This is a genomic window from Microcoleus sp. Pol12B3, from assembly GCF_036701355.1.
Lineage (GTDB): Bacteria > Cyanobacteriota > Cyanobacteriia > Cyanobacteriales > Microcoleaceae > Microcoleus.
Genome location: NZ_JAUBQS010000038.1, coordinates 18,668 through 65,188, shown reverse-complemented (window position 1 = coordinate 65,188; position 46,521 = coordinate 18,668). Strand labels below are relative to the sequence as shown.

General features: G+C 45.8%; 44 protein-coding genes. 21 read left to right on the top strand and 23 right to left on the bottom strand.

Annotated features, from left to right (window positions below):
* Positions 1-177: 177 nt before the first annotated feature.
* The 4 genes from QUA53_RS19195 to QUA53_RS19180 all read right to left on the bottom strand — a co-directional run bounded on the left by QUA53_RS19195 (position 178) and on the right by QUA53_RS19180 (position 3,276).
* On the bottom strand, positions 178-1,449 hold the full coding sequence (locus QUA53_RS19195) for a bifunctional sterol desaturase/short chain dehydrogenase (protein ID WP_333099145.1): 1,272 nt from the start codon (positions 1,447-1,449) through the stop codon (positions 178-180).
* Between the two features lie 73 nt (positions 1,450-1,522).
* Positions 1,523-2,089: a restriction endonuclease subunit R gene (locus QUA53_RS19190; RefSeq protein WP_333099146.1), complete on the bottom strand. Its 567-nt coding sequence runs from the start codon at positions 2,087-2,089 to the stop codon at positions 1,523-1,525.
* A 184-nt stretch (positions 2,090-2,273) separates the two neighbouring features.
* Positions 2,274-2,591, bottom strand: coding sequence for a hypothetical protein (locus tag QUA53_RS19185; protein WP_333099148.1), 318 nt, complete (start codon positions 2,589-2,591; stop codon positions 2,274-2,276).
* A 79-nt stretch (positions 2,592-2,670) separates the two neighbouring features.
* On the bottom strand, positions 2,671-3,276 hold the full coding sequence (locus QUA53_RS19180; RefSeq protein ID WP_333099149.1) for a polysaccharide deacetylase family protein: 606 nt from the start codon (positions 3,274-3,276) through the stop codon (positions 2,671-2,673).
* A 101-nt stretch (positions 3,277-3,377) separates the two neighbouring features.
* Between QUA53_RS19180 and QUA53_RS19175 the strand changes: the two genes are divergently transcribed.
* Positions 3,378-4,082: a Uma2 family endonuclease gene (locus tag QUA53_RS19175; RefSeq protein ID WP_333099151.1), complete on the top strand. Its 705-nt coding sequence runs from the start codon at positions 3,378-3,380 to the stop codon at positions 4,080-4,082.
* Between the two features lie 38 nt (positions 4,083-4,120).
* Here QUA53_RS19175 and QUA53_RS19170 read toward each other — a convergent pair whose 3' ends face one another.
* From QUA53_RS19170 to QUA53_RS19155, 4 genes are all read right to left on the bottom strand, one after another.
* Positions 4,121-5,764 (bottom strand): family 10 glycosylhydrolase, encoded by a 1,644-nt coding sequence (locus tag QUA53_RS19170; protein WP_333099152.1) that lies wholly within the window; start codon positions 5,762-5,764, stop codon positions 4,121-4,123.
* Between the two features lie 474 nt (positions 5,765-6,238).
* Entirely contained in the window at positions 6,239-6,637 is a 399-nt protein-coding gene (gene psb27, locus QUA53_RS19165) for a photosystem II protein Psb27 (RefSeq protein ID WP_333066245.1), read from the bottom strand.
* A gap of 147 nt (positions 6,638-6,784) precedes the next feature.
* The gene (locus tag QUA53_RS19160; protein ID WP_333099153.1) at positions 6,785-8,038 is read right to left on the bottom strand and encodes a DNA replication/repair protein RecF; all 1,254 of its coding nucleotides are present in this window, start codon (positions 8,036-8,038) and stop codon (positions 6,785-6,787) included.
* Between the two features lie 314 nt (positions 8,039-8,352).
* Positions 8,353-11,175, bottom strand: coding sequence for a cation-transporting P-type ATPase (locus tag QUA53_RS19155; protein WP_333099154.1), 2,823 nt, complete (start codon positions 11,173-11,175; stop codon positions 8,353-8,355).
* Positions 11,176-11,458: 283 nt separating this feature from the next.
* Here QUA53_RS19155 and QUA53_RS19150 point away from each other — a divergent pair, with 283 nt between their 5' ends.
* The 8 genes from QUA53_RS19150 (at position 11,459) to QUA53_RS19115 (ending at position 17,122) form a co-directional block, all read left to right on the top strand.
* On the top strand, positions 11,459-11,713 hold the full coding sequence (locus QUA53_RS19150) for a hypothetical protein (RefSeq protein WP_333099155.1): 255 nt from the start codon (positions 11,459-11,461) through the stop codon (positions 11,711-11,713).
* Between the two features lie 150 nt (positions 11,714-11,863).
* Entirely contained in the window at positions 11,864-12,220 is a 357-nt protein-coding gene (locus QUA53_RS19145; RefSeq protein WP_333099156.1) for a hypothetical protein, read from the top strand.
* 327 nt (positions 12,221-12,547) lie between these two features.
* Positions 12,548-13,066: a phycocyanin subunit beta gene (locus QUA53_RS19140; protein WP_332948147.1), complete on the top strand. Its 519-nt coding sequence runs from the start codon at positions 12,548-12,550 to the stop codon at positions 13,064-13,066.
* 104 nt (positions 13,067-13,170) lie between these two features.
* Positions 13,171-13,659, top strand: coding sequence for a phycocyanin subunit alpha (gene cpcA / locus QUA53_RS19135; protein WP_015175793.1), 489 nt, complete (start codon positions 13,171-13,173; stop codon positions 13,657-13,659).
* A gap of 148 nt (positions 13,660-13,807) precedes the next feature.
* Positions 13,808-14,623, top strand: coding sequence for a phycobilisome linker polypeptide (locus QUA53_RS19130; RefSeq protein ID WP_333099157.1), 816 nt, complete (start codon positions 13,808-13,810; stop codon positions 14,621-14,623).
* A 193-nt stretch (positions 14,624-14,816) separates the two neighbouring features.
* A complete protein-coding gene (locus QUA53_RS19125; protein ID WP_333099158.1) occupies positions 14,817-15,686 on the top strand; it encodes a phycobilisome linker polypeptide in 870 nt (289 codons plus the stop codon).
* Between the two features lie 101 nt (positions 15,687-15,787).
* Complete coding sequence (locus QUA53_RS19120; protein ID WP_333099159.1) at positions 15,788-16,060, top strand: phycobilisome linker polypeptide; 273 nt, start codon at positions 15,788-15,790, stop codon at positions 16,058-16,060.
* 222 nt (positions 16,061-16,282) lie between these two features.
* On the top strand, positions 16,283-17,122 hold the full coding sequence (locus QUA53_RS19115) for a HEAT repeat domain-containing protein (protein ID WP_333099160.1): 840 nt from the start codon (positions 16,283-16,285) through the stop codon (positions 17,120-17,122).
* Between the two features lie 61 nt (positions 17,123-17,183).
* Here the strand turns inward: QUA53_RS19115 and QUA53_RS19110 are convergent, their stop codons facing one another.
* Positions 17,184-17,309, bottom strand: a complete 126-nt coding sequence (locus QUA53_RS19110; protein ID WP_333099161.1) for a hypothetical protein — start codon at positions 17,307-17,309, stop codon at positions 17,184-17,186.
* Positions 17,310-17,327: 18 nt separating this feature from the next.
* Here QUA53_RS19110 and QUA53_RS19105 point away from each other — a divergent pair, with 18 nt between their 5' ends.
* On the top strand, positions 17,328-17,954 hold the full coding sequence (locus QUA53_RS19105; protein ID WP_333099162.1) for a HEAT repeat domain-containing protein: 627 nt from the start codon (positions 17,328-17,330) through the stop codon (positions 17,952-17,954).
* Here QUA53_RS19105 and QUA53_RS19100 read toward each other — a convergent pair.
* Both QUA53_RS19100 and QUA53_RS19095 read right to left on the bottom strand, forming a co-directional pair.
* Positions 17,943-18,236 (bottom strand): DUF2103 domain-containing protein, encoded by a 294-nt coding sequence (locus QUA53_RS19100; protein WP_190732612.1) that lies wholly within the window; start codon positions 18,234-18,236, stop codon positions 17,943-17,945. The genes QUA53_RS19105 and QUA53_RS19100 overlap by 12 nt on opposite strands.
* A 100-nt stretch (positions 18,237-18,336) precedes the next feature.
* Positions 18,337-18,804, bottom strand: a complete 468-nt coding sequence (locus tag QUA53_RS19095) for a response regulator transcription factor (protein ID WP_333099163.1) — start codon at positions 18,802-18,804, stop codon at positions 18,337-18,339.
* A gap of 379 nt (positions 18,805-19,183) precedes the next feature.
* Here QUA53_RS19095 and QUA53_RS19090 point away from each other — a divergent pair, with 379 nt between their 5' ends.
* Together QUA53_RS19090 and QUA53_RS19085 are read left to right on the top strand one after the other, a co-directional pair.
* Positions 19,184-19,324 carry a hypothetical protein gene (locus QUA53_RS19090; RefSeq protein WP_333099164.1) on the top strand — a complete coding sequence of 47 codons (141 nt, stop codon included), beginning with the start codon at positions 19,184-19,186 and terminating at the stop codon, positions 19,322-19,324.
* A gap of 33 nt (positions 19,325-19,357) precedes the next feature.
* Positions 19,358-19,684: an antibiotic biosynthesis monooxygenase gene (locus QUA53_RS19085; RefSeq protein ID WP_333099166.1), complete on the top strand. Its 327-nt coding sequence runs from the start codon at positions 19,358-19,360 to the stop codon at positions 19,682-19,684.
* On the opposite strand, the gene cas6 is transcribed toward QUA53_RS19085, so the two are convergent.
* Both cas6 and QUA53_RS19075 read right to left on the bottom strand, forming a co-directional pair.
* The gene (cas6, locus tag QUA53_RS19080; protein WP_333099167.1) at positions 19,685-20,566 is read right to left on the bottom strand and encodes a CRISPR-associated endoribonuclease Cas6; all 882 of its coding nucleotides are present in this window, start codon (positions 20,564-20,566) and stop codon (positions 19,685-19,687) included.
* A gap of 191 nt (positions 20,567-20,757) precedes the next feature.
* On the bottom strand, positions 20,758-21,840 hold the full coding sequence (locus QUA53_RS19075) for a class I fructose-bisphosphate aldolase (protein WP_333099168.1): 1,083 nt from the start codon (positions 21,838-21,840) through the stop codon (positions 20,758-20,760).
* 224 nt (positions 21,841-22,064) lie between these two features.
* Between QUA53_RS19075 and QUA53_RS19070 the strand changes: the two genes are divergently transcribed.
* Positions 22,065-24,701 (top strand): M1 family metallopeptidase, encoded by a 2,637-nt coding sequence (locus tag QUA53_RS19070; protein ID WP_333099169.1) that lies wholly within the window; start codon positions 22,065-22,067, stop codon positions 24,699-24,701.
* A 279-nt stretch (positions 24,702-24,980) separates the two neighbouring features.
* On the top strand, positions 24,981-25,397 hold the full coding sequence (locus tag QUA53_RS19065; protein WP_333099170.1) for an NUDIX hydrolase: 417 nt from the start codon (positions 24,981-24,983) through the stop codon (positions 25,395-25,397).
* 195 nt (positions 25,398-25,592) lie between these two features.
* On the opposite strand, the gene QUA53_RS19060 is transcribed toward QUA53_RS19065, so the two are convergent.
* From QUA53_RS19060 to petC, 6 genes are all read right to left on the bottom strand, one after another.
* Positions 25,593-26,075: a hypothetical protein gene (locus tag QUA53_RS19060; protein ID WP_333099171.1), complete on the bottom strand. Its 483-nt coding sequence runs from the start codon at positions 26,073-26,075 to the stop codon at positions 25,593-25,595.
* 51 nt (positions 26,076-26,126) lie between these two features.
* Positions 26,127-27,179: an FAD-dependent oxidoreductase gene (locus QUA53_RS19055; RefSeq protein ID WP_333099172.1), complete on the bottom strand. Its 1,053-nt coding sequence runs from the start codon at positions 27,177-27,179 to the stop codon at positions 26,127-26,129.
* 313 nt (positions 27,180-27,492) lie between these two features.
* A complete protein-coding gene (psbQ, locus tag QUA53_RS19050) occupies positions 27,493-27,945 on the bottom strand; it encodes a photosystem II protein PsbQ (protein ID WP_333099174.1) in 453 nt (150 codons plus the stop codon).
* Positions 27,946-28,056: 111 nt separating this feature from the next.
* The gene (locus tag QUA53_RS19045; RefSeq protein ID WP_333099176.1) at positions 28,057-28,908 is read right to left on the bottom strand and encodes an alpha/beta fold hydrolase; all 852 of its coding nucleotides are present in this window, start codon (positions 28,906-28,908) and stop codon (positions 28,057-28,059) included.
* A gap of 105 nt (positions 28,909-29,013) precedes the next feature.
* Entirely contained in the window at positions 29,014-30,003 is a 990-nt protein-coding gene (petA, locus tag QUA53_RS19040; protein WP_333099177.1) for a cytochrome f, read from the bottom strand.
* A 158-nt stretch (positions 30,004-30,161) separates the two neighbouring features.
* Positions 30,162-30,704 (bottom strand): cytochrome b6-f complex iron-sulfur subunit, encoded by a 543-nt coding sequence (petC, locus tag QUA53_RS19035; RefSeq protein ID WP_333099179.1) that lies wholly within the window; start codon positions 30,702-30,704, stop codon positions 30,162-30,164.
* Between the two features lie 220 nt (positions 30,705-30,924).
* On the opposite strand from petC, the gene QUA53_RS19030 reads away from it, so the two are divergent.
* Together QUA53_RS19030 and QUA53_RS19025 are read left to right on the top strand one after the other, a co-directional pair.
* The gene (locus QUA53_RS19030; protein WP_190661639.1) at positions 30,925-31,242 is read left to right on the top strand and encodes a DUF3067 family protein; all 318 of its coding nucleotides are present in this window, start codon (positions 30,925-30,927) and stop codon (positions 31,240-31,242) included.
* A 401-nt stretch (positions 31,243-31,643) separates the two neighbouring features.
* On the top strand, positions 31,644-31,952 hold the full coding sequence (locus QUA53_RS19025; RefSeq protein WP_006631236.1) for a carbon dioxide-concentrating mechanism protein CcmK: 309 nt from the start codon (positions 31,644-31,646) through the stop codon (positions 31,950-31,952).
* 255 nt (positions 31,953-32,207) lie between these two features.
* Here the strand turns inward: QUA53_RS19025 and tatC are convergent, their stop codons facing one another.
* From tatC to QUA53_RS19010, 3 genes are all read right to left on the bottom strand, one after another.
* On the bottom strand, positions 32,208-33,053 hold the full coding sequence (tatC, locus tag QUA53_RS19020; RefSeq protein ID WP_333099181.1) for a twin-arginine translocase subunit TatC: 846 nt from the start codon (positions 33,051-33,053) through the stop codon (positions 32,208-32,210).
* 183 nt (positions 33,054-33,236) lie between these two features.
* Complete coding sequence (locus tag QUA53_RS19015; protein ID WP_333099182.1) at positions 33,237-34,181, bottom strand: NAD(P)-dependent alcohol dehydrogenase; 945 nt, start codon at positions 34,179-34,181, stop codon at positions 33,237-33,239.
* Between the two features lie 176 nt (positions 34,182-34,357).
* The gene (locus QUA53_RS19010; protein ID WP_333158757.1) at positions 34,358-36,532 is read right to left on the bottom strand and encodes an EAL domain-containing protein; all 2,175 of its coding nucleotides are present in this window, start codon (positions 36,530-36,532) and stop codon (positions 34,358-34,360) included.
* A gap of 244 nt (positions 36,533-36,776) precedes the next feature.
* Between QUA53_RS19010 and QUA53_RS19005 the strand changes: the two genes are divergently transcribed.
* The 4 genes from QUA53_RS19005 to QUA53_RS18990 all read left to right on the top strand — a co-directional run bounded on the left by QUA53_RS19005 (position 36,777) and on the right by QUA53_RS18990 (position 44,572).
* The gene (locus QUA53_RS19005; protein WP_333099185.1) at positions 36,777-41,024 is read left to right on the top strand and encodes a PAS domain S-box protein; all 4,248 of its coding nucleotides are present in this window, start codon (positions 36,777-36,779) and stop codon (positions 41,022-41,024) included.
* Positions 41,025-41,282: 258 nt separating this feature from the next.
* Complete coding sequence (locus tag QUA53_RS19000) at positions 41,283-42,041, top strand: SDR family oxidoreductase (RefSeq protein WP_333099186.1); 759 nt, start codon at positions 41,283-41,285, stop codon at positions 42,039-42,041.
* A gap of 136 nt (positions 42,042-42,177) precedes the next feature.
* A complete protein-coding gene (locus QUA53_RS18995) occupies positions 42,178-43,275 on the top strand; it encodes a DJ-1/PfpI/YhbO family deglycase/protease (RefSeq protein ID WP_333099187.1) in 1,098 nt (365 codons plus the stop codon).
* Between the two features lie 592 nt (positions 43,276-43,867).
* Positions 43,868-44,572: a rhomboid family intramembrane serine protease gene (locus tag QUA53_RS18990; protein ID WP_333099188.1), complete on the top strand. Its 705-nt coding sequence runs from the start codon at positions 43,868-43,870 to the stop codon at positions 44,570-44,572.
* Between the two features lie 255 nt (positions 44,573-44,827).
* Here the strand turns inward: QUA53_RS18990 and QUA53_RS18985 are convergent, their stop codons facing one another.
* A complete protein-coding gene (locus QUA53_RS18985) occupies positions 44,828-46,000 on the bottom strand; it encodes an Ig-like domain-containing protein (protein WP_333249012.1) in 1,173 nt (390 codons plus the stop codon).
* Here QUA53_RS18985 and QUA53_RS18980 point away from each other — a divergent pair.
* The coding region (locus QUA53_RS18980) for a hypothetical protein (protein WP_333099190.1) at positions 45,963-46,521 on the top strand (559 nt) is incomplete at its 3' end. The genes QUA53_RS18985 and QUA53_RS18980 overlap by 38 nt on opposite strands.

The window sequence follows — 46,521 nt, the reverse complement described above, 5'->3', positions numbered from 1 at the left end:
CGACCCCATCTTTTTTTACCACAAAACGTCCCAAAGCTCTACAGGGAATGCTTTCGACGCGGTTGTCACCCCGTCAGCACTGTAAGTTCACTAGGTGAAGCCCGAATGTACTGCGTAAGTCATGCGTACTTCACCTAGAACCCTAGAAGCATTAGGTTGATTTAACGGGATTTGATATTACTTAGTTCTTACTTCAACGTCCGATCGCTCTAATTCTATATCTGCCAAAGAGACTGCTTTCCGGCTGAAAATTTGGAAGTAGAGAAAAACAAAAAACTCTTTGACTGGAAAAACGATAAAAGTCAAAGGATTAATTGTCACGATGATATTGCGCGAATCGGCTTTAGCTTGTTTGACAACTTGCTGTGCTACCCAGTCGGGAGACATGATGCCGATCGGGTTTAAGTTGCTTTTAAACGGCCCTAAAATCAGTTTGCGAACGATGCAGGGTGCGTCTAGCCGGCGCAGGGTGACTAAATCTCCGAGGGCGCGTTTGCTGAGTTCGTACAGGGGACTGACAGCGGGAATTACTTCTGCTTCGGAAGTGTTGATCCAGACTTCTTTGCAAGCAATGTTTTCGTTAGTGCGGACTGTTAAGAAAAAGAGTTCCATCAGCCGCCACGCGGAAAAAGTGTTAATTTCGTAGGAGTTTGCGATCGCCTCTCCTGTTCTTTCTCCGTGTACATTAATCCCGTGATTGATGACGAGAATATCGATTTTTTCTAAAAATAGGGCTAAGTCTGCCTCTTGGCCAGCTTGCCAAGTTATGGTTTTTACAGGTAAACTTTCGCCGTCTACATTCAAAGTAATTTCCTCATTTCCAGAGGTGAGGGCGATCGCTTTTGCACCAGCTTTGTGAAGGTGTTTGAGAAGCGAACGACCTAAAGTTCCCGATGCACCGGTGACGGCTACAGTTTTGCCTTTGAGAGAAAGTGCTGTACCCATAAGTTTATCTATTAAGGTGAAAGTACCGCAATAGTAAGCATTTTGATTGTCGAAGTGGTGCCGCCAGTGATAAGGTTTATTAACTAACCACTTGCCAGGGGGAGTAAGGAAGTGTCCCGGTTGGTGAGTTATGTCGGTTAATTCGTCTGCACCTTTGATGCCGCACCCGCGGGCGATCGCGCTCAACAAAAAGCCTAAAGTATAAATACAACCTGCTGCTGCACCCCAGTGATATTCCGGCAGCCCAAAATAAGCTACAACCCACAGCAACAAGCCTAAAACCATCATCGCTGCAGCTTCGGGTACGTCGTGACGCCAGTGTGCTTGCTTGTAAATTGTCTCGCTAACGGGGGTCAAATTTGGGCGGAAAACGCGGTGATGCCAGGTGTGCAGCTTTTGCAGGGGGGCCCAATAATGGGACACGACGTGATAAAAGTCTCGTATTATTTCTGCCCAGCAGACAGAAGCTATTGCCACACCGCCGACTATCCAGTAATTTACCATGCTCGCACCAGTTTGAAATTTGAGATATTAGATATTGTCTGCTTTGAAAGATAACTCAAAATGCCTTTTATTGCTAGTGGGGAAGTTGACTCAGGCGTTTTAAAATCTGCAAAACCCGGTACAATTCATTGCCGGGATTGCGGATTACAAATTCTGGAGATAAGGCATACTGGGGAGTTTCCCCTCTGACTAACTTCACAAAAGAGAAGTTAGCACCTGTGGAAATCATTCCGAAAGTAGGAGTTTCCGCATTGGGACCTGCGATCATATATGTCAGGAGTTGGGCTAGTGCTTCGTCAGTTGAAAACGAAAGTTGTTTGGATTCAATTACTGTCACCCACAAGTTTGCTTTCATAATTAGGATATCTATTCTGCCTTCGATGATTCTGCCTTCGTCTTCCTCTTGAATGGCGATAGACTTTTCGGCTTTGACTTGAAAAGGAGACTCATACAGACCGGCAATAAACAAAATGGGGCTGATAATTGTTAGCTTGACTGCATTTTCTAATACAGGCGGGGCGTCTACCAAGTTGAAGTATATGTCTTGGACGCGATCGAGCAATTGTTTTTCTGAGTCTGTTATTTCGGGTAAGTTTTCTTGCCATTCTCGGAAAAATTCGCTGTTGCGAACTCGCTGCAAGCCGAATTTATCGATTAGATAGCGGAGGTTGATGTCTCTTGATAAATAAAAGTTTTTGCATGATGATTAATACAGGGTTTTATGGTTATTAATGAGTTTAGCATAATTGGAATTTTTAACCGCAGATGAACGCAAATGAACGCAGATGAAATTCTCAGTAAGTTAATTTGACCCAGATGTCTGTTCATTGGGATTTTCGATCGGCAATTCGCTGTTTTTGCGTGGCTTGCATTTCCAGCAATTGCGGCACGGTTACAAAACGATATCCCTGCTGTTTGAGTTTGGGAATAATTGCAGATAGTGCCTCGACTGTTTGCTGGCGATTGCCGCCGCCGTCGTGCAACAATACGATCGCCCCCGATGTCGCTTGGGATAGCACGGTAAGGGCGATCGCAGCGGCCGGACGTTGCAAAAAGTCTTTAGGGTCGATCGACCACATAACCACTACATAATTCTTATTTTTAGCGTAAGCTGCCAAACCGTTATTTAAGTACCTACACAAAATTAATTACACATCCGACTTTGTTACTCTTTAGACGTATTAAGTGTTTCAAGTCAACTCAGTCGGCAATTAATTTTGTTTACCTACTTAAGCGGCCGCCGGGCGGGCGAAACAAGAAACTTTTTGCCCCAGTCGATCGATAAATATGAACGCCAGTATTATAAATTTCATCGGATGCTGTTTTTTCGGTAACATTGTGAGAATAGTGATGCCAAGTATGGTTGCCGATCGCATTTCCCGCTTGCACAACTCTTTTCGCAATTTCTGGATACTCCCGCAAATTGGTGCCCAAGCAGAAAAATGTGCCTACAGCTTGATGTTTCTGCAAAATTTCTAATATTTTCAAAGTTTCAGGCGAAGGGCCATCGTCAAATGTCAGGGCGATAACTTTTGAGTTGTTAATACTGGCTTTATAAACAATTTGGCTGCGAAATTGCGCGGGCGGTGCGAAGACTAAAGGTTGTTCGGGAGGTTTGGGAGAGGGAGTTGGGGAGGGAGAATGGGGTGTTTTGAGTTTTCGGGGTTTCAGGAGGTTTGGCGGGGGATTTTCAACGGGTGCGATTTGTTGGGCGAGCGAATGTGAGTTTGCTGTTTGTCGCGTTTCAGAAATAAGGGAAATTAGGGCGATCGATCCGATTAAGAACAAGATTTTTAGCGCCCATTGACTGGCCAATTTGGTACTCATTTGCCACAGCATTTATTTCTGATAATATAACTCTGGCTTACAGGTATGCCTAAAATTAGATAAAATTAAAGATACCGACGCATAACAACAGGAGAAAAGCCATGATTGCTCCCGCAAATCTCAGCTGCATCAGCATCCCTCCTTTGGAAAATGGCGATTTGCTAACCCGTGCCGAATTCGAGCGACGCTATACAGCGATGCCGGGACTCAAAAAAGCAGAATTGATCGAAGGAATTGTTTATATGGCTTCACCCTTACGCTTTGAACCCCACGCCGAACCCCATGCTCGCCTGATGACTTGTCTGGGCTTTTATGCTGCTTTTACCTGTCATACTCGGCTCGGCGATAACCCCACCGTGCGTCTCGACGTGGATAACGAACCCCAGCCCGATGCTGTACTGCTAATTGATTCCCGACGAGGCGGTGCAACTAGCCTCAGCGATGACGGCTACATCGTAGGCGCGCCCGAATTTGTTGCCGAAATTGCTGCTAGTACCGCTACGATCGATCTGCGAGACAAAAAGCGAGTTTACCGCCGCAGCATGGTGAGAGAATATCTCGTTTGGCAAGTAATTGATCGCCGGCTCGATTGGTTTTCCTTGCAGGAAGAAGAATATATTTCTCTGCTACCCGATGCAGAAGGAATTATCCGCAGCCGAGTTTTTCCGGGCTTGTGGCTGGCTGTTTCAGCACGATTAGACGGGGATATGCCAAGTGCGATCGCAACTCTTCAAGCCGGATTAAACAGTGACGCACATCAAGAGTTTGTCCAACAGTTAGCTGCTTTCCCAAATCCAGTTTTGTAGAGACGCTACAAATCGCATCTCTACAACAACGAATCCCCCTACAACCGGCAAGTTTGCCGCGCCCTTTCATCCTCCGGTTCTTGCCACCCAAAAGCAAAATGACTCACCGCATTAATTTGCGGCGTAGCCGAGCGAATTGCCTGCATTTGAATCTCCAAAGACGGCCGATTTCTGAGAGGTTTTCCCCAATCTCCAGCAATGGCAGGAATAATTTTTGCTCCCGCAGGCGCTAAACTCACTGTCCGCTGCACCTGTGGCACAATGCAGCTTACATCACCGCAATTTCCGTAAGACATGGCGTGGAATTCCACCGCAGCCGGAAAGCTGTCCCAAGGCTGCAATCTCGAATCATATCCCCCTTGATTTATCGCTTGATTTGCAGTGGGAAAAAACACTGCTCCTACAGGAATTCCCATCCTTTGAGCTGGTTGAATAGCTATTCCAAAAAAATCTAAAATCCCTTGGACTGCGTGAGCAACGCTCAGTTTCCAGAGGTCTTTTTGCAGAATGCCAGTATCGGGAAGTGGCGGTATCGGTTTTGGTGTGGCAGTTGCAGCCTTTGGCTTGTTAGCAGCGGGAGTTGTTGAGGCCGATCTTGATGCGGCATTCTCTCTTCTAGAAGGTGGAGTTGCTACTGACATCGCCTGCGGAATTCGGCCCTGCCAAAGAGGTTCTCGCTCAGTTGGATACTGTTTGACTACTGCTTGAACGTCATTAGGATTGATAAATCCCTTAGTCAAATATCGCTGAATTAAATCTCGCCCTTGCTGATTGCTAGCCCGCTGCAAAAGAACTTGCTGCGATGCTGGGCCGTAAATCCACAAGTCTTGAACTTTGGTAGCAACTGAAGCGGGTCCGACGCCGCGTAGATAGCGAATGTAATCGAATAACATTCCTTGCGGCTTGCGCTTGACTATTTGATTTACTAACAAAGTATAGTCTTGCCTGGCTTGCGGGTTGTACGGATCGATAAAGGCTTGATTGCCCGGAACTTCTCCGAAGTCCTCGTTAATTCCTGCGTCTTGAACTACTGTTAAAGTTGTCTGATTTTTACCGTTGATAGCGAGGGTTTGCTGTCTGTCGGAACGCTGAGAATAAGTATAGCCAAAGTTCATGGTAAACAACCAGGCGTATACTTTTAAACCTCGCTGTTTGCCTTTGGCGATCGCCTTTTCTAACAAGTCGTATTTCTCGTAACCGCGATTTCTCAAAACAGAAGGCCAAGCCGTAGGATTGTCTGCGACTGGTAGCAGCACTTGACCGTCATAAAATGTTTCTATATAGACTTGGTTGTAACCTTTATTCACAACTTTGTCTAATACTCGATCGAGTTCTCCGGGTCTGACATCGCAGGGATACAAACGCAGCCAAACTGCTTGGGTTTCCGGCCAAGTTTTTTGGCGGCATTCTGCTATTTCCCGCGCGTGTTTGTTCAAAACCGCAAAATATGCTTGCTGAGATTCCCGTTTTCCCGAGAGCGCGGCGCGGCGCAAGTCTTCTTTTTGATTGACCTGTTCTTGGGATAATTGGCAGTAGGCTGATGTTTGGGCAAAAGCTGGTTGATTTCCGATAAACGGCCAAACAAGCTGGCTGATGAAGCTACTGGTTAAAACAGCAGTTACCGCACTTAAAAAGCGTCGCTGGTGTTGAAAATTCGCGATGCGAGTTGGTGCAATTTTCATGGGAGAATGGAATGGGGTTTTCTGGTTTAAATTGGGTGGCGATCGCAAAAATGCGATCGCGCTCAACAAGCAGCTACAAATTTTCTACTTTTTTCGGTTGACTTAGTTATGGCACAAGTCGATCGCACAATGCAAATTCTATCTGGAGGCTATTTAAATTCAATAAGGGCGATCGGGTAAGATAAGACTCCGCGATTAAACCGCTGCTATGTTATACAAACTTTCCTCTGCCTAAGTGTTGGTGCGGAGCCACGCGCCTTCGCGGACTCAAAAATAAAGGGGGTAAAAAGCCCGGATTTGATATCATAATCCAGTTCGATTTTTCAGTATTTTTTACCTAAATGCTGCATAAAAAAGCGCCTGGGTACAGTGGGCGCTAAAAGCAGTTGATATTTCTACTAAAAATTGTTAACACTCAAATATCAAGGATGAAGATGAATTGTTAAAATTTATCCTTGATCCTAAATTTTGAGATTAAGCTCCTCGGTTAAGAGCAGCTTCAATCTGCTGAAATTCTGACTCAAGACGCTTTTTCAATTTTTCAGGAACAGGACGGTTGGGATAGGAACTGTAATGTCCAGCCAAAGAGTTTAAGGCCGTCCGCATTGTCGTGAAAGAGGCCAGCTTGGTAAGAGCGGGATCGCGGCGGTAGGCAGCAAAAAAATCGTTGATACTTGTGCGAGCCTTGGCTTGAGCGGCTGCTTTTTCCGGCGTGCCCTCTGGCAAAGTGAGCGCTGTTCTCAAGCTGTTCACTAATGCTAATGTGTCTTGGCCATAATCTCCACTCAGAGTGGCCGGAACATTGGTACAGCCCGCTACGCCGATGACAACAACTAATACCAGGGCTAACAGACGGGAAATGTAATGCTTCATAAGGGTTAGAAAAATGGAAGCGAAAGCGGCAATCAAAATTAACCTTTATCCTATCTCGAATAGAGCTCATAATGCCAATTTTTCATTTTTTTTGTACCCTTACCATGAAACAGAAAATTTGTCAATCTAAAATCTAAAACCTAAAATCTAAAATCGATTGATTTGTCCAGCAACGACGGAGAGAATTTGGGTTTGTCGCAGCCACTGAGCATCAAAAGCGCCTAGGTGAGTTGTAGTAATCAGAGTTTGAAATCGTTCTTGAATTGTTTCTAAAAGTTGATTTTGGCGGCTCAGATCGAGTTCTGCAAGCACATCGTCGAGCAAGAGTAAAGGTGCTTCGCCGACGACTTCTTCAATAAGCTGCAGTTCGGCTAATTTTAATGCTAATACCAGAGTTCGCTGCTGACCTTGAGATGCGTATTGACGAGCTGGGGTATTGTTAATGGTAAATGTAATGTCGTCGCGGTGGGGACCCACTAAAGTAGTTCCTTGAAACTGTTCCGCGATCGCCCTTTTTTGAATTTTCTCTAAAAATGCTTGTCGCACTCCTTCGAGATTATCTTTAGCGATTAATTCCGCCCCTACTTCAATATTCGCATCGTATTTCACATCTAAAACTTCTGCTGAACCGCTAATTGAACGGTGCCAATTTCGAGCTAAAGGCATCAAACGTTCCAAAATTCGATCGCGCCTGCGGATGACGCGAGCGCCCGCTGTCGCCAACTGTGCGTCCCACAAAGCTAATTCTGAACTGGGAATGGGGGATGGGGCATTGGGCATTGGGCATTGGGCATTGGGCATTGGGAATTCTGCGATATTTTGATCTTCGGGAGTTTCAGATCCGATAAATCGCATCTTGTCAAAACCTTCGGAAAATTCCGCTTTCCTGATTTCTTTAGAACGTTTCAACAGAGCGTTTCTCTGGCGCAAAATTTGGTTGTACTGCTGCAAAATGTGAGCGTAAATCGGTTCTAATTGGATGACTAGGCGATCGATCCAATTGCGCCTTCCTTCGGGCCCGCCGCGCACTAAGTCCAAATCTAAACAAGAAAATTGCACTACATTTAAGACGCTCAAAAAGTCTAAATGGCGGCGCAGCGGTTCACCGTTGATCTTCAGTGTCCGACGCGCCCCAGAGCGAAGAGTTAAAGCTAAGTCAATCGCTCCGGTTTGGCGTTCGAGTGTAGCATCAATTTGCCCTATCGGCTTTGAGTCGAGTATTAAATCGCGATCGCGCCCTACCCTGTGGCTTTTTAAGGTAGAAAGCAACTCTACCGCTTCTAACAAGTTAGATTTTCCTTGCGCGTTATTTCCTACTAAAATAGTTTTGGGAGCGTCAAACGCTACCTTTTGATCGAAGTAGTTCCGAAACTGCCGTAGGTGCAGCGTTTTCAAATACATAATATTAGTAAGTGGTAATCGATAATTGGTAATCGGTAATTGGTAATTGGTAATACAGTCATCGTAGGGCGCACCTTACGGGTTGGTAACCGCGAGCCTTTGCTCTGGCGGTTTTCGCCCAGCGTTACGCTCGCAATGACATTATAACGAAGTAATAAATGTTTAATCGTGAGACAATCTATTTAGTCTTCATAGCCCTGAATTTCGCTGTGAGCCAGGGGTTTCAGCCCCTGGCGGATATTCTTGAAAATAGTACCCAATCGAGCGTTATAGCTAATAATGAAACCTCGCTCAGCCTTCGTCAGCCGTTAACACTATTTTCTAGATTTGTAAAAGCGCAAGAACAGTTTTTCCATTTCGATCCAGACAAACATTAGAGCGCTGAAACCGAAGCAAACTAGCAACTCAAACCCCGTTAAATAATGAGTGCCGAAAAATGCTCTCAGTGGCGGAACATAAATCAGCATCAATTGCAGAATAGTAGTCACAATTACAGCCCCCCACACAAAAACATTAGTGAAGGGATTTAACTCGATAGTTAGCTGAGTGTTAGACCGAATTGCGATCGCGTGACCCATTTGCGCCAAACAAAGAGTTGTAAACACCATTGTTTTCCAAGCCTCGGGATCTCCGACATGGTTAGGGTTGGTCGTATATCCGTAAGCCCAGGACATCATCGCGATCGTCAAAATTGCAAAAATAATCCCGATCCGAATCATGTAAGAACCCAAACCCCGCGCAAAAATACTTTCTCGCGGACTGAAAGGAGGCCTTTTCATTACGTTCGGTTCCCCCGGTTCCACGGCCAAGGCCAAAGCGGGAACGCCGTCTGTTACTAAGTTCATCCACAAAATTTGCAGCGGCGTCAGCGGCACTCCTCCCAAACCCATTAAAGGTGCGGCCGCAATTGTCAAAACTTCGCCGATGTTGCTGCCCAAAATGTACTTAATAAAGCGGCGAATATTGCTATAAACCACTCGCCCTTCTTCAGCGGCGGCGACAATAGTTGCGAAGTTGTCGTCGAGGAGCACCATATCGCTAGCTTCTTTGCTGACATCGGTGCCGGTAATCCCCATGGCGATGCCGATATCGGCTTGTTTCAAGGCGGGGGCGTCGTTAACGCCGTCGCCAGTCATTGCGACAAATTTGCCCCAACTTTGCAAAGCTTGGACAATCCGCAATTTGTGTTCTGGGGAGACGCGGGCGTAAACGCTAACCTGTTCGACTTGCTGTTTGAGTTCTTCTTGGCTGAGCTTTTCTAATTCTTGACCGGTGAGAACTCGATCGCCCTCTGTTGCAATACCTAAATCGTAGGCGATGGCTTTTGCAGTCAATTGGTGGTCTCCTGTAATCATCACCACCCGAATGCCTGCATCGCGGCACTTCACCACTGCTTCCCGCACTTCCGGGCGCGGGGCGTCCAGCATGCTGACGAGTCCCAGCCAAATCATCTCTTGTTCGCTGGTTTCCTCGGAACCTTCGGGCGGTATGTTTTCCCAGAGTTTGTACGCAAAACCGAGAACTCGCAAACCGCCGCTTGCCATGTTGTTGTTTTCCACTAGGATGCGATCGCGCATTTCCTGGGTTAAAGGTTGTACTCGATCGCCGACTATAATTCCTTTGCAGCGTTCCAAAGTCAACTCTGGAGAACCTTTGGTCAGCATCAAATAATTCGGCTGCTGTCCTTTTTCTGCGGGAAATCCCGAATTTCCCGATCTGCCGGGCACTTCACAAATCACGCTCATCCGCTTGCGTTCCGAAGAAAAAGGAAATTCCGCCGTCCGCGGCAGCAATTGAGACTGTTTTTCCTTATAAATGCCTGCTTTTCCCGCTACACACAGCAGAGCTCCTTCTGTGGGGTCGCCTAAAATCTGCCATTCTTGCTGTTCTTGTTGCAATACTGCGTCGTTGCAAACTGCACAGGCAATTAATAAAGATTCGAGTTCTGGATATTCCTCTAAATTATTAATTTTGGTCGATGTCAGGCGATCGGTAAAATCTCCGATCGGGGCATAGCCGTCGCCTGCGACTGCGACTGTGCAGTCGCCCGTAGACACTATCTGAACAACCATTTTATTTTGAGTCAGAGTACCTGTTTTGTCAGAACAAATGGTAGTTACCGAGCCCAAAGTTTCTACTGCAGGCAGTTTGCGAATCAGGGCGTTTCGCTTCACCATCCGCCTAGTTCCGAGTGCTAAAGTAACTGTCACGACTGCTGCGAGTCCTTCGGGGACCACAGCCACAGCCATGCTCAGAGAAACTTCTAACAAATCTTCCCACCTGCTGGTATCGAACCCGAGGCTGCCGTTTTGGAAGGTAATCATGCCGCCGATGACGACAATTGCGACTAAGGTTAGGGCACCGGAGACTAGAACCTTTCCCAACTGATCCATCCGCTGTTGCAGGGGAGTCGGTTCGTTTTCTACTGACTGAAGCATGGTGGCAATTTTGCCCAGTTCAGTTTGCATTGCGGTGTTGGTGACGATCGCCTTTGCTCGTCCCTGAACAACTTCTGTGCCCTGAAAAATCAGGTTGAGTCGATCGCCCAAGGAAGCATCTTCTGGAAGTTCTAGCTCTGCTTGCTTGGTGACTGCTAGAGCTTCTCCTGTCAAAGCAGATTCTCTGACTTGCAGATTTGATGTTTCGATCAAGCGTGCGTCTGCTGCTATTTTTACCCCAGCCTCCAACAGCATCACGTCTCCGGGTACAAGTTCCTTGGCTGCTATTTCCGAAGTTTTGCCGTCCCGCACGACTCTGACTAGGGGGGAAGCGAGGTTTTTGAGGGCTGCGAGGGCTTTTTCGGCACTTTGCTCTTGGAAATAGCCGAGAATGCCGTTGAGTATGACGATCGCAAAAATGGCGATCGCATCTTTGGGAAAAGTATTCGACCTGATGTCCAAAAAAGCCGAAATCACGGCCACACCCATCAGCATCAACAACATGATGTTGGTGAACTGATCGACAAAAATCGACCACGGACTGCGGCCTCCTGTTTCTTCGAGTTCGTTGGGGCCGTATTGCTGCAAGCGTTCTGACACCTGTTGGCTGCTCAAGCCAGCGTCTTTGTTGCTGCTTAGCTGCTGGAGAGTTTGGTCAATTGCTACGGTGTGCCAAGAAGAGGGAGAATTTGAAGACATAAATTACGATCGATCGTGGGGCATAAAGGTGGTTGCGGCCGGACAGCTACAGCCGATCCATCTGGCTGATTACAGTAAGAGAGTTTTAAGTTTTGAGTTCTGAATAAAAAACTGTTTAACTTGGGACTGGTTTTGGGCGGTTCGATGCCGGGGAAGCAAAAAGCTTTTAACTTCAATGCGTCTGCCTGCTCGATCGCGCCGTTTGTAGGCCTACGGCTGATAGCACCTATCCACCTTACTACTAAAAATTAGCAATTCCTTCGGCTTTTACACAGAAAAGAAGTTGAAAGCAAGAGTGACTTTAGTCGGGGGATGCAAGCGTGCGCTGCAGGTCAAAACCTACCTTAAAACAAACCTAATAAAAGGCGAACATCCTAACTCATCTATCTCGCTGAGTTTTAATGTTAAAAGAAAAATGGCCCTGCCTCGACAGGTCTCGATCGCCTATGTTGGTTTTCTCACCATCAACAATGCTCAGCTTGCCACACCCTTCCCTGCGACTAGCCTGTGGGAAGCAGAACATAGAACAGATAGATGAAGACAGTTTTTTTGCAACCACTGCGACGACAAACAGTATATAGATTCGGGCTCTGGGGTCAAGTTCAATGACTCCCTGGACCCAGCATCCCCGCGTTATGAAAGACCGGGGCCGGTCTTTCAACTTCCAACGGCTGAGTTTTGTCGCTAAATGCTGATATTTCCGGCAAAAGCTGACGCTGTGGCGATCGGGATCGCAATCTTTTGGATTTTGCCCACACCCAATTCTGCTGCCATCCTGACATGGGGCAGAATTTTTGCTTTTTTCCCTATTCCCCCAGCCTTTTTTACCAAAACTTTAATTTACTTAATACTTCTTAACAATTTGGCTTTTCCAGAGAAAGCCAACAAAGGCGATCGGTCCATGAGATGGTTCGGGGCGCTTCAACCGCAACTGCAGGGGCGAAAAAAGCAAACTCTGCTTTTGTTTGTGCAACCCCGCATCTACCGCAGGAAGGAGATTAGCCCGGACTTGCCCAGCCAGACATTTACCTTCTTAGAGAGATAACTTTCTGTAATAATTTGTAATAAACAAAGACGGGCGAGCGTTGTATAAAGATTATCAGAGGGTTGAAACGACAGGCCAAAGTTAACAAAAACACTGATTGACAAGGTTTGTCGCATCTCATAAAAGATGTAAAAAATTCTAAGGTTTCTTAAACGTCCGTTACGATGTAACAATAGTGCAGGTAGCGGAAAGGGAGAACTCGATCGGACCAGCAGATTAGCTGGCATCAAATTTCAACCCTTGCAGGCACTCGTAGCCTGAACAAATTTAACTTAACGGTTTTATACCGCAACCAAACTCAATTAACTCAAGTAGGAGAGTTCTTTCATGTTTGACGCATTTACAAAAGTGGTTTCCCAATCTGACGCTCGGGGCGAATTTCTAGCTCAGGGTCAACTCGATGCTCTCAGCAGCATGGTTTCCGACGCCAACAAGCGGATTGACGCAGTAAACCGCATCACCGGCAACGCATCCAGCATCGTAGCCAATGCAGCTCGCACCCTGTTCGCCGAACAGCCTCAACTGATCGCTCCTGGTGGCAATGCGTACACCAACCGCCGCATGGCAGCTTGCTTGCGCGATATGGAAATCATCTTGCGCTACGTCACCTATGCAACATTTGCAGGCGACGCCAGCGTTTTGGACGACCGCTGCTTGAACGGTCTGCGTGAAACATACCAAGCTCTGGGAGTTCCCGGTGGCTCAGTTGCAGCCGGCGTGCAAAAAATGAAGGAAGCAGCAATTGCGATCGCTAACGACCCCAACGGTGTTACCCGTGGTGATTGCAGCTCGCTAATGTCTGAAATCGGCAGCTACTTCGACCGCGCAGCTAGTGCAGTCGGCTAAAAATAGCCAAGCGAACCTTTCTTGTAAAGAAGCGAGCATCGCATTTTTGCAAACAATCATTTTTGTACACAAAAACAACACAACATTAGGGAGAAACCAGAACAATGAAAACCCCTTTGACTGAAGCAGTAACAGCAGCCGATTCTCAAGGTCGTTTCCTGAGCAGCACTGAACTACAAGTTGCCTTCGGCCGTTTCCGCCAAGCAGCAGCAGGTTTGGAAGCAGCCAAGGCTTTGACCGCCAACTCTCAGCGCTTGATCGACGGTGCAGCTCAAGCTGTGTACAACAAATTTCCGTACACCCAACAAATGCAAGGCCCGAACTACGCTTCTACCCCAACAGGTAAAGCTAAGTGCGCTCGCGACATCGGCTACTACCTCCGCATGGTAACCTACTGCTTAGTTGCAGGCGGCACCGGTCCGATGGACGAGTACCTGATTGCAGGTGTTGACGAAATCAACCGGACATTTGAATTGTCTCCTAGCTGGTACGTTGAAGCCCTCAAGTACATCAAAGGCAACCACGGTCTCAGTGGCGACGCTGCAACTGAAGCGAATTCCTACATCGACTACGCAATCAACGCTCTGAGCTAGATTTGCGTGATGCCCGGGATTGTAAGCTGCTGTTAGCTTAAGTGTTAGCGGTTGTTTACAATTCCGGGCATCTGCGATCCAAGCCTAGTTTTGCAAATACTTTTTTAAGCAGTTTTCAATTTTTACAGCAAAAAAGGAAGAAGCGAAGATGGCGGGACTAGCTGCAGCAGAACGGTTGGGAATAAAAGCATTTGAAGAAGCGGGACGGGTAGAACTGCGCCCCCACTGGACGCAAGAGGATGCGAAAGCAGTAATTCGCGCTGCTTACAGTCAAGTTTTCGGCAACGAGTATTTAATGTCGAGCGAACGACTTACCAGTGCTGAATCTCTGCTGCTGCAAGGGCAGATTTCAGTGAAAGATTTTGTGCGGTCAATTGCACATTCCGAAACCTATCGGAAAAAGTTTTTTTATCCGAACTCGCAAACGCGGTTAATTGAGCTTAATTATAAGCATTTGTTGGGCCGCGCTCCTTACGACGAGTCGGAAATTGCTTTCCACGTTGATTTGTACAATGCAGAAGGCTACGAAGCTGAAATCAATTCTTACATTGACTCAGTTGAGTATCAAGAAAATTTTGGCGAAAGTGTAGTGCCTTACTATCGCGGTTTCGCGACTCAAAGAGGTCAAAAAACCGTCGGTTTTAACCGGATGTTTCAACTGTACCGGGGTTTTGCTTCTAGCGATCGATCGCAAAACCGAACCCAAGCCCGGCTGACTTGGGAAGTAGCGAGAAATATGGCCTCGCCGATATACACGGCCTCCACCGGAAAAGCCCTTGGCGGCACATCCGGCGGTTCTCGCGGTCAACTCTACCGAGTCACCGCAATGCAAGGTTCGGCTAATTTTTCGCCCCAAGTGCGGCGGACTACTACCGAATATCTCGTGCCTTACGAGCAACTTTCGAGCCGCTTGCAGCAAATCAACAAACGTGGCGGCAAAGTGGTAAGTATTACCACAGCTTAAAGTTTGTAAAGACGGTTTTTTTGGAAACGTCTTTAGCAAATTAGGACTAAGGCTAAAAAATTCTTCAATTTTATGTGTATAGGTAAGGTGTGCAGTGCACACCCTACTTTGAGGCATATTATCCTTAGTCCTAAAAATTTCAAGTGCAACCAAGCATTAAACTTTTGTCATTAATAATTTAGGAGAAAATCTGGTGGCGATTACAACAGCAGCGTCCAGACTAGGAACATCCGCATTGAGCGATGCGCCGAAGGTAGAATTGCGCCCGAACTACACCAAAGACGACGTTGAAACTGTGATTCGTGCGGTTTACCGTCAGGTGTTGGGCAACGACTATTTAATGAAATCCGAGCGACTTACAAGTTCCGAGTCTTTGCTGCGGGACGGCAGTTTGAGTGTACGAGAATTTGTACGGGCTGTAGCTAAGTCAGAACTGTACAAAACCAAGTTTTTCTACAACAGTTTCCAAACTCGGACGATCGAACTAAACTACAAACACTTGCTCGGTCGCGCTCCCTACGACGAATCTGAAGTAATTGAGCACTTAGATTTGTACCAAACACAAGGCTACGACTCTGATATTGATTCTTACATCGATTCAGTAGAGTATCAAGAAAACTTCGGCGAAAGTATCGTGCCTTACTACCGTGGCTTTAACACCCAGCGCGGTCAAAAAACCGTTGGTTTTACCCGGATGTTCCGCCTGTATCGCGGCTATGCAAACAGCGATACATCTCAACTAGAAGGCAAAAACTCTCGCTTAGCTGTCGAACTCGGCACTAACACCGCTACGGCTGTAGTTGGGCCCTCTGGCGGTAACGAAGGTTGGGCATATCGGCCTTCTGCCAGAAACGTAACTCCCGCCAGCACTTTCGGCGGCGCGGCAGCTTACGGCAAAGAAGGACGGCTGGTGCGCGTGGAAGTTTCGGGAATTCGCACGGGCGGCTATCCCAGCGTGCGCCGCAGCAGCAAGGCTTTCATCGTACCTGTTGAGGAGTTGTCCTCGCAAATGCAGAAATTTCAACGCCTGGGCGCGAAAATCGCCAGCATTACTCCAATTTAGTCAGTTGGCAGTTGGCAGTTGGCAGTTGGCAGTTACTAGCTTTTAGTCAACAGTCAACAGTCAACAGTCAACATTCAGAATTACCAATTACCAAGAAGCTTATGCTAGGTCAAATTGTAGCTGGAAAAAGTGGCAATACAGCTTCGGCTGGTCGCTGCTTTCGGTATGAAGTTGTGGGCTTGCGCCAAAGCGATGAAACAGATAATGTGGATTACTCGATTCGATCGAGCGCGAGTACATTTATCACCGTGCCTTACAATCGGATGAATCAAGAAATGCAGCGGATTACTCGCATGGGCGGGAAAATTGTCAGCATTCATCCTTTAAACGCGGGTGCAGAATCATCGCATGAATCATCGCACGATCACCAATAGTTTGGTTGCAGGGGCGATGAAAATCGCTCCGACAAAAGCTAGAAGCGGCGATGAAAATCGCTGCTAGACAAACAAAGTCCACTCCAAGCGGACTAAGAGTTAATGTAACCCGCCCAGGCGGGTTTTGTCTGTTTAGTAGCGATTTGAATCGGCGAGTTTCCCTAACCCTTGCACGTTGTGTCTGGGTAGCAGCGATTTCAATAGCCGAATAACTAATAACTAATGACTATGGATTATTACGAATCCGACTCACCGCCGGCGGGTGTAGCTGAGGGCGAGTCTTTAACTGTTGAACAGGCGATCGCAAATTTACACTCCCAAGATTACAGTCTCCGGTATTATGCTGCTTGGTGGGTGGGCAGATTTCGAGTCAAGGAACCGGCAGCTATTGCAGCTTTAATTGCCGCATTGGAAGAAGAGTCAGAACAAACAAAAATCGGCGACTATTCCTTGTTACGAAATGCGGCGCGGGCTCTGGGTAAACTGGGTGACAAACAAGCCTTACCGGCCCTAATTCGTTGTTTGGAATGCGCTGATTATTACGTGCGAGAAGCGGCTGCTCAAGCTTTAGAAATGCTGGGCGATCGCGATTCTATTGGGCCGCTAATGAAGCTATTAAATGGGGGCGTAGTTGTTGCTGTGCGAGTGCCAGGAAAATCGCACCTCGTGCAACCTTACGACTCGGTAATTGAAGCTTTGGGAACGCTGCAAGCGACAGAAGCAATACCGCTAATTTCACCTTTTTTAGAACATTCTGTCGAGCGGGTGCAGTACGCTGCGGCGCGGGCGATGTATCAGTTAACTGGAGAGCGGGTTTACGGAGAGCGGTTGGTAAGTGCTTTGAATGGGGATAATTTGCAGTTGAGGCGATCGGCTTTGATGGACTTGGGGGCGATCGGCTATTTGCCGGGAGCGCAAGCTATTTCTGAAACTTTAGCAGAAAATAGCCTGAAATTGATTGCGCTCAAAGGAGTTTTGGAGCATCACCTCAATCAACAAGAATCTCTATCTTTGTCAGATGAAGCTATCCAAGTTATGGATTTAATGGATAGTTTACTTTAAAAAAATTAGTTCACAACTAAAATAGGATTGCTGTAGCGATTCTCACTTGTCTGCCGTACATTCAGAAGACAGCACATTTCAGGACACAGCGCCGTGCTGTTTCCCTACCTATTTTGATGAGAATGTTGGGTGAGGTGGCAAAAAGTTCGATCGCGCGATCGACCCAACCTACAATTAAAATGGTCACGGTAAAGCTTACAAATAAATGGCATTAGAATTAATTCAGGCTGTCGAACAAGCAGATTCTTCCGAAGGCTTGTTAAACTCCGTCAAAGCACTGGCGGCAGCTTCCTCAAAACAAGCAATTCCTACCTTAATTACAGTGCTCGGTTACAACAACCCAGGCGCCGCTGTTGCCGCCGTGGATGGGCTGATTCAACTCGGAGAAGCTGCGGTACTGCCGCTTTTAGAACAGCTTGACGGCTACAATTACGGGGCGAGAGCTTGGGCTGTTCGGGCTTTGGCGGGAATTGGCGACCCCAGGGGTTTGGAGATTTTGCTCGATGCAGCGGCGAATGACTTTGCTTTGAGCGTGCGGCGGGCGGCGGCTAGGGGTTTGGGGACGATTTGTTGGGAATTGATGCCGGCAGAAGAAATTGCCGATGCTCAACTTCGCGCTGTGAAAACGCTACTGCAAGCGTCCCGCGATCCAGAATGGGTGGTGCGCTACGCAGCAGCGGGGGGTTTGCAAGCTTTGGCGGGTGCTGCGACTGTTAAACCGGATTGGTTAGCGGAAGTTTCGGCCAGACTTGAGGAAATCACCCAAAGCGATGAAACTACTTCAGTTAGGGCTCGGGCTTTGCTTGCTAAGAAAATATTGTCACTTGGCTAGGGTTTGGGCGATCGTCTCTTCCAAGTCCCCTTGACTGAGAGTGGTTAATATAAAGACTTCTTGTACGGTTTTGCCCTGTCTGGCGATGATTTTAAATCCCCCGCGGATGGGTACTGACACTCTTAATGTCATGCGGGGGATGTGTCCTTTAACTTTGTTGATGACGCCCGGAGTGACAGTTTGAATGCCGATTTTTAGGGTGAGGCGCTCTAAAATTGGTATCAAACCGGGAAGGTGGGTAGAGTGATTCCAAACAAGGCGGCCTTTGGGTTGTGCGTTCATAAATATTTAACCAAATTCAACATACCCAGTCTAAGCCACCCCTGGGTGGAACCAATTTGAAATTCCCTCAACTTGTGTATCAATAACGTTACTGTGAGTGTCATTGCCAGCAAACCGAGGCAATCTCAAACCGAGATTTTTGATTCCTGGCGCGCAAGCTAAGATTTGATGCCGCAAAATTGTCCTGTACTTTTTGATGTTGTGGGTTGGCAACTGTCGGTTTTTCAAGTTGAGTGGCGATCGCCGCGAGCATTTCTGCGACGCTGCAAGGTTTCTTGAGATAGCCGTCTGCTTTAAGTTCCAGGACTTTTTCCATTTCGGAGGCTGTCATAAAAATAAACGGAATGCTGGCGGTTGCAGGGTGCGATCGCACGGCTGCGAATACTTCAAAACCGTCGAGTTCCGGCATCATGACATCAGACAAAATTAAATCGGGAATTTGGGCCGCTAACTGGATACCAACTTTTCCATTTTCGGCGCCGACAGCTTCAAAACCGCGCGATTCCAGAAGTTCTAATACCGTTTCTCTGATTAAGTTATCGTCTTCAATTACTAATATTTTTTTCATTTGTTTGAGCTGCCTATTTACTTTGTTTGTATGGCTCTGTTATTATTGTTACAGGTGAGTTTTAAATAATTCAATAGGGTTATTGCAAAAAACCGCTTTGGACTGGCAACTTTTTACGGCTTTGTGGATGGTCGCAGTTATATACAATACATGAGTTATCAGCAGCTTTACCTTGTGTACTAGCGGTAGAAGTCGCTCCGGGCTACCTAGGATTGTAAAGATCTAAAATCAGCGATTCAACAGTTTATTTAATAAAAATTCCAGACGCCTGAATCAAAAAAATTCTATTAGACCTCTTGCCAAAGTTCTTTTAATAAAATTTTGGAACGGGCAAGATGCCCGTTCCACAAGAAAAAATGTTTTTTGGGGAATAGGCAAGATGCCCGTTCTAGTTATTTTTGACAGAGGTCTATTTGAGAGGCGATCGCAGTTACGTGTAATTAATAAATCCGCCGACGATCTAAGCGCGAAACTCCAACCTGTGCAGTTCACAAATTTCTGGCGATCGGGTAAAATATAACTTGCTGTATCGCTATTAAGTGAGGAAAAAGATATGTCAGAATTTCTAGACTTTCTCAGACATCAGTTTGCCTACGTTGCCCTTGGCGAATTTAAACCGGGAAAATTTGAAGCTGCAGAACAACTTTTTGAAAAAGCCGTTGCAACTTATGCCACAGGTTTTAAGGGAGCCTACCTGCTGCAATTGCCCAATACAGACAAAGGTATTGCCATCATTTTTTGGGAAAGCGTAGAAGATATGGCAGCCAATCAAAGCGAAGCTTATCAGGAAATATTGAAGCAGATGACGCCTTTGTTTGCGAAAATACCAGACACTAATGTTTATGAAATCGTCAGTGAAATTCAGCCCAAAAGTGAATGATTAAAAATTTTGCAACCTGCGCGTCATTCCCATACCCATCGGCGTTTTTCGCCCGACTCCGCTGTAAAGCGCAAAATCTGCTAAAGTGTTAATTTGCTTGATAGTAGCAGGAGCTAGATCTCCCATAACTCGGTAACTAATATCGCCGACGCAGCCAATAAATTTACTGCGAGAATCCGTACAAACTTCGGTTCGGATATCGAAGAAATTGGGAAAAATAGCTTCTGTGAAAGTAGGTTCGATCGCAATCCTGCTGTACTTGTTCCAGCGATTCGCTAAACTGCCGAAAATACTTTCACGAGTGGGCATAGCACTATCGTATACACCTTGCCGAAAATTAGTAGGAGTGCAAAAAGTAAAAGCAATTTGGCGCTCAGTTTCCGAAGCTCTATCGAACAATTCGGCGTAAGTACAAAAGTTTACCCAAGGCTGGTTTGATTGCGGTTCGCTCAAAATATTAGTAATGTATATATTTGTCGGGCCGAGATGCCAAGGGCGCTCGAAATTAAGTTGCTGCCAAAGTTGAGTTAGGCGATCGCACAAATCGTCATCCAGCAGAGTAATTCGCCACCAAATCGGCGTATTTTCCTGAATTGCTTGCTTGTGTTCCCACTGTACAGTCTGCGGAATTGTGCGGGAAGCCGGAGGCAAAACTCTCTTTTGTGGCTGTGGCGTACTGCTTTTATAAGCCTCTTTTCTGCTTACTTGAAAAGGGCTTAAAGTGAAAGCTTTTTCATGAGATTGGTCGTGCAAGTAAGCGCTCAAATCGCTGTCTACAGCACTCACCAAGTTGAGAAATAAAGCGTGGAGGTGCCGTCCCGTTAAAAACTGGGATGGAATTGGTGCAACTGGCAGCAGGTTTAAAACAAGGCTGTGGGGCATTTTTAAATTGTTTACTGTGTCTTTAGAAATGTTCAGCTAGTATTAAGATTACACCTAAGTTGCAACTTATATTAACCAATCTCAAGAAGGTAAGGTGCGCACTGCGCACCTTACGTTTAGGAAGATTTGTGCGCAGTGCGCACCCTACGTTTAGGTTGTGATATAGAGGCAAATCTCTGTGCGGTAAATTTTTAGGCGATCGAGATTTCTGGCGACAAATAAACGTCTTGGATAGCGTTGAACAATTTTACGCCTTCTTCAAAAGGACGCTGAAAAGTTTTGCGGCCGGAAATTAAGCCACAGCCGCCAGCGCGCTTGTTGATTACCGCCGTGCGAATTGCTTCTGCAAAATCGCTTTTCCCGGAAGCACCGCCGGAGTTAATTAAACCCATCCTTCCCGCATAACAGTTGAGCACTTGATAGCGAGTTAGATCGATCGGGTGATCCGTTGTCAAATCCGAATAAACGCGCTTGTCGGTTTTGCCGTAACTATTGCCACTTGCTTTAGCAACTGCTCCATAGCCGTTGTTGCATTCTGGCAATTTCTGCTTGATAATGTCAGCTTGAATTGTCACTCCCAAGTGATTTGCTTGCCCGGTTAAATCGGCTGCCACATGATAATCTTTGTCTTGTTTAAAGATATCGTTGCGGAGATAGCACCACAAAATTGTCGCCATTCCGTATTCGTGAGCGTGAGCAAAAGCTTGACTGACTTCTTGGATTTGTCGCGTCGATTCCGGAGAACCAAAATAAATTGTTGCTCCCACTGCAACTGCTCCCAAATTCCAAGCTTGCTCGACGGTCGCAAACATTATTTGATCGAATTGATTGGGATAAGTCAGCAACTCGTTGTGATTGAGCTTGACAATAAAAGGGATTTTATGCGCGTATTTGCGAGATACACTTCCCAAAACTCCCAGCGTTGTCGCGACCGCATTGCAGCCAGCTGAAATTGCTAATTTAATGATATTTTCGCTGTCAAAATAGATGGGATTCGGTGCAAAAGAAGCGGCCGCCGAGTGTTCGATTCCTTGGTCTACTGGCAGGATGGATAAATAGCCGGTATTTGCCAAGCGTCCGCTAGAATAGAGTTGCTGAAGCGATCGCAAAACTTGAGGAGATCGATCTGTTTGAGCAAAAATGCGATCGACCCAATCCGGGCCCGGCAGGTGCAACAAATCTTTAGAAACTTTTGCTTGATGGGTGAGCAAGTCTTCGGCTTCGTCGCCAAGCCAAGACTCGATGGAATTGGGAACTGATAGTGTAGCTGTCATACAGATTTCCCTCTGAATTTCAATTACAGGCTGATGATTGCAGACATTAACCTTGCTGATATTGTAGCGAAAAAATCATATTTTCCATCCCCTCAACCCTAGAACCAGTTTTTAACAAGTTAGCGACAACAGCAGCTAGGACGCGCTACTCTATAATAAGCTGGCAGTTCAGCCGGATCTGCGCTGCCAGCGATCGCCGATCGACTCACAACTTTGCCATCACAATGTCACACACTTACTTTGATTCTGAAAACGGTCACAAATCCTTCGAGATGCCCGGTGCCCGGCCCCACTACAACCCCGATCGCCCCGGCCAAGTAGAGCACATTTTCCTCGACTTAGTGCTGAATATTCCCAAACAAAGCTTTCGTGGCACTTGCAGCATCCGCATCAATCCAGTCCGCAGCGGTATTGACAAATTAACCTTAGATGCTGTAAACCTGAATATTAAATCAGTAAAAGTCGGCGAAATTGAGCAAAATTTCGACAGCGATGGCGAAGTGCTGCAAATTCAACTACACGAACCAACCGAAGCTTACCAACCAATTACAATTGCGATCGAATACTCCGTCGAAAAACCCCAGCGCGGTCTCTATTTTGTCGGTCCGGACAAACACTATCCAGACAAACCAACACAAGTTTGGACTCAAGGCGAAGATGAAGATTCCCGCTTCTGGTTTCCCTGTTTCGACTATCCTGGACAACTCGCTACTTCGGAAATTCGAGTGCAAGTTCCGAGACAACTATTTGCTATTTCCAACGGCGAATTAATTAGTACAAAAAACGAAGGCGACGATAAAATTTATCACTGGTCCCAAACCCAGGTACACCCGACATATTTAATGACCTTAGCAGTCGGAGATTTTGCCGAAATTAAAGACGAATGGAACGGCAAAGCAGTTAATTATTACGTGGAAAGAAGTCGCGAAGCAGACGCTAAGCGCAGCATGGGCAAAACGCCTCAAATGATTGAATTCTTCTCTCAAGCATTTGGCTATCCTTACCCTTTTCCCAAATACGCTCAAGTCTGCGTCGATGATTTCATCTTCGGCGGTATGGAAAATACTTCGACAACTTTGCTGACAGATAGGTGCTTGTTAGATGAACGTGCCGCCCTCGACAATCGAGGTACTGAAAGCTTAGTCGCCCACGAACTCGCTCACCAGTGGTTCGGCGATTTAGTAGTAATTAAACATTGGTCTCATGCTTGGCTAAAAGAAGGCATGGCTTCTTATTCCGAGGTGCTGTGGACTGACAAAGAATACGGCAAAGAAGACGCGGCTTACTATATGTTAAATGAAGCCCGCAATTATTTAGCTGAAGATAGTTCCCGCTACCGCCGCCCGATCGTTACTCACGTTTACCGCGAAGCCATTGAATTGTACGATCGCCATTTGTACGAAAAAGGCGCTTGCGTTTATCACATGATTCGCGCCGAGTTGGGCGACGAATTATTTTACAAAGCAATTCATACTTTTGTGCGGGATAACGCTCACAAAACTGTAGAAACCATCGATCTGCTCAGGGCGATAGAAAAGGCTACTGGTCGCAATCTCATGTTTTTGTTTGACCAGTACGTTTATCGTGGCGGTCATCCAGATTATAAAGTTGTTTATTCCTGGGATGGCGACAGCAAATTAGCAAAAGTGACTGTCACCCAAACTCAGGTAAAAGACAGCAAAAATGGCAACGGCAACAGCAAAGATGTATTCGATTTGAAAATCCCGATCGGCTTCGGTTACAAGCCAGAAAAAGAAGCAGACCATGACAGTTGGGCACGTTCAAACCCCAACCTAAAAACTTTCACAGTCCGAGTGCATGAGCGCGAGCAAAGCTTCTATTTTCCCCTTGAACAGAAGCCAGCATTTATCAGTTTTGATGTAGGCAATAAATACTTAAAAACTGTTGCGTTAGAGTATGGAGTTGCAGAACTAAAAGCTCAGTTGCAATTCGATCCAGACCCGGTTTCCCGGATTTATGCGGCCCACGCTTTGGCGAAAAAGGGAGGGCTGGAAGCGGTGAAAACGCTGTCAGAAGTTCTCAAAAAAGAGCCGTTCTGGGCAGTACGGGCCGAAGTTGCCGGTCAGTTAGCTGAAATTAAACTCGACCAAGTTTTTGAAGGTTTAGTAAGTGGTTTAAAAGATAAAGATGCTCGTGTTCGTCGCGCTGTGGTGAATGCGCTGGGTAAAATCCAAACTCACGAAACTTATAAAGCGCTGAGGTCGATCGTCGAAAAAGGCGACGACAGCTATTACGTAGAAGCAGCAGCAGCGAGTGCTATGGGCGCCATTGCAGGGGCTAACCCGGACGAAAAACCGACCGACGAACAGGTACTGAAAGAGTTAAAATTGGTGCTAAAAGAGCGTCAGGGCTGGAATGAGGTAGTGCGATCGGGTGCGATCGCAGGTTTGGCGCACATGAAAACTTCTGAAGATGCGCTGAATCTAATTTTGAAATACACCGCCGCAGGTACTCCGCAAGCTTTGCGCTTGGCTGCAATTCGATCTTTGGGCACAATTTCGACTGGCCAAACCAAAGTCAATTTAGAACGGATTTTGCAGCGATTGGCAGAATTATCTAAAGAGACGTTTTTCTTGACTCAAGTTTCTGTAGTAGCGGGCCTAGGACAAATGCAAACTCGCAAAGCAATTCGCATTTTGCGTTCTTTAGCTGACCAAACCCCCGATGGCCGCGTCCGCCGCATGGCTGATGAAGCTGTGCAAAGAGTGCAGAAAAATGCTGGTTCTGATGCAGCGGTAAAGCAGTTGCGGGAGGAATTAGACCAGGTGAAAAAGGAGAATCAAGATTTGAGGAGTCGGATGGAAAATTTGGAGGCTAAGGCGAAGAAAGATTCGGTGTAAAATCCTCCCAACGCAGATAAAGGCAGATATTGGCGATCGGCTTTTATCTGCTTGTCGGTAGAGGATGACGCCTAGTTATTATAATAATATTATTGTTCAGCGGGAGTGCATTTAAATTTGCTACTTTCCACAAACTCTAAAAGCCAAATATCTCTATTCCTCACTTTGTTCTTCTCTAAAATAGGGACTCATCTAGGATCGGGATGCAATGTTTATTTTTTAGTGTAAACAGTTAATGAGGTTGCAGCAGCTTTTGCACCCAGACATATTGCATAAATAATGAGTATAAAAACCGCTTTACTGATTGAGCAATCGGGGGTAATTCCCTATCGCATTCAAGACGGACAAATTGAAGTAATGGTGATTACTTCTTCGGCTAGCAAGCGCTGGGTGATTCCTAAAGGATTAATTGAACCTGACATGACTCCCCAAGATTCCGCCGCCAAGGAAGCTTGGGAAGAAGCAGGTTTGTTGGGTAAAGTGTTCCCGGATTTGCTGGGAACTTACGAGTATCAAAAGTCCGGCTATATTTGTCAGGTAGGAGTATTTTTAATGAAAGTGCAAGCAGTTCTGGAAATTTGGCCGGAAGCTAGCAAGAGAAAGCGGCAGTGGGTAAGTATTCCTAAAGCAATTAAGCGGGTTAACGAACCGGAACTCAAACTCATTCTTGCGGATTTGCCAAATCGGTTCTGGTGATTCAGTCATGGATGCAGAACCTAATGATCTAATGTGCGCTGAGGCGAATCTTAGCGCCATAATTCGTGCGTCAAACCACTTTTTACTCTTAGTATAAACTTGTAGGGTGCGTCCGTCAGCTAAATGATTGGAAAATCGAGCTATGATTACTGGCGCATCCTACAAACTTATGATATCAGTGTAAAAAGTTTCCCCTTAAGCGTTAGCTGAGAGGAAAGGAATGCTTTCGGCTAAGTTATCCTTAATTTCTATTCCCTGTTGTCTCGCCCAAAACAGGCTCAAAAAGTGAATTTGTCGCAAGCCGACAACTAAATTTAAACCGGGTACAAAAATCCACCAAACGGTTAGCGGTTCTTTGATTCCTTCTTGGCGGTACAATTCATTAACTGTCTTGTAAAGTTTGAACTGCACGATGTAAATCCAAGCAATACCTAGCAAGGAAAACCAACCAAACCATCCGGGAACGTCAGGGTCGAATATCCGCAAAGCTTGGGGGACGGCTACTCCTAAAACAAAGGGAAGCAAGCAAAGGGTTCCTGACCAACCGCTGCCGTTATAGCGACGCAATTCTTCTTGAATAATCCATTTGTACCATCCGTAATATAGCAGCAAGCTGACTCCAGCCAGCAAAATTACTCGCCACAAAGAGCGGGGTTTACCTAAAGGTTTGTCGGACATATTTAGATGTAAGATATTAATGGCTGTCTTGATTGTATTAACATTTGTTAATTATTGCAAAATCATTTCTCGAATCGATCGCGCTGTTGCAGGGGCCAGCAGAACACCGTTGCGATAGTGGCCGCTGGCGATGAGAACGTGATCGTTACCGGGAAGCGTCTCGATAATTGGGGCCGGCCGCCCTTCCGGCCGCGGGCGCAATCCCGACCATTTCCTGATGATTTCAGCTTCTGCTAAGGCCGGACAAAGTGATCTCGCCCTCGCCATCACTTCCCCCAACATATCAGCATTCGCCTGAATTTCCCCGCCATTTTCGGAAAACTCGACCGTCGCCCCCACCCAAAATTCGTGATTTCCCAAAGGCACAATGTGAACGTCATCGCAAGTAATTACTGGCGTAAAATCAGGGTTTCCTAAAGGCTTGGCCGATCGCAAATGCAGCGCTTGTCCCAACACCGGGCGAATGTCAACCAACTGATTTAAAGATGCAGTCACAGCAGCAGAACCCAAACCAGCCGCCACAATTAGCCGATCGAACTTTAAACTAGCAGCAATCTCCGCTGCTTCAACGGGCACCCCAAACTCAAAAATCACCCCATTTCGTTCAGCAGCATCAACCAAAGCCAAGGTTAGCGCCGTCGGATCGACTTGCCTGTCTTGAGGCGAATAAATCGCAGCAATAATCTTATCATTTAAATAGAGATGAGGGCAGAGCTCGCGCACTCGTTCCACATCCCAAAGTTCCAATTGCCAACCTTGAGAACGGCGAGTTGCTATCAAATTTTCCCACTTAATTAAATCCTCTCCCTCGGAACAAAGCATTAAAATTCCTTGTTTGTTAAAAGGAATTTTTCGCCCCGTAACTGCTTCCAATTCTGGAATCAAAGTTTCGTAGCGCTGAAGGCTGGCTTCCCTCAACTGCCAATTTCTGCCCTTAGTTTTGTGGCTGATAACTCCCATCAAAACACCGAGTGCAGCGCCAGTAGAACCTTGGGCCGGCGGCTGTTTGTCGAACACAGTAACTTTCAGTTCGGGAAATTGACTTAGTTCAAAGGCGATCGACGCTCCAACAATACCACATCCAATAATTGCAACACGAACCATTGAATTTTAGATTTTAGATTTTAGATTTTAGATTTGATATAAGTTTTTTGTAGGGTTCTGAGCGCAAAGCGTGTCTAATTCACAGTAAAATCCTCTGTTTTTATCGTTTGTCTCGAAGTCTCGATCCCCCTAAATCCCCCTTAAAAAAGGGGACTTTGAATGCTCTGCCCCCCTTTTTTAAGGTGGAGTTTGAATACTCTTGTCCCCCCCTTAATAAGGGGTGCTAGGGGGGATCTAGACTCGACTACAAGCGATATTTATTATGGGTTTCAGTCTTAATTTGACACCCATCAACTGCCAAGCCTACAAACCCCTAAAGCTTAATAGCTTTAGGAATTAGCTGCAAGAAGGTATCGAAATCATTGACAGCTTTTTGATAGCTGGCCGTGACTTTTGCATAGTCAAGCTCTTTAGCAGCAAGATCGATGTTAACCAACTCGGTAAACAAACTCTTAGTTAAATCAACCGCTTGTTGTTGAGAACTAGGCAACAAACTCGCAGAGACGGTTTTCATGGTGTTTCGCAAGTCGCCTAGAGGCCCGTGAATGAAAGTTCTGGTATCAACCCAATTCCGTTTTTGAATTAAGGTTCCCAGTTTATCCATGCGCGATCGGAACTCTGTCAAAGTAGGAACATAGCGCTGAATTTGCTGGGTCTGGGCTGCTGTGTAAGTCGTTGGAACTTTTGCTTCGACACTGCTGCAACTAACCAGAAATGCCATCAAAAACGCCATCATCAAGGCAAAAATTGAACGGGGACGAGTCATATCGATTTTAGATTTTAGATTTTAGATTTCTCGTTCTCAGGCTCTGCCTGGGAATGCAGCTCGGCGAAGAGCTGGTTCACTGACCTAGCACCGAGAGTTATGTACAAAATATTATTTTACCTCCTGGCGGCGCAGAAAAGTGATCACAGAATTGCCAACTTTTTCTGACCAATGTTCTTGAGGATAATGCCCCGCTTGTTCCAGTATGACTAACTCTGCATTTTGCAGGGAACCGACTAGCTTTTGAACTGGTTCAACACTCAGCCAAGGATCTGTCAAACCCCAGACAAATAAAGTTGGTCGAGTCCATCCTTTCAAGCCGGATTCAATTTCGGCCATTGACTGCGGCAATTGAATATTGCGGACTGTATTCATCAGCGATCGACCTGCATCCGAACTCTTCAAAAACGGGCTGCGGTAAACATCTAAATCCTTGTCTGATATTGTCTGGCGGCTGCCACCTTCGAGAGTTCTGTCAACCAAAAGCGGGTCTTGCGTCATCATGTCGCCAATAAAAGGCAGCCCCAACTGCTGCATTTTCCAAGGCAATTTGATATCTGCTGAAACTGGTGTATTTATGATGGCTAGACGATCAATTTTATCGGGATTGCGTAAAGCGTATTGAATGCCGGCTGAAGCTAAAAATCCTTGGACAACGAGGGAAAATCGGTCTAATTCTATAGCTTGAATAAAGCCAGCGAGGGCGTCAACAAAAGCATCGGGAGTGTAAGCAAAGTCGCGCTTGTCTGGTTTTGTCGATCGCCCGTAGCCCACCCAATCAGGGGCGATCGATCTAAATCCCTGTGCAGCCAAATCCGGCATAATTACAGTCCAGGTAAAACTCTGGGACGGCAAACCGTGCAGCAGCAGTACGGGCGGTTTACCAGTTTCGTTAAGCGGATTTGTTTCCCGATAAAACCATTTCAGCGAGCCTACTTCAACTATCTTCTCATCAATTAACATTATTTTACTGGTTATTTATCAAAGAATAAGGCGGGGAATACCCGCCCTACTTACCTAATAGTTGGGTGTGCATATAACACCTTACCCAACTAATTACAGCCGCGTTTAGAAATTCATTTCAGCAGCTTGAACTTTTTCGACCTGTTTCTTCTTGAGAACCAGCATGATTTGAGCCAGCATGGTTATAGCCACGAAAGCCATCAATCCTTTAACTCGACCTGCACTTTGCAGCACAATCTCCACGTCTTTTTGACCGAAGCCACCCACATTAGGATTGTTGGTCAAAAGTTCGCCTGCTGCAACTGTTTGTCCTTCGGAAACAATCAGTTCTGGGCCTGCAGGAATCGTATCAACAACCGCTGCACCTTCGGCAGGTTGAATAGTCACTTGATAACCGCCATCTTCAGGTTGAGCAATCTTAGAAATGGTGCCAGCTACCGAAGCATTGTAAACAGTATTATTGCTCTTTTCGCCAGTAGGATAAACCTGACCGCGGCCGCGGTTGCCACCAACATAAATTTGGTATTTGCCGTAGTGAACGGACTTGTCAGTTTCTGGATTCGGCGACAAAACTGGGAATACCAATTCTTTATACTGTTCTCCCGGTACTGGACCCACTAAAACAATATTTTCTTGGGTTTCGCTGTAAGGTTGGAAGTAAAGATCGCCGACTTTTTCCTTCATTTCTTCGGGAATTCTGTCAGCGGGAGCAATTTTGAAACCCTCGGGCAACATCACTACAGCGCCTACATTCAAGCCGCTTTTGCTGCCGTCGCCGCCAACTTGTTGAACGTTAGTATCGTAGGGAACTTTGACAATAGCTTCAAACACCGTATCTGGCAAAACAGATTGCGGTACTTCAACTTCAGTCGGTTTTGCACCGAGGTGACAGTTAGCGCAAACAATCCGGCCTGTTGCTTCGCGGGGAGTAGCGGGGGCAGTTTGCTGAGCCCAGAAAGGGTAAGCAAATGCTGCTTGGGGAAGTGCGATGTCGCTGGTGAGGAAAAATGCTGTGGCTGCGATCGCAATTAAGGCTGTTTTCGCGATCGTCCTGGCACTGCGGCGAAATATCGCAGATAAATTAGTTTGTGGCATTAGAGTATTCAATCTCAAAGGTCAGACAATTTTGGATTTTGGATTTTGGATTTTGGATTTTGGATTTTGGATTTTGAGACTGCTTTAGGGATGCAATTATCTGTGGTTTTCACCATTCACCCCCTATCTAAAATCTCAAATCAAAAATCCAAAATAGTTTAAGACCACCAAGGTGCTTCGCCGGTGCGGAAATCTGTTTCTTTCCAAGGTGTCAAAGCGATCTTGTCATCTGCGACAGTGGCGTGGGCCAGGGCCAGAGACAAAGGCGCTGGGCCGCGTACCACTTTGCCCTCATTGTTGTATTGAGAACCGTGGCAAGGACAGATAAACTTGTTTTCGCTAACATTCCAAGGCACGACGCAACCCAAGTGAGTGCAGACTGCATTGATGCCGTAGTCGGCGAGAGATTGGTCTTCTTTCACCACAAGATAAGTGGGGTCGCCTTTGAGACCTTGGGCTAAGGTGCGATCGCCCGCCGGGTGCGAAGCCAAATATTCGCTAACGATGATGTCGTTACCCAAAGCATCTTTAGCTGTCACTCCGCCACCAACTGCCCCACTCGCCGGAGGAACAAAATATTGGACAACGGGATAGAGTGCGCCCAGTGCCACACCTGTGACTGTACCGAACGTCAGCAAATTCATAAATTGGCGACGCCCCATATCGGGAACATCGGGATTTCCAGCAGAAGATTGAGCCATGACCTGCCTTTACGGTTTTAAGTTACGTTTGTTTGTTAGCTGTTAGCTGTTAGCGAACCTGTACGTGCAGACAACTGGGATAATTGCCGTTAATCTGCTCGCACAAATTTTAGGCCGCGAAAATTCCTTTTAAGAATGCGCCTTCCAGCCTTTATTAGAGTATTATTACATTTTTTGAACTTTGTCTTTTATTGTTTAATGGATTAACTCAGGAGTAACCATGACGGGCAAGGATTTACACCAGCTACTGCTAGAAAAATGGGGAAAGTCTTACGATATCAGATTGCGGCGAACACGGGGCAAGATTTTTGTGCAAGTTATGTGGAAATATTTAGAACAGGCATCTTTTCCGATGACGGAGGCTGATTATTTCGAGCATTTGGATGCAGTGGCCAATTACCTCAACGGCTGGGGGAGCACAGAACAGGTGAGAGAATATATCGTAACTACTCGCGATCGCCCCCGCTTGGGTAAAGCTGTCAGCGTTCCCCTAGATTTGGGTGAAAGAGCCTCGGAGTGGTTGCTAGACGAGTTTTGAATCACTCAGTCGATTTTAGATTTTAGATTTTAGATTTTTAGATTGACTCCACAGCCGGGATCTGGGGAAGTTCCCTAAAGTTTTGTGTCGCGCCGCGGCTGGATTAGTTGAGCCCAAAGTCCCGAAAATCGATCGGCGAGCTTGTCATACGACTTGCCGCTGGTGAGAAACTAAGCTGTGGCGCATCTAATTTGCACAGTTATTTTGATTCAAAGTCTTGTGTGGCGGGCTTTGCTGCGCGCGCCCTGCTGTGGGATTTAAATGCCGCAACAGTTTCTGGGGCTTTTTTAATTTAGGGCGATCGTCCTTCATTCTTACCAAAATCATCGGAACCAATTTCTGTCAACAATTTCACATACAATGAAGGTCAGATATCTTGTGAAACTTAGGAGAATGTTGTAATGGGTGTTGCACTGGGAATGGTTGAAGTCTTAGGATTTCCCGCTGCAGTAGAAGTTGCGGACTCAATGGTGAAAGCAGCCCGTGTTACTTTAGTTCGCTATGAGAAAATAACCCGCGCCTACTGGACAATTATAGTGCGAGGAGATGTTTCTGAAGTGCAAGCAGCCGTTGCTGCTGGAATTGAATCAGTTAAAAAGGTCGATGGCGGAAAGTTGCTATCGTATCACATAATTGCTCGTCCTCACGAGAATCTGGATTACGTTTTGCCGATCGGCTACACTCCCGAAGTAGAACAGTTCCGAATGTAGTCAGTCGATTTTAGATTTTAGATTTTAGATTTTAGATTTTAGATTTACTTTTGTATTGAATCTGAGAGCTTGAAACTTGGTCTAAAATTTTGGGTGTTCCACTCCTTAAGTCGCGGGGTTCTACCTGCTTTTACGCGGTTAAAAGTTTTGACAAAACTTTGGTGTGGAATTTTAACTTTTAGTAATTATAGAGGCGCGGGCGATCGCGTCTCTATATTTTTTTGCTGCGAGTCGATCGCTCTTTCTGTGGAGTTTTTAGCGCCCTAAAAGCTTCACCAAACCAACCCCGCCAAAATACAAGCTCAGCACCGCACCTCCTAAAAGACTTTGCGTTAAAGGGTCAGTAGAAGGCGTTAAAACCGCTCCCAAAACTGCGGCTCCCAAGACTACATACCGCCAGCCGGAGAGCATTTGGTTGGAAGAAACTATGCCCAAAACGCCGAGCAATACTTGGACAATCGGGATTTGAAAAGCTAAGCCGGTGCTGAACATTAACAGCAGCACAAATTTAAAGTATTTGTCGATCGACCACAACTGCTCCACAACATCCGCCCCATAGCTAACAAAGAAATTAAGCGCCGCCGGAATCAGAGCAATGTAAGCAAAGACTAACCCGCCCAAAAATAGGAAACTCGAACCGAAAAACACCGGCCCCAGCAACCTGCGTTCTTTGCGAGTCAAACCGGGGAGAACAAACAGCGCTATCTGGTAAAAAATAAACGGACTGGCTATAAGCAAACCGCTGTATCCGGCTACTTCGATAGAAACAAAGAAATACTCGCCCGGAGCTAGTTGCAGAAACTTGACGGGCCCGGCCGGTACTTCTAGCAGTTGGACTATAGGTTTAACTGTGAAAAAGCAACCGATTACAGCGATTACTACTGCAATTAGCGAGTAAAAAAGTCGCTGACGCAATTCTTCTAAATGGTCGAATAAAGACATTTCAACTTCGTCAGGAAGTTCGTCGAGAAATTCGTTTTCTAAGTTGCGAGAACCCATCGCACCGCCTGCGATTGGTGCAATGCTGTTTTCGGAGCTAATTGCTTCGAGGTTGTTGTCGGAACCTTGTTCGGATGTCTCCAAGTTTGAGGGCGCAGTCATAGGGAATGGGTAATTGGTAATGGGTAATTGGAAATTGGTAATTAATTGGAAATTGAAAATTGAGAATAGTTATTTCATAATTGCTCCGACTTCCTTCTTCATTCTTTATTCTGACTTCAGCAGCAGAAGGAACGATCGATAATTAATCCGTGTAGCGGTGTCAAAATCCGTGTCGTGCCTTGATTATTCAATGACGATCGCAATTTTGCCGATCGCGCGGCCCGTTTCGCTGTAAGCGTGGGCTGCTGCTACTTCTTGTAAGCTGTAAGTGCGATCGACAATCGGCTCAACTTTATCGGATTCTATTAACTCCCGCAAAGCCTCTAAATCGCTGGGGTTGGCATTGGCTAGAATGAATTTAGCTTTTTTACCCGATATAAACCAGCTTGTTAACATCGGTGCGAGGTTCTCGAAACTTGGCAAAGTCGAGATATAAACTCCCTCTGGTTGCAGCACTTTTTCGCATTCAGCAAATGTTCTTTTCCCGACAGCATCTAAAATTATATCATATTTATCTGTTTGTTGAGTAAAGTCAACTTCCTCGTAATCCAGGACAAAATCTGCTCCCAAACTCTTGACCAATTCTCTATTTTTTGCACTGCAAACTCCCGTTACTTCCGCATTCATTGCTTTCGCAACTTGCACGGAAAAAGTGCCGACTCCGCCGGAAGCGCCGTTAATCAATACTTTGTTTCCTGCTTGGATTTGACCCAAATCCCTGAGCGATTGCAAAGCAGTTAAACCTGCGATCGGTACTGCTGCTGCTTCTGCATGAGTGATGTTTTTCGGTTTAATTGCTGCATCGGATTCTGGCACGGCCGCGTATTCGGCGCAAGCACCCCCATTGATGGGATTTAAGAAAGTATAAACTTCATCTCCGGGTTGAAATTTGGTGACTTCCCGGCCGACTTCCACGACAACTCCCGATATGTCAGAACCGACTATTCGAGGAAAGTTATATCCTGTTAATAGTTGCAGGTGTCCTTGCCGGATTTTCCAGTCTACGGGATTGACGCTGCTAGCGCGAACTCGCACTAACAATTCGTTGGATTTGGCTATCGGCTTTTCTAACTCTCGGTACTGCAATTCCTCGGCTGAACCGTAGCGATCGAACGCAACTGCTTTCATGGCAAATTTTCCGGTTTATTTCCAATAGAACACTCAATCCTTTACAATTACAGCACATTCGATCTAAATGTGACACAGTAAATTGAGCCAGCCTTGTAGCAGCGGGCGATCGACTCTTGGAGGCCTCCAGACAGGACGCAGGCGTGAGGCAATAGGTTCGCTGGCCAGTGCGATGGCTAGCGATTAAAATTAATAGGGACGGGGCGGGCGATCCCATAACCCTGAGCATAATCTACTCCAATCTCTCGCAATTTTTCTAAGATAGTCTCGTCTTCAACAAACTCAGCTATAGTTTCAAGATTCATCGCATGGGCAATACGATTAAACCCTTCAACCAGCGCTTGAGAAATCAAATTATGACTAATATTCTTGACAAAAGCGCCATCTATTTTTAGATAATCAACTGGTAAATTTATCAGATATGCAAAGGAACTCAACCCACTGCCAAAATCATCTAAAGCAAAGCAACAGCCAATCTTTTTGAGTTCGCTCATGAAATATCTGGCTTGCTCAAAGTTTGCGATCGCTGCGGTTTCCGTGATTTCAAAACCAATGGTCTGTGGGGGGACTTGGTAGCGAGAAAATTGTTCGATTAAAAACATCAGAAACTGATTGTTACTAATGCTAGCCCCAGAAAGATTGATCGTATACAATCCTTGACTGAGAGCATCTTTTTCCGGCAATTTGTGATACTTCGAGAAAAAATTTTCGATAACCCAACAATCGATTTCTGTTATCAACCCGTAACGCTCGGCGGCGGGAATAAACTGAGCTGGAGATACTATTTTGCCATTTTCGTCCAGCATTCTAATCAAAATCTCATAATGCTCTACTAATGGTTTAGAGGTAATAGAGACAATCTTTTGGTAGTAGAGACAAAAACGATTGGTTTCCAGGGCTCGGCTGATTTGGGAAATCAACTGCCTCTCACCACGTTGTTTAATTAGTTCGCTATCATCTAGACTATAAATATGAACACAGTTGCGGCCTCTGGCTTTGGCGGCATAACAAGCTGCATCAGCCGCTCCCAAAAGCTCCCTCAAATCTTGGCTTTTTTGGTCAATAGCAACAACTCCAATGCTGACTCCGATGATAAAGGTTTTGCCATTCCAAATAAACCGAAACTGATGTACTAGGTCTTTGAGGTTTTCCGCAATCTGAGTTGCTTGAGAGAGCGAACATTGAGTGAGCAAAATACCAAATTCATCACCTCCCAAGCGAGCCAGCATATCATGAGCACGGACTCCCTGTTGAATAAGTGCGGTGATTTGGCGCAGTAGTTCATCGCCAGCAATATGACCTACGGTATCGTTAACGACTTTAAACTGATCTAAATCTAAATAACAGAGAGCGTGCTGGTGATTGCTATCTTTAACAGAGGCGAGCGCCTCAACTAAATGTTGCTCAAATCTTCGACGGTTGATTAACCCAGTTAGGGCATCGTGACTGGCTTCCCAAGAGAGTTGACGGGTGAGATAGCGCGATTCAGTAACATCATGAAAGACGATGACTGCCCCGATAATTTGACCTTGGCGGTCTCGAATCGGTGCTGCCGAGTCAGCAATGGGATACTCTGTTCCATCATGGGCAATCAAAATAGTATTGTTAGCTAAGCCCACAATTTGCTCCTCTAATAGAGCCTTGTCTATAGGATTCTCTACTGGCTCTCGCGTTACTTGATCGACAATTAGGAAGACTGTAGAGAAAGGAACTCCTTGAACCTCATGACTCTTCAAGCCTGTCAGTCGCTCAGCTATAGGATTGAAATATCTCACATTACCTTGGGCATCTGTAGTAATGACCCCATCGCCAATTGATTGCAGTGTCACTTGAGCCAATTCTTTTTCGGCAAATAGAGACTCTTCGAGACGTTGCCGTTCTTCAATTTCTTTCAACAGACGTATATTCTGCTTTTGGAGTCTTTGTTGCAGCCTTCCGATAGTTAGGTGGGTTTCGACACGAGCTAATACTTCTTCTACTTGAAATGGCTTAGCAATATAATCTACCCCCCCTGCAGCCAGCCCTTGCACCTTATTAAAGGTTTCATTTAGCGCACTCAAAAAAATTATTGGAATGTCTGCGGTGCGCTCGTCAGATTTTAATTTTCGGCAAACTTCATAACCATCAATATCAGGCAATTTAATGTCTAGTAAGATTAACTCCGTCGATGGCGATTGGGCAGCTCTGATCGCCATTGCCCCTGTGATAGCACTGCGAACTTTATAACCCTCTGCCCTCAAAGTATCCCTGAGCAGACGCAGGTTATCAGGCAGATCGTCAACAATTAAAATATTGGCTCGGTAGTTTGTAGCTCGATCGCTAACCCTATCGCTAGTTCTATCGACAATCATACTCATTTCCCTAGTTTCCTGCTAGAGGAATATAAACATATGCACAAATAGTATAGTTTAATTATTCGGTTAAAAAAGTCACTTTACCCACAAAGAAGTCCTGCGATCCCCGAGATATGGGGCTGGCAAGGGGGCGCAACCATACAAAATCTGAATAGTTCGGTTAGAGGCAGCCCCCCGTGGTTACTCTTCTTCGCTTCGCCTAACATCAGAAGAAGAGTGTTTCAACCCAAGCAGCCGATTTATGAACAAGCGCATTTCTCACATGGCAAGTCTACTCGTCTTTGCGAGCGGATGTCTAGTGCTGCTGGGTTGGCAATTTGACATCTCCCTACTCAAAAGTGGTTTTCCCGGTATGACTTCGACCATGAAAGCAAACACGGCAATTTGCTTTTTGCTGGCTGGAGTGTCTTTGAGATTGTTGCAGTACCGAAGAACCCGACTGCACGATCGCATCGCTCAAGGGATGGCAGGATTGATAATCATCATGGGTCTGCTGACCCTGAGCCAGTATATTTTTGGTTGGAAGCTGGGTATTGATGAGTGGCTTTTCCCAGATTTCGTGTCTTCAGCGACTGCTTATCCGGGAAGAATGGGAGTAAATACCGCCCTAAATTTTGTGCTGATGGGAGTAGGATTGTTACTGTTAGGGCAAAATTCCCAACGACACACTTGGTTGGCTCAGATTTTTAGTAGTGTTGCAGCTTTAATTTCTTTACTAGCTTTATTTGGACACCTATTCAATGTCGATATTCTTGAACGGTTGGTCACAATTACGACGGCTCAACCCGTAAACACGATCGTCACCTTTTTCATCCTCTATGGAGGAATTTTATGGCTCCGCCCCAAAGAAGGATTAATGCAAGTAGTAACCAGTCCCCTAGTTGGCGGAGTCATGGTTCGGTGGTTGCTGCCTTGGGCGACAATCTTTCCAGTCACACTGAACTGGTTGACTCTTCAGGGACAAAATTTAGGCTGGTATAACGTTAATTTTGCCTATACATTGCGTTCAACTGTTATGGTTGTCACGTTCTCAATTCTCATCTTGGGGACGGCTCGCTTTTTGAACCAGATAGATTATAAGCGCCAACAAGCCAAAAAAGAAATTAAAAAACTTAACGAAACTTTAGAGTTTCTTGTAGCTGAACGAACAGATGCTTTACAAAAATCGCAGGCTCGTTTTGCGGGAATTCTAGAAATCGCCAATGATGCAATTATTTCAGTCGATCGCACTCAACGCATTACCCTGTTTAATCAAGGGGCAGAAAAGATGTTTGGCTATAAAATTGAGGATATTTTAGGGGAACCACTGAATTTACTGCTGCCAGAACAGTTTAGAGATGCACATCAGCAGCATATCAAACAATTTGCACACTCTTCTACCAGAGCGCGAAGGATGGGAGAACGAGGCGAGATTTTGGGTCGTCGTCGAGATGGAACGCATTTTTCGGCTGAAGCCTCTATTTCTAGGCTGGAAATGGGAGACGAAACGGTATTTACTGTTATTCTGCGGGATATTAGCGATCGCAAGCAAGTAGAAGCATCGCTGGCTCACATGGCAGCGATTGTGGAATACTCTGGTGACGCAGTTATTAGCAAGTCATTAGACGGCATCATTTTAAGCTGGAACAATGCAGCAGAAAAAATCTTTGGCTACAAGGCTGAAGAAATCATAGGACAATCTATCCTCATTCTAATTCCATCCAATCTTAGCCACGAAGAACAAAAAATCCTAGAAACGATTCGACAAGGAGAAACGATTGAAAACTATGAAACCGTGCGTGTCCGCAAAGATGGACAGCTTATCCACATATCTTGTACCATATCACCTCTGAAGGACGCAAAAGGCATAATTATTGGGTGTTCTGTAATTAAACGCGACATCACAGAGCGCAAACGAGCTGAAATAAATCGCAAACAAATAGAGATGGCTTTACGAAACAGTGAAGAGCAGTTTCGCCATGCGTTTGAAGATGCCTCTATCGGGATGGCGATCGTTTCACTTGATGGGCACTGGATTAAAGTCAATCCTGCCTTATGTCAGATTCTTGGCTACTCCTCAGAAGAGTTATTAGCGTTAACTTTCCAAGACATTACCCATCCTGACGATTTAGACGGGGATCTTAGTTATGCACATCAACTATTAGCAGGAACCATTTCCACCTACAAAATGGAAAAACGGTATTTCCATAAACAAGGACATATTATTTGGATTATTCTTAATGGATCGTTAGTACAAGATGAACAGGGTAACCCACTACATTTTATTTCTCAAATCCAAGAAATTACTGCTCGAAAAGCAGCTCAAGAAACACTAGAACTTCAAAGCGTTATCATGAATAACATGGCAGGAGGAGTGTGTTTAATTAAAGCCTCTGACCTCATTATCGTCTACACTAATCCTACCTTTGACGCTATGTTTCGCTACACAGAGGGCGAACTCGCAGGTCAACCCCTTGGTGTCTTGAATTATGTCAATACAAATTTTACACCAGACGTAACCGTTCTAGATATCGTCACTCAAATTGAACTGACCGGGGAAGCGAAATATGAAGTCCACAATAAAAAGAAAGATGGAAGTCTCTTTTGGTGCAGAGTTCATACATCCAGGTTTGAGCATCCTGAATACGGAACTGTATATGTTGCGGTTCAGGAGGACGCAACAGAGCTAAAACTGGCTGAGCAAGCCTTGCAAGCTACCACAAATCGCCTCAACTTTCTTCTCAACTACAGCCCCGCGGTCATTTTTAGCAGTAAACCTGCTGGCGATTATGGAGCAACGTTCATCAGCGAAAATATCAAAGATATATTGGGCTACGAAAGCAGAGAGTTTTTAGAAGATTCTAAATTTTGGGTGAATCACTTACACCCCGATGATGTAGAACCAGTGCTTAATGGCTTAGCAAATGTATTCGTTAATGATTTTTATTTCCACGAATACCGCTTTCGTCGCTCCGATGGGGTTTATCGCTGGATCCTGGGTCAGCTTAGGCTAATTCGAGATCCTTCAGGTACACCAGTAGAAATCTTGGGATATTTAATTGACATTAGCGATCGCAAACAAGCTGAGTTGGAATTTCAGCAGGCAAATGAAGCAAACCAAGCGAAGACTGTCTTCCTCGCCAATATGAGCCACGAACTCCGCACCCCCCTCAACTCAATTTTGGGATTCACACAATTGATGAGCTATGAGAGCAATCTGACCCCTTCTCTTCAAGAACGTTTACAGATTGTCAATCGTAGCGGTAGACATTTATTGGATTTGATTAACGATATTTTAGATTTATCCAAAATAGAGAGCGGACGGATGACACTCAATCTTTCCGACTTGGATTTGACAAATTTGCTGGCTTCTATTGAAGAAATTTTCCAAGTTAAATTTCAATCTAAAGAATTGCAACTAATTTTCGATATAGCTCCCAACATTCCTAGATTCGTGCATAGCGACGAGAAAAAAATCTATCAAGTCTTGGTCAACCTGCTCGGTAATGCGATTAAGTTTACCAACCAAGGAAGCGTCACCCTACGAGTAAGAACAACACAAAGTGACAAAACATCCTGCCACCTATGTTTTGAAGTTGAGGATACAGGCGTGGGAATTGCGCCCACAGAAATTGATACCCTCTTTAAGGTATTTGTGCAAGCCCAAGCTGGGAATAATTTGAATCAAGGCAGTGGGCTGGGTTTAGCCATCAGTCAAAAACTCGTCAAACTCATGGGCGGTCAAATTCGGGTTAAAAGCACTTTGCACCGAGGTAGCACTTTTTCTTTTGAGATGCCTGTACAGTTACCTCAAGCAGAGTCCTTACCCCCAGAATTAATTAATCAAAGAGTAATTGGTTTAGCTGCCGGACAACGGACTTACCGCATTCTTATTGTTGAAGATTTAGAAGAAAATCGTCGCTTGTTAGTCGAGATCTTGACCTCGGTTGGTTTTGAGGTGAGAGAAGCAAAACAGGGAGTGGAGGCACTCTCACTGTGGGAAAGCTGGCGGCCGCACCTGATTCTGATGGATCTACGAATGCCGATCGTCGATGGCTACACTGCTATTAAATATATTAGACAATGCCCTAAGAACCAAGAAACTGTCATTATCGCTTTAACTGCCAGTGTTTTTGAAGAAGAGCGAGAGAAAGTTCTTAGGGCTGGCTGTAACGATTTTATAAGCAAGCCATTTCAGCAGAGAGACATCTTTGACAAAATCGCTAAATATTTGGGAGTGCAATATATCTACGCAGTCGTAGAACAAACTCAAAAAAAACTATTGGTTGAAACGCTGTCTGTAGAAGATATATCTGTGATGTCCCCTCAGTGGTTAGAACAAATGTATCACGCCGCTTACTATCTCGATACCGAAGTTATGAACGAATTAATTGTACAAATTCCCGAATATCAAGCAGGTTTGTCTAACGCACTAACGGATTATATCAATAATTTCAATTCTGACAAAATTATGGAGTTGATTCGACCTTTGCTGCCGAATCCACTGTAGTTATAGAGTTTAAGGGCAAAGAAACTATAGTGCCTTCTGCAGTGGCTCTATTTCCAATAGAAACCCACATGGAAAAGGATTTGAAAGTTTTTGGAGATGTGTGTTGCAGATATCTATCAGCTTGAGCCAATAGCATACAGATTAGATGGAATGTGCTGTATCATATAGCAATTATATTTTTGGCATGAAGGGGATTGATTTTTTTTATTAACCGCAGAGGGCGCAAAAGCCACAGAGAAAGAGAAAAGAGAGACAGAAATGATTGATTTAACAGGAAAGGTAATATTAGTAACTGGTGGCTCGAAAGGGATTGGTGCAGTGACGGTGCGGACTCTGGTTAATGCTGGGGCCGAGGTGATTTTGCATTACTTTCGCAGTCAGAAAGAAGCTGATGCGATCGCAGCAAGTGTTGGGCGCGATCGCTGTTATTTATTGGCAGCCGATTTGATGGTAGAAAATGCGGCCTCGATGTTGTGGCGAGATGCTTTAAAATGGCGGGGTCATATTGATATTTTAGTTAATAATGCGGGGATTATGCAGTCAGCAGGTATCGAGGACAAATTGGATATTTGGTCGTCAGCTTGGCAGCAAACTCTACAAGTAAATTTAGTGGCAGTTGCCGACTTGTGCCGGGAATCTATTCTGCATTTTCAAACTCGCAGGGTCGGTACAATTATTAATATAGCAAGTCGCGCTGCTTTTCGCGGCGATGACCCTAATTATCTGCACTACGCCGCTTCTAAAGGTGCTATTGTTGCTTTAACTCGCAGTATTGCTAGAGGGTTTGCGGCTGATAATATTTTGGCGTTTACAGTTGCACCGGGATTTGTCAGTACAGAAATGTCTAATCAGTTTATTCAGGAGTTCGGTGAAGCTGATATTATTCGCGATATCCCGATCGGCAAAATCGCTCCTCCTCAAGAGGTTGCCAATGTTATCGCGTTTTTAGCGTCGGGTTTAGCTGCACACGCTACCGGGACTACGATCGATATTAATGGAGCCTCTTACGTGCATTGAGACAGTTCTGTAAAATACCTCTCAAGGCTCACGCTGATATCTTTTAAAACCAACTAATTTATCACTTTAGCAAGACGCTAAAAGCCTCATAAATGACTTAATCTTATATGAAAAGACAATCTGAGGAAAGTTGATTATGACAACAGATAACGGCACCAACACCAAACGAGTTGCCATACTCATCGAAAATGGAGTGGAAGATTCGGAATTTCTAGTTCCTTACAACGCCTTAAAACAAGCAAACTTTGACGTAGTTGTCCTCGGTTCGCGGACAAACGAAAAGTATGCAGGGAAACAAGGAAAAGTTGCTCAGCAGGCTGACGGAACTACCACTGAAGCAGTACCCGCAGAATTCGATGCAGTGATAATTCCCGGCGGTATGGCTCCCGATATGATGCGGACTAATCCCAATACAGTACGTTTTGTACGAGAAGCATTTGAGCAAGGAAAAATCGTCGCTGCTGTTTGCCACGGCCCGCAAGTTTTAATTGAAGCCGACTTGCTCAAAGGCAAAAATGCGACTGGTTTCTTGGCAATAAAAACAGACATGATTAATGCCGGAGCTAACTACATTAACGAAGCTTTAGTAGTTGACGGCAACTTGATTACTTCCCGCCAACCGGGAGATTTAGCAATATTTACTACCGCAATTATGGCTCGCCTCGGTTACGGCGGAAAAGCAGTCGGTTTGCCAGAAGAAACTGACACAAATGCAGAATGGTGGAAATTAGCTAATGGTTGGGGAGGCTCGACACAAGGGGACATTGTTAAAGGTTTGAATACCGCCCTCGCAGGGGAACGCTATGCTTGCGAAGCGTTTGAACATTATGCGGAAAAAACCCAAGATACCGATTTGCGATCGCTCTTGAGAGAAATGATTAAAAACAAACAGAACCACATCCTCGCTCTCGAAAAACGCCTCAACGATTTCGGTGAAAAACCCTCAATTCCTGCCCAAATTGCTGACAAATACGCTAAATTAAAAGCTTCGATGCAAGGAACCGATGAAACGTTCTTACTGCGGAGCACTCTAGGTGACTTGCAAACCGGTGTTGTCGATATCAACAACCTGCGGGTGAAGTTCACAGATCCCGTATCAACTGCAATTTTGACCGAGATAGAATCGGATTTGTCCAAGTGTGAGCAAGTCGTTGCTAAACTCTACCGCGCCCGTGCAGTTTCCCAGGAAATTAAGTCGCCTAAACCTTCCACTAGCCCTGCTGTAAAAATGTAATAAGCAAGGGGATAAATAAGTTTGGAGTTTTTTTGAGGGGGGAAAACCTGTACCAACCAATATCACAACTACAAACTCGATCGGCAACCCTACAATATACCCCTTTGCGGTAAAATAAAACCCAACACTAAAAAGCAGATATTCAACTAACTGCAAGGTGGAGGGTTTTATTTTTGTTTCAGCGGGACACGGGGGTTTGAAGGAAGCTTGTGGCACCCGTATTCATCCGTGCATCAATAAAAAATATAGTATCCGATAACCAGCCCCCGGATATAGCTGTTCTCCAGCGTGGGGTGAAGTCTGCCCAATGCCCAATAGTACCTCATGTTACTGATAAAGGCTATATATCCGTCAAGTCGCTTTCTTCAATTCTTCAATTCTTCAATTCTTCAATTCTTCAATTCTAAAATCTAAAATCGATTAACCAGTCCCCGGATACATCCGTCAAGTCACTTCCTTCAAATCTTTAATCTAAAATCTTTAATCTAAAATCTAAAATCGATTGACTTGTTCCCTCTTCCTTTAGACAGGAGACACCTGGGCAATAAATGCGCTACTGTGTTGCCAATATTTTGATGAGGAAAAAAAGGCTGTGGTTCCCTTACGCGATGAAAATCCCATTACTATCACTCCCTACGTCACCTACGGGCTGGTTGCCGCAAACATATTAGTATTTTTGTACGAACTCAGTTTGGGCGATCGAGAATTAACCCAATTCTTCTACTCTTGGGCCGTAATTCCTTGCCAGTTAAGCAATATGTGTGGTGTTGCTCTGCCAGTTTCGCCATTTCCCGAATGGACGACACTGATTAGCTCCCAATTCCTGCACGCAGGCTTTCTCCACATTGCCGGAAATATGTTATTTCTGTGGATTTTTGGCAACAACGTAGAAGATCGTTTAGGACACGTCAAATTTATAATATTTTACCTTACTTGCGGCGTTTTAGCATCACTAACTCAGTGGTTTTTTTCCTCAGCATCTGCCATTCCGTCCCTGGGTGCTAGCGGCGCGATCGCAGGCGTGATGGGAGCTTACATTCTCAGATATCCCCAAGCCAAAGTTCTGACACTGCTACCCTTGGGAATTTTTATTACCACCGTCAGAGTCCCCGCTTTCTTCTTTCTAGGATTTTGGTTTGCACAGCAAGCATTGAGCGGCCTGGCTTCCTTGAATGCCCCGGCAAGTGTCGGCATGGAATCCGGGGGAGTCGCCTACTGGGCCCACGCCGGTGGCTTTGTTTTCGGCGCTATTCTTGGGCCTTTGTTGGGACTTTTTTCTGAGGAAAATCAGATTTAATTTTTTACGGCAGATGAACGCAAATTAAAGCAGATAAACGCCGATTTTGTTGGCAGTTTATCTGCTTTAATTTGCAGTTTCAAACCTCGGATTTTTCTCAAAGTTCGGTGCTATTGTCTGGCACTTGTGGGGATTGTTTTATAAATATAATCAGGTTTACTTTTTCCCCCAGATAAACACAAATTAACGCAGATAAACTGCCACTAAAATCGGCGTTAATCTGCGTTAATCTGCGGTTTCAAACCTCTTATCTTCCTAGATAAACGTCAAGTCAAATTCCGAAAGAGCAGAAACCCCAGTTACACCATTTAACTTCGCCAAAATGCGAGAATCGCTGCCGGTGAGGTTATTGCCATTGCCGTCATAAATGATGTAAGTATTGCCGCCGGAATCGTAGGCAAACAAGAAAGCACTTCCTCCCAAAATATTTGCAGAAACAGTTGTCTGCACATTCAGCAGAACTTGACTGCCATTGCTGAGATTGGGGAATCCGGGGGCAAAATTAAACTGATCGGCGATCGGCACACCGAGACCGTTAAAATCAGTAATCACATCGTATCCGCCCGCTGCGATCGCAGCATCAATCGCAGCCGAAGAAGCCGCATCAAAGGCAGGCCCACCTTGTGCAGGGCTAGTATAGCGGAATTGATTGCTGCCGCCACCCCCCGTCATGGTATCTGCGCCGAGACCCCCTACGAGCACGTCGTTATCCAAATCGCCGTTAATCGTATCGTTGCCACCTTGACCGTCAATAGTATCGCTGCCCGCCAAACCGTTCAAATTGTCCGGCAAGGAACCCCCAACCAAATTGTTAGGCCCGCTATCAGCCGGCAAGATTTGGACGGTGATAGTACCTGTTCCCGGAATTGTCCCGAATCCGTCGCTGACGCTGTAGGTGAAAGCAGTTGTACCCGCTACGTTGCCGGGGATGAATTGCACTTGAGAGACAAGATTTACAGCTATCCCCAGTTGCGGTGTGCTGACATTAATAATGCTGAGCGTCCCTTTTTGCGGGCTGGAATCGTTCGCCAGTACGTCGATAAAAGTGGGCAGCAAATTATTCGTATTGGTAAATACGATGCCGTCATCAACAACTATTGGCGGCAGGAGAGTTGGAACAGTTACGGAGGTATCGAAAGAATTGATGTTAATTGCGACTGACGCTGCTGCCGTGCCGCCTTGGTCGTCAGCTACGCTGTAGCTGAAAGAACCGGCTTGCCCAATCACATTTGTTCCAGGTTGAAATTTCAGCCCGAGTAAATCCTGAACAGTTAACTTTTGGTTCACCGTGAGGGGGCTCGTACCCGTAATTACCTGACCAAAAGTAGGATTGGGAAGTCCGACTACGGCGATCGACAGTGGCTGCCCCTCCGGGTCGCTGGGCGCCGAAATGCTCAGAGACAGAGGCAAATTCTGCAAACCAGTCACCGTCTTCCCCGCTTCCACGATCGGTGGCTGGTTAGGAGTCGGAGATGTAAAACTCGGCGGAGTCGGCCCCCCGCCCAAAGGCGGAGGAGTTGGGGGCGCAGCAGTTGGAGTCGGGACGATCGAAGGACTCGGACTCGGAGTTGTCCCGCCGGCAGTCGGAGTCGGACTCGGACTCGGAACCTGTGTCGGCAATGTCCCCGTTGTGGGACTCGTGGTTGTCCCCGTGGTGGGACTCGTGGTTGTCCCCGCTGGTGTGGGAGTTGTGGTCGCTGGTGTGGGAGTTGTGGTCGCTGGTGTGGGAGTTGTGGTCGCTGGTGTGGGAGTTGTGGTCGCTGGCGTTGGAGTTGTGGTCGCTGGCGTTGGAGTTGTGGTCGCTGGTGTGGGAGTTGTGGTCGCTGGTGTGGGAGTTGTGGTCGCTGGTGTGGGACTGGTGGTGGTTCCAGTTGTGGGACTGGTGGTGGTTCCAGTTGTGGGACTGGTGGTGGTTCCAGTTGTGGGACTGGTGGTGGTTCCAGTTGTGG

Excerpts from the sequence above, each read along its gene's own strand:
- QUA53_RS19180 (WP_333099149.1), bottom strand. The coding sequence starts at position 3,276 with ATGAGTACCAAATTGGCCAGTCAATGGGCGCTAAAAATCTTGTTCTTA.
- QUA53_RS19095 (WP_333099163.1), bottom strand. The coding sequence starts at position 18,804 with ATGAAAAAAATATTAGTAATTGAAGACGATAACTTAATCAGAGAAACG.
- QUA53_RS19130 (WP_333099157.1), top strand. The coding sequence starts at position 13,808 with ATGGCGGGACTAGCTGCAGCAGAACGGTTGGGAATAAAAGCATTTGAA.
- QUA53_RS19085 (WP_333099166.1), top strand. The coding sequence starts at position 19,358 with ATGTCAGAATTTCTAGACTTTCTCAGACATCAGTTTGCCTACGTTGCC.
- QUA53_RS19055 (WP_333099172.1), bottom strand. The coding sequence starts at position 27,179 with ATGGTTCGTGTTGCAATTATTGGATGTGGTATTGTTGGAGCGTCGATC.
- QUA53_RS18995 (WP_333099187.1), top strand. The coding sequence starts at position 42,178 with ATGACAACAGATAACGGCACCAACACCAAACGAGTTGCCATACTCATC.
- QUA53_RS19140 (WP_332948147.1), top strand. The coding sequence starts at position 12,548 with ATGTTTGACGCATTTACAAAAGTGGTTTCCCAATCTGACGCTCGGGGC.
- QUA53_RS19090 (WP_333099164.1), top strand. The coding sequence starts at position 19,184 with ATGCCCGTTCTAGTTATTTTTGACAGAGGTCTATTTGAGAGGCGATCG.
- QUA53_RS19170 (WP_333099152.1), bottom strand. The coding sequence starts at position 5,764 with ATGAAAATTGCACCAACTCGCATCGCGAATTTTCAACACCAGCGACGC.
- QUA53_RS19045 (WP_333099176.1), bottom strand. The coding sequence starts at position 28,908 with ATGTTAATTGATGAGAAGATAGTTGAAGTAGGCTCGCTGAAATGGTTT.
- QUA53_RS19005 (WP_333099185.1), top strand. The coding sequence starts at position 36,777 with ATGAACAAGCGCATTTCTCACATGGCAAGTCTACTCGTCTTTGCGAGC.
- QUA53_RS19010 (WP_333158757.1), bottom strand. The coding sequence starts at position 36,532 with ATGATTGTCGATAGAACTAGCGATAGGGTTAGCGATCGAGCTACAAAC.
- QUA53_RS19060 (WP_333099171.1), bottom strand. The coding sequence starts at position 26,075 with ATGTCCGACAAACCTTTAGGTAAACCCCGCTCTTTGTGGCGAGTAATT.
- QUA53_RS19070 (WP_333099169.1), top strand. The coding sequence starts at position 22,065 with ATGTCACACACTTACTTTGATTCTGAAAACGGTCACAAATCCTTCGAG.
- QUA53_RS19030 (WP_190661639.1), top strand. The coding sequence starts at position 30,925 with ATGACGGGCAAGGATTTACACCAGCTACTGCTAGAAAAATGGGGAAAG.
- QUA53_RS19160 (WP_333099153.1), bottom strand. The coding sequence starts at position 8,038 with ATGTATTTGAAAACGCTGCACCTACGGCAGTTTCGGAACTACTTCGAT.
- petC (WP_333099179.1), bottom strand. The coding sequence starts at position 30,704 with ATGGCTCAATCTTCTGCTGGAAATCCCGATGTTCCCGATATGGGGCGT.
- cas6 (WP_333099167.1), bottom strand. The coding sequence starts at position 20,566 with ATGCCCCACAGCCTTGTTTTAAACCTGCTGCCAGTTGCACCAATTCCA.
- QUA53_RS19100 (WP_190732612.1), bottom strand. The coding sequence starts at position 18,236 with ATGAACGCACAACCCAAAGGCCGCCTTGTTTGGAATCACTCTACCCAC.
- QUA53_RS19000 (WP_333099186.1), top strand. The coding sequence starts at position 41,283 with ATGATTGATTTAACAGGAAAGGTAATATTAGTAACTGGTGGCTCGAAA.
- QUA53_RS19175 (WP_333099151.1), top strand. The coding sequence starts at position 3,378 with ATGATTGCTCCCGCAAATCTCAGCTGCATCAGCATCCCTCCTTTGGAA.
- QUA53_RS19065 (WP_333099170.1), top strand. The coding sequence starts at position 24,981 with ATGAGTATAAAAACCGCTTTACTGATTGAGCAATCGGGGGTAATTCCC.
- psb27 (WP_333066245.1), bottom strand. The coding sequence starts at position 6,637 with ATGAAGCATTACATTTCCCGTCTGTTAGCCCTGGTATTAGTTGTTGTC.
- QUA53_RS19015 (WP_333099182.1), bottom strand. The coding sequence starts at position 34,181 with ATGAAAGCAGTTGCGTTCGATCGCTACGGTTCAGCCGAGGAATTGCAG.
- QUA53_RS19145 (WP_333099156.1), top strand. The coding sequence starts at position 11,864 with ATGCTGATATTTCCGGCAAAAGCTGACGCTGTGGCGATCGGGATCGCA.
- psbQ (WP_333099174.1), bottom strand. The coding sequence starts at position 27,945 with ATGACTCGTCCCCGTTCAATTTTTGCCTTGATGATGGCGTTTTTGATG.
- QUA53_RS19155 (WP_333099154.1), bottom strand. The coding sequence starts at position 11,175 with ATGTCTTCAAATTCTCCCTCTTCTTGGCACACCGTAGCAATTGACCAA.
- QUA53_RS19025 (WP_006631236.1), top strand. The coding sequence starts at position 31,644 with ATGGGTGTTGCACTGGGAATGGTTGAAGTCTTAGGATTTCCCGCTGCA.
- cpcA (WP_015175793.1), top strand. The coding sequence starts at position 13,171 with ATGAAAACCCCTTTGACTGAAGCAGTAACAGCAGCCGATTCTCAAGGT.
- QUA53_RS19120 (WP_333099159.1), top strand. The coding sequence starts at position 15,788 with ATGCTAGGTCAAATTGTAGCTGGAAAAAGTGGCAATACAGCTTCGGCT.
- QUA53_RS19195 (WP_333099145.1), bottom strand. The coding sequence starts at position 1,449 with ATGGTAAATTACTGGATAGTCGGCGGTGTGGCAATAGCTTCTGTCTGC.
- QUA53_RS19075 (WP_333099168.1), bottom strand. The coding sequence starts at position 21,840 with ATGACAGCTACACTATCAGTTCCCAATTCCATCGAGTCTTGGCTTGGC.
- petA (WP_333099177.1), bottom strand. The coding sequence starts at position 30,003 with ATGCCACAAACTAATTTATCTGCGATATTTCGCCGCAGTGCCAGGACG.
- QUA53_RS19115 (WP_333099160.1), top strand. The coding sequence starts at position 16,283 with ATGACTATGGATTATTACGAATCCGACTCACCGCCGGCGGGTGTAGCT.
- QUA53_RS19105 (WP_333099162.1), top strand. The coding sequence starts at position 17,328 with ATGGCATTAGAATTAATTCAGGCTGTCGAACAAGCAGATTCTTCCGAA.
- tatC (WP_333099181.1), bottom strand. The coding sequence starts at position 33,053 with ATGACTGCGCCCTCAAACTTGGAGACATCCGAACAAGGTTCCGACAAC.